General features: G+C 41.7%; 45 protein-coding genes and 1 tRNA gene (1 of these 46 running past the window's edge). 11 read left to right on the forward strand and 35 right to left on the reverse strand.

Going from position 1 to position 57,671, the window contains the following annotated elements; translation table 11 throughout:
* Window positions 1-20: 20 nt before the first annotated feature.
* The 8 genes from B3E92_RS13840 to B3E92_RS13875 form a co-directional block, all read right to left on the reverse strand.
* A complete protein-coding gene (locus B3E92_RS13840; RefSeq protein ID WP_286897233.1) occupies window positions 21-953 on the reverse strand; it encodes a DUF4097 family beta strand repeat-containing protein in 933 nt (310 codons plus the stop codon).
* A gap of 97 nt (window positions 954-1,050) precedes the next feature.
* Window positions 1,051-1,872 (reverse strand): hypothetical protein, encoded by an 822-nt coding sequence (locus B3E92_RS13845; protein WP_286897235.1) that lies wholly within the window; start codon window positions 1,870-1,872, stop codon window positions 1,051-1,053.
* Window positions 1,862-2,419, reverse strand: coding sequence for an RNA polymerase sigma factor (locus tag B3E92_RS13850; RefSeq protein WP_286897237.1), 558 nt, complete (start codon window positions 2,417-2,419; stop codon window positions 1,862-1,864). The genes B3E92_RS13845 and B3E92_RS13850 overlap by 11 nt, the downstream gene beginning before the upstream one ends.
* Before the next feature lie 228 nt (window positions 2,420-2,647).
* The gene (locus B3E92_RS13855) at window positions 2,648-3,130 is read right to left on the reverse strand and encodes a hypothetical protein (protein ID WP_286752911.1); all 483 of its coding nucleotides are present in this window, start codon (window positions 3,128-3,130) and stop codon (window positions 2,648-2,650) included.
* A 68-nt stretch (window positions 3,131-3,198) separates the two neighbouring features.
* Window positions 3,199-4,794 (reverse strand): SusD/RagB family nutrient-binding outer membrane lipoprotein, encoded by a 1,596-nt coding sequence (locus tag B3E92_RS13860; protein WP_286897239.1) that lies wholly within the window; start codon window positions 4,792-4,794, stop codon window positions 3,199-3,201.
* Between the two features lie 12 nt (window positions 4,795-4,806).
* Window positions 4,807-8,064 (reverse strand): SusC/RagA family TonB-linked outer membrane protein, encoded by a 3,258-nt coding sequence (locus B3E92_RS13865; RefSeq protein ID WP_286897240.1) that lies wholly within the window; start codon window positions 8,062-8,064, stop codon window positions 4,807-4,809.
* Between the two features lie 187 nt (window positions 8,065-8,251).
* On the reverse strand, window positions 8,252-9,352 hold the full coding sequence (locus tag B3E92_RS13870; RefSeq protein WP_286897242.1) for a FecR family protein: 1,101 nt from the start codon (window positions 9,350-9,352) through the stop codon (window positions 8,252-8,254).
* A gap of 189 nt (window positions 9,353-9,541) precedes the next feature.
* On the reverse strand, window positions 9,542-10,099 hold the full coding sequence (locus B3E92_RS13875; protein ID WP_046674230.1) for an RNA polymerase sigma factor: 558 nt from the start codon (window positions 10,097-10,099) through the stop codon (window positions 9,542-9,544).
* A 215-nt stretch (window positions 10,100-10,314) separates the two neighbouring features.
* Here B3E92_RS13875 and B3E92_RS13880 point away from each other — a divergent pair, with 215 nt between their 5' ends.
* The 3 genes from B3E92_RS13880 (at window position 10,315) to B3E92_RS13890 (ending at window position 11,642) form a co-directional block, all read left to right on the forward strand.
* Window positions 10,315-10,833, forward strand: coding sequence for an NADPH-dependent FMN reductase (locus B3E92_RS13880; RefSeq protein WP_070567343.1), 519 nt, complete (start codon window positions 10,315-10,317; stop codon window positions 10,831-10,833).
* 82 nt (window positions 10,834-10,915) lie between these two features.
* Window positions 10,916-11,137: a VF530 family DNA-binding protein gene (locus B3E92_RS13885; protein WP_046674232.1), complete on the forward strand. Its 222-nt coding sequence runs from the start codon at window positions 10,916-10,918 to the stop codon at window positions 11,135-11,137.
* Between the two features lie 55 nt (window positions 11,138-11,192).
* Window positions 11,193-11,642: a KTSC domain-containing protein gene (locus B3E92_RS13890; protein WP_070567345.1), complete on the forward strand. Its 450-nt coding sequence runs from the start codon at window positions 11,193-11,195 to the stop codon at window positions 11,640-11,642.
* Window positions 11,643-11,770: 128 nt separating this feature from the next.
* Here B3E92_RS13890 and B3E92_RS13895 read toward each other — a convergent pair whose 3' ends face one another.
* Genes B3E92_RS13895 through B3E92_RS13905 form a run of 3 tightly spaced genes read right to left on the reverse strand, consistent with a single transcriptional unit; the run spans window position 11,771 to window position 15,108 of the window.
* Window positions 11,771-13,561 (reverse strand): hypothetical protein, encoded by a 1,791-nt coding sequence (locus B3E92_RS13895; RefSeq protein ID WP_286897243.1) that lies wholly within the window; start codon window positions 13,559-13,561, stop codon window positions 11,771-11,773.
* A gap of 48 nt (window positions 13,562-13,609) precedes the next feature.
* On the reverse strand, window positions 13,610-14,578 hold the full coding sequence (locus B3E92_RS13900; protein ID WP_286897245.1) for a FecR family protein: 969 nt from the start codon (window positions 14,576-14,578) through the stop codon (window positions 13,610-13,612).
* A complete protein-coding gene (locus B3E92_RS13905; RefSeq protein ID WP_070567352.1) occupies window positions 14,575-15,108 on the reverse strand; it encodes an RNA polymerase sigma-70 factor in 534 nt (177 codons plus the stop codon). The genes B3E92_RS13900 and B3E92_RS13905 overlap by 4 nt, the downstream gene beginning before the upstream one ends.
* A gap of 349 nt (window positions 15,109-15,457) precedes the next feature.
* Between B3E92_RS13905 and B3E92_RS13910 the strand changes: the two genes are divergently transcribed.
* Together B3E92_RS13910 and B3E92_RS13915 are read left to right on the forward strand one after the other, a co-directional pair.
* Entirely contained in the window at window positions 15,458-16,021 is a 564-nt protein-coding gene (locus tag B3E92_RS13910; RefSeq protein ID WP_070567354.1) for a porin family protein, read from the forward strand.
* 155 nt (window positions 16,022-16,176) lie between these two features.
* A tRNA-Pro gene (locus B3E92_RS13915) sits at window positions 16,177-16,250 on the forward strand.
* 160 nt (window positions 16,251-16,410) lie between these two features.
* On the opposite strand, the gene B3E92_RS24375 is transcribed toward B3E92_RS13915, so the two are convergent.
* The 3 genes from B3E92_RS24375 to B3E92_RS13925 form a co-directional block, all read right to left on the reverse strand.
* Complete coding sequence (locus B3E92_RS24375; protein WP_083296025.1) at window positions 16,411-16,617, reverse strand: DUF1398 family protein; 207 nt, start codon at window positions 16,615-16,617, stop codon at window positions 16,411-16,413.
* A 178-nt stretch (window positions 16,618-16,795) separates the two neighbouring features.
* Window positions 16,796-16,981, reverse strand: a complete 186-nt coding sequence (locus B3E92_RS13920; RefSeq protein ID WP_139145029.1) for a hypothetical protein — start codon at window positions 16,979-16,981, stop codon at window positions 16,796-16,798.
* 399 nt (window positions 16,982-17,380) lie between these two features.
* A complete protein-coding gene (locus B3E92_RS13925; RefSeq protein WP_286897248.1) occupies window positions 17,381-18,247 on the reverse strand; it encodes an SDR family oxidoreductase in 867 nt (288 codons plus the stop codon).
* Between the two features lie 113 nt (window positions 18,248-18,360).
* On the opposite strand from B3E92_RS13925, the gene B3E92_RS13930 reads away from it, so the two are divergent.
* Window positions 18,361-18,696 carry a winged helix-turn-helix transcriptional regulator gene (locus B3E92_RS13930; RefSeq protein WP_070567360.1) on the forward strand — a complete coding sequence of 112 codons (336 nt, stop codon included), beginning with the start codon at window positions 18,361-18,363 and terminating at the stop codon, window positions 18,694-18,696.
* A 1,355-nt stretch (window positions 18,697-20,051) separates the two neighbouring features.
* Here the strand turns inward: B3E92_RS13930 and B3E92_RS13935 are convergent.
* Entirely contained in the window at window positions 20,052-20,495 is a 444-nt protein-coding gene (locus tag B3E92_RS13935; protein WP_239468724.1) for a winged helix-turn-helix transcriptional regulator, read from the reverse strand.
* Window positions 20,496-20,544: 49 nt separating this feature from the next.
* On the opposite strand from B3E92_RS13935, the gene B3E92_RS13940 reads away from it, so the two are divergent.
* Window positions 20,545-21,240 carry a nitroreductase family protein gene (locus tag B3E92_RS13940; protein WP_070567362.1) on the forward strand — a complete coding sequence of 232 codons (696 nt, stop codon included), beginning with the start codon at window positions 20,545-20,547 and terminating at the stop codon, window positions 21,238-21,240.
* A gap of 213 nt (window positions 21,241-21,453) precedes the next feature.
* On the opposite strand, the gene B3E92_RS13945 is transcribed toward B3E92_RS13940, so the two are convergent.
* Entirely contained in the window at window positions 21,454-21,897 is a 444-nt protein-coding gene (locus B3E92_RS13945) for a nuclear transport factor 2 family protein (protein WP_286897251.1), read from the reverse strand.
* Window positions 21,898-22,029: 132 nt separating this feature from the next.
* Window positions 22,030-23,067, reverse strand: a complete 1,038-nt coding sequence (locus B3E92_RS13950; protein WP_286897254.1) for an NADP-dependent oxidoreductase — start codon at window positions 23,065-23,067, stop codon at window positions 22,030-22,032.
* A 126-nt stretch (window positions 23,068-23,193) separates the two neighbouring features.
* Here B3E92_RS13950 and B3E92_RS13955 point away from each other — a divergent pair, with 126 nt between their 5' ends.
* The 3 genes from B3E92_RS13955 (at window position 23,194) to B3E92_RS13965 (ending at window position 24,730) form a co-directional block, all read left to right on the forward strand.
* A complete protein-coding gene (locus tag B3E92_RS13955) occupies window positions 23,194-23,535 on the forward strand; it encodes a winged helix-turn-helix transcriptional regulator (protein ID WP_070567366.1) in 342 nt (113 codons plus the stop codon).
* A gap of 370 nt (window positions 23,536-23,905) precedes the next feature.
* Window positions 23,906-24,346, forward strand: a complete 441-nt coding sequence (locus tag B3E92_RS13960) for an Hsp20/alpha crystallin family protein (protein ID WP_070567368.1) — start codon at window positions 23,906-23,908, stop codon at window positions 24,344-24,346.
* A gap of 81 nt (window positions 24,347-24,427) precedes the next feature.
* Complete coding sequence (locus B3E92_RS13965) at window positions 24,428-24,730, forward strand: hypothetical protein (RefSeq protein WP_112374265.1); 303 nt, start codon at window positions 24,428-24,430, stop codon at window positions 24,728-24,730.
* An 866-nt stretch (window positions 24,731-25,596) separates the two neighbouring features.
* On the opposite strand, the gene B3E92_RS13970 is transcribed toward B3E92_RS13965, so the two are convergent.
* The 5 genes from B3E92_RS13970 to B3E92_RS13990 form a co-directional block, all read right to left on the reverse strand.
* A complete protein-coding gene (locus B3E92_RS13970; protein ID WP_286897257.1) occupies window positions 25,597-25,965 on the reverse strand; it encodes a hypothetical protein in 369 nt (122 codons plus the stop codon).
* 66 nt (window positions 25,966-26,031) lie between these two features.
* Window positions 26,032-26,304 carry an RNA polymerase sigma factor gene (locus tag B3E92_RS13975; RefSeq protein WP_286897260.1) on the reverse strand — a complete coding sequence of 91 codons (273 nt, stop codon included), beginning with the start codon at window positions 26,302-26,304 and terminating at the stop codon, window positions 26,032-26,034.
* 33 nt (window positions 26,305-26,337) lie between these two features.
* Window positions 26,338-26,559, reverse strand: coding sequence for an RNA polymerase sigma factor (locus B3E92_RS13980; RefSeq protein WP_070567376.1), 222 nt, complete (start codon window positions 26,557-26,559; stop codon window positions 26,338-26,340).
* Between the two features lie 555 nt (window positions 26,560-27,114).
* Complete coding sequence (locus tag B3E92_RS13985) at window positions 27,115-28,686, reverse strand: RagB/SusD family nutrient uptake outer membrane protein (protein ID WP_070567634.1); 1,572 nt, start codon at window positions 28,684-28,686, stop codon at window positions 27,115-27,117.
* 180 nt (window positions 28,687-28,866) lie between these two features.
* Window positions 28,867-31,851 (reverse strand): SusC/RagA family TonB-linked outer membrane protein, encoded by a 2,985-nt coding sequence (locus B3E92_RS13990; protein ID WP_286897264.1) that lies wholly within the window; start codon window positions 31,849-31,851, stop codon window positions 28,867-28,869.
* A gap of 433 nt (window positions 31,852-32,284) precedes the next feature.
* Here B3E92_RS13990 and B3E92_RS13995 point away from each other — a divergent pair, with 433 nt between their 5' ends.
* Window positions 32,285-36,241: a hybrid sensor histidine kinase/response regulator transcription factor gene (locus B3E92_RS13995; protein ID WP_286897266.1), complete on the forward strand. Its 3,957-nt coding sequence runs from the start codon at window positions 32,285-32,287 to the stop codon at window positions 36,239-36,241.
* A gap of 220 nt (window positions 36,242-36,461) precedes the next feature.
* On the opposite strand, the gene B3E92_RS14000 is transcribed toward B3E92_RS13995, so the two are convergent.
* From B3E92_RS14000 to B3E92_RS14060, 13 genes are all read right to left on the reverse strand, one after another.
* Window positions 36,462-37,787 (reverse strand): MFS transporter, encoded by a 1,326-nt coding sequence (locus B3E92_RS14000; RefSeq protein ID WP_286897267.1) that lies wholly within the window; start codon window positions 37,785-37,787, stop codon window positions 36,462-36,464.
* A 100-nt stretch (window positions 37,788-37,887) separates the two neighbouring features.
* Complete coding sequence (locus B3E92_RS14005) at window positions 37,888-40,197, reverse strand: family 65 glycosyl hydrolase domain-containing protein (RefSeq protein ID WP_286897269.1); 2,310 nt, start codon at window positions 40,195-40,197, stop codon at window positions 37,888-37,890.
* Window positions 40,198-40,304: 107 nt separating this feature from the next.
* The gene (pgmB, locus tag B3E92_RS14010; protein WP_286897270.1) at window positions 40,305-40,952 is read right to left on the reverse strand and encodes a beta-phosphoglucomutase; all 648 of its coding nucleotides are present in this window, start codon (window positions 40,950-40,952) and stop codon (window positions 40,305-40,307) included.
* Window positions 40,953-40,985: 33 nt separating this feature from the next.
* On the reverse strand, window positions 40,986-42,848 hold the full coding sequence (locus tag B3E92_RS14015) for a glycoside hydrolase family 13 protein (protein WP_286897271.1): 1,863 nt from the start codon (window positions 42,846-42,848) through the stop codon (window positions 40,986-40,988).
* Window positions 42,849-42,851: 3 nt separating this feature from the next.
* Window positions 42,852-43,871: a SusE domain-containing protein gene (locus B3E92_RS14020; protein WP_286897272.1), complete on the reverse strand. Its 1,020-nt coding sequence runs from the start codon at window positions 43,869-43,871 to the stop codon at window positions 42,852-42,854.
* A gap of 214 nt (window positions 43,872-44,085) precedes the next feature.
* Entirely contained in the window at window positions 44,086-45,681 is a 1,596-nt protein-coding gene (locus tag B3E92_RS14025) for a RagB/SusD family nutrient uptake outer membrane protein (protein WP_286897274.1), read from the reverse strand.
* Window positions 45,682-45,692: 11 nt separating this feature from the next.
* Window positions 45,693-48,662, reverse strand: a complete 2,970-nt coding sequence (locus B3E92_RS14030; RefSeq protein WP_286897276.1) for a SusC/RagA family TonB-linked outer membrane protein — start codon at window positions 48,660-48,662, stop codon at window positions 45,693-45,695.
* A gap of 11 nt (window positions 48,663-48,673) precedes the next feature.
* Complete coding sequence (locus B3E92_RS14035) at window positions 48,674-51,259, reverse strand: alpha-amylase family glycosyl hydrolase (RefSeq protein ID WP_286897277.1); 2,586 nt, start codon at window positions 51,257-51,259, stop codon at window positions 48,674-48,676.
* A gap of 195 nt (window positions 51,260-51,454) precedes the next feature.
* The gene (locus B3E92_RS14040; RefSeq protein WP_112374276.1) at window positions 51,455-52,465 is read right to left on the reverse strand and encodes a LacI family DNA-binding transcriptional regulator; all 1,011 of its coding nucleotides are present in this window, start codon (window positions 52,463-52,465) and stop codon (window positions 51,455-51,457) included.
* Window positions 52,466-53,051: 586 nt separating this feature from the next.
* Complete coding sequence (locus B3E92_RS14045) at window positions 53,052-54,335, reverse strand: Gfo/Idh/MocA family protein (RefSeq protein ID WP_286897279.1); 1,284 nt, start codon at window positions 54,333-54,335, stop codon at window positions 53,052-53,054.
* A 109-nt stretch (window positions 54,336-54,444) separates the two neighbouring features.
* Window positions 54,445-56,283, reverse strand: coding sequence for an alpha-L-fucosidase (locus tag B3E92_RS14050; RefSeq protein ID WP_286897281.1), 1,839 nt, complete (start codon window positions 56,281-56,283; stop codon window positions 54,445-54,447).
* A 56-nt stretch (window positions 56,284-56,339) separates the two neighbouring features.
* Complete coding sequence (locus B3E92_RS14055) at window positions 56,340-57,305, reverse strand: SGNH/GDSL hydrolase family protein (RefSeq protein WP_286897283.1); 966 nt, start codon at window positions 57,303-57,305, stop codon at window positions 56,340-56,342.
* 29 nt (window positions 57,306-57,334) lie between these two features.
* Window positions 57,335-57,671, reverse strand: the 3' portion of a protein-coding gene (locus B3E92_RS14060; RefSeq protein WP_286897285.1) for an alpha-L-fucosidase. 2,306 nt of this gene lie beyond the right edge of the window; the window shows 337 of its 2,643 coding nt (coding positions 2,307-2,643); its start codon lies off the right edge, out of view; the stop codon is at window positions 57,335-57,337.

The following is a 57,671-nucleotide window of genomic DNA, read 5'->3' on the forward strand; positions in this document are numbered from 1 at the left end:
TTTGAGACAGCTTCTTTTTTTTAGTTCTGTGTTCTTATGTAAATATCTCCCATGGATGTTTTTAAGATAACATCCTGTCCACCACCATTCATTTTGCCTTTCACCGCATTTCCCATTGGCGTTGACTTCGGCTCTTCAGACTGTTTCTCAAACTGAAACTCGTCTGCTGCATAGATGTTCCCCATGGCTGATTTCACATCCACATTAGCACCAAAATTCTTTGGAAAGGCCACATCTACGGCCCCCATTGCTGCGACCAAAGAAATCGGTCCTTTAACAGGTTGAACAAATTTGGCCGTTACATCTCCCTGTGCAACCTTGACATTGATCGGCCCCGTCACGTTCAATAAATTCACATTCCCCATTGTACTAGCAACTTCAACCTCAGCCCGGATATCTTTTAATTCGATTTCCCCAGCATTAAACATCGCTCCACGACCGCCTTTGATCGTCACAGGCAGATCCATCGGTATCCTGATACGGATAGAATCTTCTAAGGGCATCCCTACCATACTTATTTCAGTCACCCCACCTTCTGTTTTGATATTCATACCAAGCCCTGAATTATCCGATAAGCCCGAGCCATTGATCACACGTAAGCCTTTGGCGCGGTCATTTTCTTCACTTTCCTCCACTTTGGCCGTAATCAGCACGTCTTTTCCCTTATACCCTTCGATATAAACATTATCCAATTTTAATAGTAGCTTATTCCCCAAGTTGGGCACTTTAATTTCTTTCCAGCTTTTCGGTCCATTGGAACGGCCGAATCCAGCAGAACTGTAAGTAAAATTATGATTATTACTGACAACAACTCCTGACACCGCTCTAGCCTTTTTAGGAGGATTAGGAGGTTTTGGTGCAGCAACTCCTTCAACATTTTCATTTACCTGGGCCTGCAATGCGCTTGCAAAGATCAGTGCGACCCCAATCATCATTATCCTTATCTTTTTCATTTCGTTTTAGTTTTACTTTATTATGTGTCAAATAATGCATTTTAAGCTTTTTCATTGATTAACATACACAATCCGACTTCCACCTTAATATATTCCGTTATTGATTTAATAATACCGCATAGGCCTGCTCCTTCACAAATTTCAGGGTAAAGGGATCTTCGACAATTTCATTTAACTTTTCCTTTGTCGTCGCCTTCATCGTCGGATCCGCCTGTTGGGCCATCATTTGCATCAGTTCCATTTGTAAAGTGGGATCATTTTGCTCCACAAAAAAGTCCTGAACCTTTTGTTGACGTTCTTCCGGACTAAGTCCATTTAATATCGTTTCAATTGCAGCCATGCGTACATTACTGCTTTGATCTGATACAGCAGTCTTTTCTAAAGCTCCCCTACTATTCCCATCTAAGCTTCCCCCATCTTTCATCGCCAAGACCGCACTTAACCGTGTACTCGCAGAACTGGAATCTTGAAGCATCTGAACATAATCCATCTTCTCTTCCTTTTCGCGATGAGCAGCTTCGGATACGCTTACTTTTGCCAATTGTTTTCTTTTGCCTTCGATACCCGCTATTGCGTTAACCCGAGCTGAATTCTTTTGGCTATCAGAAACAATATCCATCAGGCCAGCATGATCCACATTTGTATCTCCAGTACTTTTCTGAACAGTAACCGGATGTACTGCAGCCACAGGTTTTTCTACCGCTAATTCATGCTGTTGGTCAAAAGCAATAAAGGTTGCTGTCCCAACTAACAATGCTGCTGCCGCAATACTTGCCCATTTCCATAAAGGCTTAATCTTTCTTTCCTGAACAGTGGGGACTACTTGTGGCCTTATTTTATTCCATAAGTCAGCCGAAGGTTCTCTCTGATCAAATGCCTCCCGATTAGCGTTCACAAAATCTTTTAAATTATCCCGCATAATTATACCTTTCCTTCAATTGTTCGTAAATTTTCTTTTTAGCACGGTGGTATTGGCTACGTACAGCAACTGCTGTCATCCCCAATGTTTCTGCAACTTCATCATGGCTCATATTTTCAAACAGATAAAGATTGACCACCATCTTAGGTACACCGGTCAGTTGATCGATCACATTTTCCAAATCTGTCAAACGACATTCACGCCACTCTTTTTCCAGCAATTCGTCTTCGCCATCATCCTGAATTTCCAGATCATCCACCGGCGTAAAATATTGCTTATTCTTCCGTAATAATGAGATTGCCTTATTCACCCCCATTCTTCTCAACCAGGCCTCCACACTGAGCACTAAATGCCATTTATCTGATCTTGCAAAAAAATCAACAAAGGTTTCCTGTAAAATATCTTCACTTTCTTCCTGATTCGACAAAACCCGATAAATAGAATTAAAAATCTTTTTTGCATACCGATGATAGAGCTGCGCAAAGCCAGACTCGTTGCCCGTTTGGCACATCGCTAATAATTCCTTATCGCTAAGCTGATCTTGCACGTTCTAAAATTAATACTGTTAATTCTTATGTTTCTACTATGTAGTCGGGCCCCTGTTGAAAATGTTGCAATATAATTTTATTTTTTTTCTAAAATAATGCTATTATCGCATAAAAGCCTTTTAAAGGGCCTCCCAGCAAACAAAAAAAACACTCAAGAAATCTTGAGTGCCTGCATTAATAAAATAAACTTAAGAGGGATGTTAAAATTCCAGGTATAAGAATATTGATTATTTGACTTTTAGATAGGTTTCCACAATGGTATGTTTAACCCCCAATTCAGGTAAATTTTCCTCACCGGTTTGAATCAAGGTATCTCCTTTTAAAGTAAGTTTAAAATCAAACTTATTGCTTTCCCAATCCCGCATTGAACAATATTGTAGTCTTTCTTGATAGTTGACACCATCAAAAGAATAGGTACCGCCACCGGCTACAAATAGCGGTTCTTTCCCTTTACCTTTTTCCTTATCGTGGTTAAAGAAAGAAAAATGGTCATCATTGAACATTTTAAACATCTCTGTTTTACTGGTATCCGTAAAAGCGGTCACCGTATCCTTCCCTTTAATTGTCTTGCTTTCAATAAGCTTATAGGTACCGGACAAAGAAGTTGATTTTACCGCATCAACTTCTTTTTTTTCAGTATTATTTTTACATGAAAAAACAAGACAGGAAGTCGCGATCGCAAACAGCAATTGATTTTTTAGGTTTATCATATTTTATAAAAGGTTTAAAGAGGCCAAACTACGAAAGTTCAGCCTCAATCAAAAACAAACCATTGTAATTATTTATCCCACCAAACTCGACCAGACAACTTGTCTCCGCCAGGTACTGCGGCCGAAGCTGCTCTGTAGTTTTCGCCATTGATAGCCGCTTCAGTAGAAGGATAAGGGAATCTTCTTGGAATAGTCCCCGACGTTGCATTGCCTGGATAATTCACAGGAGTTAACGCTGGATCGCCACTTCTACGCCAGTTGCTCCAAGTTTCATAAAAGTCCATCATCGTTATGGTATGTGCCCAGTATTGAGTATTAATCTGCTTTAAGGCATCAGCAGCATTAAATGGATTTGCTGCCAAGTAAGTCTCAGCATCTGCATCACTTATTGCCAAGGAACCATCATATTGATTCAGATACGTAATGCTTGCCTTCACCCCTTTTTTATAATGGTCGCTTGCACTACCACCGATGCCCCAACGTTGGGCAGCCTCTGCTAAAAGCAATTCGGATTCACCGTAGGTCAAAATAAATGTCGCGCCAGTCCGCTTGATCATATTAGGATTGGGCGAAGAATATTCCGCAAAGGTCGTGTAACTTGGATCGCTACTGATGTTATACTGCGCATTTGAGCCCAAATCCTTACCGTTAGGCATCCCTTTTTGTTTGGTTGGGTCTGTAATAAAACTCCCGTTCTGTACTTTATCCTTTTCCGATAAATACAGTTTTGTGACAGCTACCTTTTGTAACCTCGGATCATTATTGCTTTTTAGATAGTCAATAAATGTTTTAGACCATTTGACATAATAATTCTCTTGACCACCATCACCCAATAAAACTTGGCTATTTCTATTTTGCGTTACCCGAGATCCAGACTCATCATGTAAAATAAATGCATTGTCAGCATTACTGTCCATTGTCTTGCCCGCAGCCTTCTGCACATACTCTTTCGCTTTAGCTTCGTCTACTTTAACCAAACGCATCGCTGTGCGAAGCAGTAGAGAATTACCAAATTTACGCCATTTGGCAATATCACCTTTATAAATAACATCCCCAGTGACTTTATCACCATCATCCTTTAACGCTGCAGTAGCCGCTTCCAGTTCCTTCAGCAAATCAGCGTAGATATCCTGCTGCTTGTCATACTTCGGTTTATAAACTTTGGTATAAAAACCCAGTCCCGCCTCCGAATAGGGAACATCGCCATACAAATCAGTTAAGCGTGCGAAAATTAAAGCTTTCCAAATACGGGCGACATTGTGGAGATTTGCATATTTTGGTTTGTCTTTTGTAAACTCAACCACATCCACAATATTACGAACCTGCTCAATATAGGCCCCTACTGTACCCGTCCCCCAATAAGCAGCGGTATAACTTTCATTCAGCATATATTTGTCCCCAGCCCAATAACTCACTACGGTCGATAAACCTTGCATCATTGTGGAAGAATAAATCAGATTTCCACGCCATGTATCGTATGCAAAATCAAAACTTCCGGTGTAAAACAACTGTGCTGAGCTCAAAGTATAATTTGGATCCCAATTTTCTTTTCCGTAAGCAACTGGATCTGTATTTATCTTATCAAAATCTTTGGTACAGCTACTTTCCATAAATAATGTAGCTGCCATTAAACTAATAAATACCGGTTTAATATATCTTTTCATGATTGTTTGCAATTAGAATTTAACACTTAAATTAACACCGTAAGTACGCACTGCTGGAACACCGCCGAGTTCTAAACCCGGGAAAGTTGCATTATAACTCGATTCTGGATCAATGTTATTTGTTTTCTTCATGATCGTCCAGAGATTGCGCGCTACAGCACTTACCGTAATTGACTTAACTTTGTTATTGAATAAGTTGGAAGGGAAAGTATACCCCATAACGACCTGTCTCAACTTTACAAAATCAGCGCTGTTTACAAAAATCTTGGATACATTATTCGCTGTATTGGTATAATAAGTAGAGGCCGTTCTACCCAAGCTTTCACGATCTGCCACAGTTTCCTGATGCAATCCAAAAATGTAACCGTAGTAGTCTGTTCCTGAGAAAAGCTTTCCACCCCATTTTCCATCAATCAAGAAAGAGAAATTGAACCTTTTGTAGTTAAATTCATTGTTCCAACCTGCAAACCATTTATTCATAGCTGAACCATAAGACTTTAACTCACCCCGGTCAGGAGAACCGTCAGCCAATTTTACGATCTCGCCATTGCTATCATACTTATAATCGAAAGCCATGATCTGAAAAGCAGGCATACCAACTTTATTCATTAAGTAACCTACACCCGAACGGGACGTTGCTACCGTCTGTTCGTCCATTCCTTCAGCCAATGAAATCACTTTATTGTCGTTGTAAGAACCATTCAATGAAGACACCCATTTAAAATCTTCGGATTTAACAACAGTAGCAGAAATCAACGCTTCAAATCCCTTATTTTGCATCTTTCCAGCATTGAGTACGGCACCGGCGTACCCGCTTGCTGAAGGGGTTGTGATAAAAGAAATCTCATCTTTCGACTTCTTGTTATACCAGGTTAGATCCAAGTTTACACGATCATTAAAAAGACGCAACTCCGTTCCAATTTCCAACTCTGTTGCTGTAGAAGCTTTCAAGGAAGAGTTCGGGATATTCACATTGTTAATAACCCCTAACGGTTGACCGTTGAGTACCTCGCTTCTAAAATTATAGGTTAGCAAGGTTTGATAAGGATCTGTTGCCTGCCCTACCTGAGCAAAACCTGCCCTCAACTTTCCAAAACTCAACCACGATGGCTTTAGATATTCTGAAAAGATAAATGATCCCGAAACTGCTGGATAAACCGAGTTCAATTTATTATCCACTCCCGGAGTTGCTAGCGTAGAAAACCAGTCAGAGCGCAAACTACCTGTCAGATAGGCGACATCTTTATAAGCAAATTCTAAGGTACCGTAAGTAGACTGTGTCTCCGATTCGCTTTCGAGATACGCTACCGATTTATTTTTTGCATTCAAAATATTGTAAACACCGAATATCGCGAAGTCGGTACCCAAATTTGTCGTTTGTCTGATTTTAGTATTTCTGTAACTCGCTCCGAGATTAGGCGTCAGGGTGTAATCACCGAAAGTGAATGACTTACCAACCAAAACATCCGTATTAATATCCGCAAATTTGGTTTCTTGTTCAGCGATTTTACCATTTTCATAATAACCCGTACCAGAAGGCAATACATTTTTATAATGATCAGTATAGCCATCCCGTCCCGCTCTTCCCTGAACAAACAAACCGTTGCCCATCGTATATTTAGCCGTAACAGATGCTATAGAGCGGTCGCGATTGGTATTATTAATAAATTCATTTGCCGCAAACCAAGGATTCGTTGCATACACATTACCAGAGTTATAAAGTATCTCCTTTTCATTGCTATCTTTCCATGGCTTCAAATCATTGACATTGATGCTCGTCGGTAAAAACATGACATTATAGTTGGCATTTCCCGCACCATCCGAAACCATGGGGCGATTTTTGACTTGCTCCAAAATCATATTATAGCGCGCATCAATCGTCAAACCTTTGAGTGGTTCAAAAAGTCCGACCAAATTAAACGACTGTCTTTTCAGTCCCGAATTTGGAACAACAGACCTGTTATTGACATCTGTTCCCGACAGACGGATAGATCCGCCATCAAATGATTTATTTAATGCCAGCGTATTTGTCCATGTTGAACCCGTACGATAAAACCTATCTAAATTCCCTTTTTGTAATGAATATGGTCTCGATACACCGTCAAATTGGACTACGGGAGAACCGTCCAATTTAGCTCCCCAGCTCGATCCGCCCACTTGGGCCGCTCCTGCTTGGGTTGTTGGCTTCTCACCGTTCGCCCCCTGACCATACACTGTTTGCCAATTGGTGTTGTCAATGATCTGCTCGGCAACAAGGTTACTATTGAAATCGATCGAATTACCTTTACCTGATTTTGTCGTAATCAGGATGACGCCAGCTTTTGCTCTTGAGCCATATAGCGCTGATGCTGCAGCACCTTTTAGAACAGAAATGCTTTCGATATCATCGGGATTTATATTACTGATGGCATCACCTAGATCAGGTGCATTATCCCATTGGCTTCCGGAGTTCCCTTTAGAATTCGCATTTCCGATACCTACTGGTTTACTTTCCATGGGGATACCATTGATTACATATAAAGGTTGATTGGTTTGGTTCAAACTCGATACCCCCCGGATTGTTACATTGGAAGCCGCTCCTGCTCCTCCAGAAGTGGAGCTAATATCCAAGCCTGCTACTTTACCGGCAAGTGAATTCATCACATTATTTTCACGGGCTGTAGTTAGGGATTCACCAGCAACCTGCGTAACAGAATACCCCAACGAGCGCTTCTCTTTCTTCATACCCAGTGCCGTCACAACGACCTCATTGAGCATCCGGTTATCTTCCAATAAAACAATTTTCAAATCCCTCTCTTTGGTTACGGCTACTTCTTGCGAAGTGTAACCTGCAAAAGAAATAATCAAGGTGTTTCCGGTTGCCGCATCGATCGTAAAACGTCCATTGATATCCGTTGCCCTTCCTACTGCGGTTCCCTTAACACGTATTGTAGCACCAGCCAAAGGATTACCTTTATCGTCAGTCACAACTCCTGTAACAGCGACTTGCTGCTGTTGGCTCACGACCACGAGACCTTCTTTGGAAACAGAATAAACCAATCCACTTTTATTGAAAAGCTTTGTCAACACGTCCAATACCTTCGTATTATTCACATTGACAGACACCTCTTTATTTAAATTTTCATTCGTCGAATTATAGACAAAGTAATAATCACTTTGCTCTTCGATCATTTTAAGTACCTTGCTTAGTTTTGTTTTTTGGACATCCAAGGAGACTTTTTGTTGGGAAAATACATTTGCCGAAACATTCATAACAGCACACGTAGTCATAATTAAGGCTAGTTTCATCCGGATAATGAATCTAAAATGCACAATATATCCATTGCGCATTTGCAATAAGCAATTTTTAATCATATTTTAGTGTTGGTTAAAATTAATATTAAGCAGCACGCCCCAATGTTGCTGCTTTTGGTTAATCATTTTTTCAATGAAGGATGGTGTTGGTCCACCATCCTTTTTACTTTTCTGATATAGTTATTTTTCTCCCATATACATTAAATTTAAAAGGTTCAACGCTCTGTAAAGCACTCAGCACCTGAGTGATATTTTCTTTGCTAAAGGTTGCTGTAAACCGGTATTGTTTTAATTGGTCGTTTTGAATGTGTATATCCACATCATACCAACGCTCCAATGTCCGGCGCAGAGATTCAAAATCTTGGTCCACGATTTCTAATCTGTTTTCACGCCATGCAATATCTGGTATTTCAGCGATGTTCGATTCTACTGTAGGGATGTTCTCTATAGCAATTTCCTTAATTGGTAATTTGCTCGAGATTGGTTTATTGGTTTTATGCTGTACTGCAATTTCGCCTTGGTTTTTGTAAATCGTGATTTTTTGATTTGGCTTGATGATCACAGAATTTTCCCGTTGCCCTTTGCTCTTCATTTCAATCGAACCTTCAACAAGCAACGCTTCTGCTGTGGGCTCATCTGAATAACTCTTCACATTAAATGTGGTTCCCAGTACCTTGATGTCAAAATCAGAAGCTTGTACTACAAAAGGTTTTTCTTTATTTTTCGCCACCTGAAAATAGCCTTCCCCGGCAAGCCTTACAACCCGTAATTCCTGATTGAAGTCAGCAGCAAGCTCAAGCCTACTTCCTGAATTTAAGGTAACAGTGCTCCCATCGCCCAATTCAAAGGTCTTTTTTTCACCATTCTTCGTTTGGTAAACCTGCCCAATTGACGTGATAGGCAATACGGTATCCACTTTGCCTGACTGCGAATAATACCAGAGTCCGCCAGAAACCAAAGCAACGAGTATTGCTGCAACAGCGCCCCATTTGGCCCAATTAAATCGATTTGACACGAAATGTTCTACAGAAGAATTTTGAAGATCAGTTTTCAATTTTTCCAATTGTTCATTCACAGGTCTACGGTTACCGACCAACAGTTGGTATAGGCGCTTCGCTTTTAGAATAGTCTCTGCTTGTTCGGGATGGTTTAGGCTATATTGTTGCCAGTATAGAATACAGTTTTTATCTTCCCCTGAGCAATACTTTTGAAAAGTATCGTCAATCAAAAAATCTTCTAACTGTTTATAATCTTTTTGGCTCATTCTTTTGGGTATTTACTCTATAGTGCCCAAAAGACGTTCTTTTGCCTAAAGAAAATTTAAAATATTTCATAAAACACTGAAATTCAGATTTTTATTTTAAATAAAGAATACAAGAATAGCATTCTGTAATAGTTTTCAGCGCATGCTAAACGATTATTGGATCTGCAAAGGAACCACAACAGGTTAAACTTAAATATCTTTTAACTCTTCCCGTAGGATTTTCAAAGCATCGTAAAGCGTATTATAGGCTGTCTTTACAGACATTTGTGTAATTTCTGAGATTTTTTCATACGAATATCCCTCAAAGAACTTGAGATTCACCAGCTGTTTTTGACGAAATGATAACTTCTCCAGTGCTTCTTTCAAACGGATCTGTATGATTTCATTCGTCTGTACTTTGATGACAAACTCCTCATAGGGCATCTCCACCCAATCATCTTCAGCTTTTACATGTTGAAGGGCTGTATTTATTTTATGTTGTTTCTCCAGCAAACGCAGAATACGTCTTTTTAAAAAAGTAATGAGATAGGACTGTACATTTTCGACCCGGTCAAGCTGTTCTCGTTTTTCCCAAATTTTCACAAATACCTGATCGGTTGCTTCACTTGCCAGGTCACTATCGCCACATGTACGTATTCCAAAATTGACAAGCTCTTGATAGAGTGCCGCATATAGGTCAAAGAAAGCCGTTTCGTCTCCAGTACGAATACGTTCCCACAATAAGCGGTACCCCATTTTATTTCTCATAATAAAGCATATAATCCGAAAAAAGGCTAATATAAGTCCTCAGTTCCAAAAGTATAAACTTAATCGGTAAAAGGAGAAAGAAACGAAAAATTACATTGAAGCGAAGAACAAAGTCAATCGTTTGAATTGAATAGTGTAATTTAGTTCCTAAATTAAGAATATAAAAAGTAAAAACTCAGCAGCAGTATACAGCCGTTGATTAGATTTAAACTCACATGAAAACTATTTTTGCCATTGTTGGTAGCGCCAGTGCACATTCATCCAATCATCATATTGTAAATCACCTCCAACAGGAGATCAATGCCGATATCCATTTCACCCTATTTGATCGTCTTAAAGAACTGCCTCATTTTGATCCAGAGGAGAGCCAATCTCATCCACCTATTGAAATTATTGCACTTCGCCAGGTAATCAATGACGCCGATTTAGTATTGATCAGCAGCCCTGAATATATTTTCAGTGTACCCAGTGGATTAAAAAATCTACTTGAATGGTGCGCCGCAACGACGGTTTTCACCGATAAGCCCGTTAGTATCATTACTGCTGCTGCGCAAGGCGAAACAGCGCATGTCGAACTACAGCGTATCCTGCAGGGATTAGGAGCTCAAATTGACGAAAAAAGAAATCTACTCATACAAGGAGTCAAAGGAAAACTGGATGCTACGGGAGCAATTTGGGACGAACAGCTCAATTTAGATCTAGAAAAGCTGGCCACACAACTTAATGAATATTAATACACACTAAGTTCTGTTCCATTTTCATTCAAACCATAGAAATTAGCATAATCCATAATTTGAAGATTATTATCTTTACGACATGCAAGAACAAATTAATAATCCATTACACGGAAAAAGACTCGACACCATTATTGAATATTTAGTGGAGTATTATGGCTGGGAAGAGTTGGGACAACGCATATCCATCCGTTGCTTCAATGAAAATCCGAGTGTCAAATCATCCCTAACTTTCTTAAGGAAAACACCTTGGGCAAGAGAGAAGGTCGAGCAACTCTATGTAAAAACCTTGTTGAAGAAATAAGAAAATTTCTTATTTCATAGCGAATAATCTGATTATTAAGCATATCTTTGCCGCCATGAAAAAAATTGCCGACTACCGGAAGTTACTTAATGTAGATAAATCTGTGGATCTTAAAACCCTAAAATCTACTTACCGGACAATCATGAAAGAATGTCATCCCGATAAATTTGTCAATGATGAAGAAGGTCGTTTGGCTGCAGAGCAAAAAAGTGTTGAAATGATCGAAGCATACCATTTTCTGGTAAGCATTTGTCCGGAAACATTAGAGCAACAGTTACCAATCTACACGGAGACAATTACCAATTCTGGTATTCAGGATATTGACTGGAAAGGACAAATATTGACAGTCACTTTTCACGATGGTAGTCAATATGAATATTTTGGTGTTCAGCGGAATGACTATATTAAATTTGTCAACGCAGATTCTTTAGGTCGATTTGCCCGCAGACACATCTTCCATTCTTATCCTTACCGTAATGTATTAAAGACTGCGACAGTCGCTTAAACACTGTTCTCCAATCAGCTATACAAAGATAAACGCCCGCTATCAAATTGATATTGGGCGTTTACGTAAAATGTTAAATGTTTAAAAGCTATCTATAGAACAACACTATTAACAAATAGTTTTCAGTTTTATAATTTTAACATCAGACCTGCCATTCCACCGCCATAAAATGTATTTCGTGTACGGTCTCTTCGCCAAGCTTTCCACACCGTACTGCCACCATAAATTGAATTCTCATCTCTTTCTGCACAGTTAAGGCTGGGAGCGACAAATATAGACATGCGCTCACTTAGCTTAAAGGCCGGAATTACCCGCAGCGAGGACTGATGGTTATCCAGCATTTTAAATTTCTCGGTCAGAAGATTACGCGCTGTTATTTCAGTGCGGAGACTGAATTTAGACCCATTGAGCACTACAGCTCCTAACCCAGCTTCAAAGGCATATTTATCAGGTCGATTACCTTCAAGTGCCACATTGATCGATAATAGGCTATAAAGTACACGACCACCTGAACGAAATTGCAGTCCGAGGTAGCTATCTTCATTAATTGCTACTGAAAGACTTTTCTCGCCATTTTTAATAAAATTGAGCAGACCAATGGGATAATCGCTGCTATCCGCGATATTGACGATACCGGCCAATTGAATTCCTTTTACTTTTTTTGCTTTATTGGCGAGGCCTGCAATTTGATTTCCAACAGTCGATTCGCTATGATTAAGTATACTGGCAAGCTGTGTCGTTCCAGAAGCATCTTTCGTCAAATTTACAACTCCGGCAATCTGAACTCCTCTCACCGTATCTGCTTTGTTGAAAACACCCGCTATTTGTAGACCTTTTACTTGCCCGACAACATGGTTTCCCACACCAGCGATCTGTACCCCACTTACATTTCCACCTACGCCATTAAAAACACCTGCCATTTGCAAACCTTTCATTTCTCCGAAAACACGGTTTCCTACACCGGCGAGCTGTACCCCACGCACATTTCCGCCCACCGCATTGAACACCCCAGCCATCTGCATACCCTGCATATCGTATTGATTGATATTAAATACGCCACCGAGTTCCATACCTTTTACGCCCGCCGTAGATCCACCAATGATATTGATGGAAAATTTATTCACAATTTGCGAGCGTATAAAACCATGCGTACTTAATCCTGGTGTCATCGAAATTTGGTATGGACTATACAAAAACATTCCTCCTAAATTCATACTTTGGATCTTCTGGGCAGGCGAGAGAAACACCCGTCCCCAAAACGATCGATAAAGACCATGATCTTCTTCATAACCCTCAAAATAGCCATAATCACGCGTCTTCTTTTCTCCAATTCGCGCTTCTATCGGAAAAATCACCATAACACTGGTATCCCGAAAAGCTTCCTTACTCACATTCACGGCAATGAGATTACTCCTTTTCTTTACATCTAGTTCAAAGTAGCCATTTTGATCCGTCAATGTAGACAGTAAAGCATTTCGATCAAAGATGCTCGCATTGGAAATCGGGCGGTTGGTTCGAATATTCTTGATATAACCTGTTATAACCACTTTATTCTTAGTGGGTGTTTGTACTTCAAAATCTACCGACATCCGTTGTGGTGTATATTGAATGATAATATGTCTGCCCAGTTCTTTAAAAGAATATTCCTTTCCCAAAATCCCATCTAGATAATCGTACAAATTTCCTTTAAAAGGCTTGGTATGAATAACACTGTCTGTCTGTAAAATATTTCCATTGAAAGAGAACAATACATCTTCCTTCTCTTTCAAAAGCTGAAAGATTTCACCTACTGTGGTCTCCGCAAAAGCAGGCATCTGAATCTCTACAGCAAGCTTTTGCTGTGCTCGTCCCGAATGGAACGAACACAGCATTAAAATGAAGAGGTAAAGCTCTATCCTTTTTATAAAAAATAGTATCATGTTGTTTTTATATACAATTTTGTTCCGAAAATATATCTATTTGTTGGCTCATCTCGTCAGATGAATCTCCCTATCTTTCACATGGACTTTTAATCCAAATGTGCTAGAAATGACTTTCAAAATTTCAGTTAAACTATTTTGTTCGAATTTTGCTGTCAATAACAATTTCTGATCAGGAGAATGATCTACAATAATCGTATAATCATAAGCTTGATTGAGCACCTCGACAACACGTTTCAATGGGGTATTCTGAAAATCAAACACACGATCCACATAGTATTTATAAAACTGATCTTTGACAGGTTCCTTTCCTACTTTTATCGTATCCCTGTCCCGGATCGTAATCATTTGTTGTGGCCGCAAAAAGACTTCCTTATTTGCATACCCCACTTTGACCAATCCTGTAGCAACAATAACTTCCGTCGCATCGGGTATCCGTCGCACATTAAAACTTGTGCCCAATACCGTGATTTTGGTTTTACCTGTTTCAATGACAAAGGGGTGTTTTTTATCCTTGTGAACCTGGAAAAACACTTCCCCTCTTTCCAGGGTCAGATTTCTATTTTTATTGGTCCAACGACTTGAATAAGCCAGCGATGTATTTTTATTTAGTGTAACAACCGAGCCATCAGGAAGGGAATCTTGGCGCACTTGATCCCTGCTCGAAAGAAACATTTCTTCACGATGCGACTGATCAAATACATAGAATCCTACTGCACAGAGTATCAAGATACTCGCGGCGAGCCACCAGCTCCATTGCTTCACAGGAGTCATTTTTTGGGGTAACGACGCAGCTTCTGACGCTCTTTTATCTCGTACCACTTTGAAGTCAGCCCAAGCCTTATCCACATCCACATCAGGAACATCCAGGGGTTTCGGCAAACTATCCCACATTTTTTTCATTTTTATGTATTCCTCCTTATTGTTGGCATCTTCTTCCAACCAATTTTTTATCATGGTATTCTCTACCTCGTTGGTCTCACCAACGATATATTTTTCTAACAGTTCCTTATTCATAGCCTATAGATAAGAAAGCAAATAATCAATGTTAAATAATCCACAAGTTCAATACGCAAATGTCGCAGCGCCTTACTCATATGTCCCTCAACAGTCTTTATCGACAGATCCAAGGTTACTGCGATATCCTTATACTTCATTTCCTGAAAACGGCTTAACTCAAAAACCGTCCGACTTTTTTCGGGTAATTCCGCCAAGGCAATCTGCAGCCTTTCGTCCAAATCCCGTGTACTTTCATCAACTGCAGGCGCAAAATCCTGTTTATGCTGCTCATGTGATTGATATTTTAGCTTTCGTTGCTCCTTTTTTAGCACATTCATACTTTCATTATAAATAGCCCGATATAAATAAGCTTTTAATGAAGTATGTATCTGCTCCTCCCAATCGCGTTCCCAAAGCCGCAAAAACACCTGTTGCACAACCTCTTCCGCCACATCACTATCACCTAGATATCGATAGGCATAACGATGTAACTCCTTGTAATGTGTGCGAAAAAGCTGCTCAAAATTCTTTTCTTTATTTTCCGACATTGATCAATTCTATTGTTTAAATAATCCGCTCTATTAGTAAGACATCCTAATAGACTGTTACCCTTACAAATTTTTCATTTTTTTATCAGCTTCAATGACCTGAATCAGGTGATCGCAAATCCCTAAGTCGAACCTATTCTGAAATCTTTTCATATCAATACGACAACAAGCACAGTCCATTTCCCATCTGAAAAATGGGATTCACCCGAGAAGAAGTATAGAAAAGCTATTGTTATCACTAAAGGTAAGTCATCTATTTTATAAAATATTTTTTTTCTAAGGGTATACAGTTTTTCCGTTGTCATAAAGGAAAGAACAATATACAATTGATAACAAAAATAATTTGACAATGAAAACAACATTCAAAGTAGCCCTGCTGAGATTGACATTATTGGGATTAACAGGTACTACACAGGCACAGGACATCACGTATGGGCTGCAAGTCGGAAGCAATTATCATATGAGTTCCTTTGGCAATAAGTCTGTCAAAGATAATAACGGCAAAGTTGGCGTATCAGTTGCAGGATTTGCACGTATTGGAGATCGTGTATTCTTTCAGCCTGGAATCGGTGCCAGTCTTTTACGCAAAGCATATAACTTCGAAAACGGACAGAAAACGCCTAAATTTTATCAGATCAATCTTCCCCTTCAAGTAGGGTATAAATTTTTGGAAAATGGCGACTTCAACCTCCGGGGACTATTGGGCCCTCAGTTAAACTATGATGTTAAAACAGTCAAGTCGAGTGCAAATACCGATTATAAGAAATTTTCATTTGATGGTCGTGTGGGTATTGGTGTAGACATCAGTCACCTCACCTTAGATGCTTATTATAGCCACGGTTTTACGAGTGTAGACAAAACCTTAGATGCAAAAAATAAAACAATCGGCATTATGGTCGGTTATAAGTTCTAAGCAGCATCTCGTAGTACACAAAGCGCCATTCTAAAAATCGAATGGCGCTTTTTCGTAATTATATTTTATTTTTTGTCAATAATTATTATTTTAGCGCTACCAAAAATTATTCTTAATCATGGTCCTATTCATAGCGGCCGTTCGATCAGAATAAACGGGATGTAGCGTAGCCCGGTATCGCGCCAGCATGGGGTGCTGGAGGTCGTAGGTTCAAATCCTGCCATCCCGACTTGATTATCAAGGACTTATGATCTAAAATCTTAAGTCCTTTTTTGTTAGGTCTAACATGGGTCTAACACTTTCTTTGTCTTTCCGTGAGTTGAACTAGATTTGAGTTTTTCGTTTTGTGTAATTTATTAGTTTTTATTCTGCATATATTTCAATCTGTTTTACACGTGCTTTGCCGCTTGCTCGCAAAACGTCGAAAAATCAGTTTGGCCTTTCTGGTGAATCGCAATAATATAACGTAATTTCTCCGGAGAAGCATCCGGGTTGATGGGCTTAGGCTCATAAACGGCTGGCGCAGCTATCTGGTATCCGCTTTCACCATAGTACGTAACTGTACCGTCAGTGACGCTATAGTTATAATTTTCAATCCAAGCGCTTTGATTTCCTGAATGTAGCGTGGAAGTCGGCGCCGCTTTTTACTTTGGCATGAGCTGCCTTTATTTGTTCGAGTGTGAATCCTTTTGCTGCTGAGTTTTTTTCCACTGTTTTTTGAACTTTAAAGGGGGATACCGTAACGCTTAGTATCACCCCGGTTAACAATTGTTCTTATAACCGTGCACCCCACGTCTTGGAATATAGGCAGACGATTGTCCCTGCCGGAGCTTCGGTTTGGGCCATTGAACTGAAATCCAACCACCAAGCGGTATTGGGTAACACATGATAAACCTGGGCAACTTCAGCGCGTGAGATAGCCAAATGACGCTGCAAGGGACTTTTCCTAAACTTTATCACATATCCGCCAAGTTGCGGCTAAGAAGAGGCAATTTAGTAAACTTATCGAAGATCAGCCTGCTGGCTAAAACTTTCTGAGTTTAGTTTTCTACCGCCACTTTGTGATCTTGACGGTGGTCCCTTTCCCTAATTCGCTGTTTATCTCGGACCGATCAGAAAATCTCTTTGCGCCGGGAAACCCGATGCAAAGCGTTTTGCCGGTTGAGTACCCCTGCTCCATCGCAAGTTCCACATCCGGAATTCCACGGCCTGAATCAACAAAGATGACGTTAACTCCCTGCCTAGAGTTATGCGAAATCAATTGGATTTGGACAGTGCCTCTGCCTCCATATATAAGCATATTATTATGCGGGAGCGGTTCTATAACCGGCACTTCCACAAAGGATTTGCTTCTACCAATTAACTGTATATATTTTGCAGAAATTCTTTTAGGCTGACCGGGCTCCTCCCTAGTAGTCGCTTCACATCGCTTTTATTCGTATCAAATTCACCTCTAGCAATCGCTCCACAGAACCTTGCAATGTACGCTGCATCATCTTCAGAAAGACCGGCCTGTATAAGCTGTGCAACATATGCACTTACGTGCGGCTGGTGATAAGCTAATGTTTTTCCGGAAATGTCTGATAGCAGGTCAGCAATCTCTGCGAAGGAAAAGGCGGTTTCTGAGGCGATGATATATTCTTTGTTTTCATGACCCGGAGTAGTCAATACAACAGCATTTGCTTCAGCCATTTCGCTTATTGGTAAAAAGGGAGTTTTGCCATCTCCTGCAGGGATAGAGATTCCATTATTCAATATATCCTTTCCTACAAGGAAGGGAATCATGTCAGCATACATTGTGTTGTTCATTAAAGTGTAGGGGATACCTGTTTGTCTTAAATAATCAGCTGTATATGCATGATATCGAACCTCTCCACCCATTATACTTTGCTGTAAATTCTTCATGTCAAAGCTCGTATAAATAATATGGCCAACACCAGATTCCTTCGCCGCATTGATCGCATTTTTGTGCTGCTCAAACCTTTTGCCTATATCTGATGAAGAAGACACCAGCAGCAGCTTGTCGACGCCCCGAAACGCACTTTTTAAAGACTCCAAATCCTGATAGTCGCCAAGTTTGATTTGAAGTCCTTTTGATTTTAATTCTGCCGCCTTGCTTTCATCTCTGACTAACGCAGTAATGTTGTTTGGGGCTATACCCCTGTTTAATAATGAATCGATGGTGGCTTTACCTAAATTTCCTGTTGCACCGGTTACTAAGATCATATTTTTTTGTTTTTAGATTAATTATTTTTGTCAGGTAAAGAAACAAATTTGATTTTGAAAAATTACCCTTGCTGCGGGTAACAAGACAAAAAGCGGTAACCTAAAAGTGACTAATGGAAAAGGAATTAGAACATGATGACTGTCCTGTTACAGCGACGATAGCCTTATTCGGAGGGCGATGGAAGCTGCCGATTTTATATATACTTTCAAAAAATACCAGACGTTTTGGCGAAATCCAGGTTAGGGTACCCTCTATTTCAAAAAAGGTGTTAACTAATCAATTGAGAGAGCTCGAAGCCGATGGCCTGATCAGCAGGAAACAGTACAGGGAGCTGCCTCCCCGGGTAGAATATACTCTCACTGATTTTGGAAAAACCCTTTGCCCTTTGTTGATTGATATAGCAGCCTGGCAAAGAAAAAGCATGGACACGCTTACCAAGGTGAAATAAAGCTTTCCCGTGAAGTCGTAACCAAAACGCCTAATCAACGTGATTATGAAGTACTGTTTTGGATAGATAAGGATAAAACGCCTAGGTAATCACTAAACCATTGCACCATCCCTAAAAGCTATTAAGCTAAGACGAAACTATCCTATTTGCCGTCTAAAAAATCGGGTGAATACAATGTTTGCCCATGTGAGCGGGCAATATCCTGAATGCGTTTAATCGCTTCCGCATTCGTTGGAGGCGGAAATTCTCGTGCGGCTACTGGCTGCCCAATCTCTAAAAAAATCTTCTAAACCTGCTGGCACTACAGTACGGAGCAACTTAGCTACAGCATCGCTCACATTTTTGGAGTAATGCACAGCGCCGCCCTTGGGAATGAGTACGAAAGCGCCTTTCGCGGCGGTATATACGTAGGCCTAAGAGTGTACTTCAATCTCACCTTCCACGATATAAAGAGATTCAAAAAAGTCGGCATGTGAACTTGGGCTAGGACCATTTTGCGGAGGAACCAGCATTTCTATACCTATTCCGTTACCTGTTTTCAGTTTTTACCTTCGAGGCATTGAAAGTGAAGTTATGATTTGTGATACAGGGAAATGGGCACTGACAGAGCCTTATATAGGGTTATTTTTACCCTTTTTTTACCATAAAGCCGAAGGTTTCAATCTAACTCAGTAGTCAATTTGGCCCTGAACAGGGTGGTCAACCACCATACGCTCCTTTCTTCAATTCCGGTGTTGTAACCGCTTGTTTTTGGCGCAAGACAAAGCCGGTGCCCTGCGTCAGGAATCAGAAAAAACGAAAAACATGAGATGCGTTAACGGCTTATTGCTGCCGAATTTTCATTTGAACTGTCAATTTTTCGAGGGGAAAGAAGTGGTACATGGTTTGCCTGCGGCTTTCTTTTCCAACTCTACCCGGCATTCCGCCTGGTTTGATCGCTGCCGGCGTCCTAACGATATTGTTTGCGGCGCAGGTATTCTTCAACCCTGTATTGGGTGCCGTGACCATTGACCTGGACGGCAACGGCCTTTATATTCACCGGTATTTTTAATGGTCTTCTGGCCTTCAGGTTGAAGGATGCCAACGATTTTTTTAAACGTCATTCATTATCAAACTGATTGTTGCTTCAGGGCGTTACAACTTAGCCTCCTTAAATTTGAGCCGAATAGAAGTAGTTCGCCGGAATAGCCGGTGTGATCAGAGGTCGCATCAAGTCGGCCTTTGATCACACCAGCCGCTCCGGCAAAGCCCGATATCTATGTCCACTCCATTCTCATTTTTAAAATGTGTACGAGAAAGCTTTCTATACGACTGGGTTATTAATAAATGAGTTTCCTTTTCATCTGTAAATTCAATTACCGGTCTTGCTTGTGCGAGTCAATGATGCGTTTCCTGTGTTGCAATCCCCATTCCGCAATACTGTCAGTCAGGCTCTTCAGCGTCATTCCATAAGGCGTTACATCGTAGGTTACAGACAGCGGTTGTGTTTGAGATACCTCCCTTTTAACCAGACCGTTTGTTTCAAGATCTTTTAATTCCCGGCTAAGTACCTTCCCTGCAATGCCATTGATATCTCTTAGAAGTTCCGAATACCGCATCGGCTTATAGCCAAGGCGTGAGAGTATCGATATTTTCCATTTGCCGCTTAAGATATCCATCGTGTCATCTATTGCCCGTATCTTTTTAGCACACTCACTGTCTATAAACCGTGATTTAGTTTCAATTTCCTTTTCCATAAATTTATATGGATACTTTTTTGTCACATAGGTTACCTCAATGTCACAGTTACTTTTTGTCACAAAGTTACAATATAACAGCGATCGCGCTACCTTTACTCAAAAATAAAATATGAGTTTACTTAATGATTTACAATGGCGCTATGCCACCAAAAAGATGAACGGAACCAGGGTTCCGGAGGAAAAAATTAATTATATCCTTGAAGCCGCCCGGATGGCGCCATCCTCTTCAGGTCTTCAGCAATACAAAATAATCGTCATTTCTGACAAAGCATTACTGGAGAAGATCAAAGGTGTCGCTTATAACCAAAGCCAAATCACCGATTGCTCCCACTTACTGGTGTTTGCCGCATGGGATCATTATGACGATGAACGTATTTCGAAAGTATTCAACTATATCATGGACGAACGCGGGCTGCCGCACAGTACGATGAATGCCTATAAAGAGACAATTATGGACCTTTATGAAAAATCAGGAACGGAATGGCAGGCGCATCATGCGGCAAAACAGAGTTACATCTCATTTGCAATCGCGATTGCGGCAGCAGCAGAACAAAAGGTTGATGCCACGCCTATGGAAGGCTTTATACCAGAAAGACTGGACGAGCTTTTAAAGTTAAAGGGTACCGGTTACAAAAGTACGGTGATCCTACCATTGGGTTACCGGGATGGAGAAAACGACTGGTTAGTCAATATGAAAAAGGTACGCACCCCTAAAGAGGAATTCATTACGGAGATGACCATTACAGACGCAGTGGACACAGTTGAGCCAATGGCAGAAAATCTTGAGGCATTCGTGCAGAAGTAATTGCCAACTGTTTTTGATATTAGAGAGGCTGCCGAACAAGCAGCCTCTTAACACCTCACAGGACATCATCGTAGTGAGTCAAAATCATCAGTACCCTATCTCAGTCTATCTATAAAGCTATTTTCAGTTTTCATTCTCTTACTGTAAACTTCCATAAATTATGGTGGATTAAGCCGGCTTTGCTTCTTAACGCTAATTAGATGTTTTGCTTGATCATTGATAAACCTCAGATTTATCCTGCCAGTTAAAAGTTCCTGTTCGCTCAGCAATAAGCCAGCGGTTACCATCACGTACATAATCATCCTGGTAAACCGCCCCAATGGTGGTTTTAATTCTTTTGCTGTTCTCTGTGCCAATCAAAGTAATGGTACAGTAACATGTTCCTGAGGCCTTATCGCCATCTATGCTTACAATGTGCTGTCCGTTAAAATGGTAAACAGTTTCGTAATCCTTAAGGAAATTACCAAACGCTGCTGCCATTTCCTTCCGGCCCCGCAGTTTTAAGATAGAAGTTCCGCCGGCAAAAGTTTCTGACAACGCATCTTCCGAAAATAGCTGGACCTGCGCGTTAAAATCCTTTCTGTCGCCCAAAATTGAAACCCTGTCTACGAGCTCCTTTATCAATAGCCTGTCTTTTAATTGTTCAAGATCCTTCATGGTCGTTATAAAATAAATAAGTTTTTTAGGGTCTTATACCGATTAGAATTAGAAAAGGCTATCTGTAATGGATAGCCTTTTAATGGGACTCGCTGTAGTGCTTTGACCCCAACCTAGCGAGCCTTTATCTTTCTAGGCCACGGTGAGCACAATCTTACCCTGGATACTCCCCTGAGCAGCTCTTTCGTGGGCTTTTCGGGCATCGGCAAGCGGGAAAACACTATCAATGACGACGCGTATCGTACCGTTGTCAAGTAATTTGGCTACTTCTGCCAATTGCGCACCATTCGAACGGACCTGGGTGGTGGACATCGTCACACCAAGCTGCTCAGCCTCTGCTCCACCGGACGCGCCGAGCCCGAAAATGGGAAAGAGTGCGCCGCCCCGCCTGAGCGTACGTAAAAAACGACTAGTCGTTGGGCCGCCAACCGAGTCGATGACCAGATCAACGCCACGCACCTCATCCTCGGGTACGGTCTTGGTATAATCAATGAATTCGTCAGCGCCAAGATCACGCAAAAGTACTTCATGCTTACCAGATGCCACCACGATCACGTAGGCCCCTTTCCATTTGGCGAGTTGCAGGGCAAAGTGGCCGACACCGCCGGCCGCACCATTGATGAGTACTTTTTTGCCCTCAAGCGGCACCGGTTCATGTTGCTTCGGCTGAAGCGGATTGGGTACATTATGCCCCTGTTCAATCATGAATTGCCATGCGGTGAGCAGAGACATAGGAGCAGCGGCCGCATGGATATGATCGATAGCGGCCGGCTTAAGCGCTACCTGCGATGCGGGCGCGGTGATGTATTCGGCATAGGCACCACTTTCTACAGAGAGACCCTCCGGAAAACGAACCATCGAGTAAACTTCGTCCCCGACGGCGAAGTCCCTAACATCATCAGCCACCGCCTCTACCACACCCGATACATCTGTTCCCAGAATAAGCGGGAAGTTCCCCTTTGGCCTCCACTCAGGAGGAAGCGATTTAAACCCGTCACGCAGGTACCAGTCGGGCGGATTGAGACCAACCGCGTGAACCCGAATGAGCACTTCGCCCTGCTTAAGCATAGGTATCGGAGCGTCCTCATAAAGGAGAACTTCAGGACCACCAAACTCGTGCTGACGGATCGCCTTCATTAAGCCTGATTTGTTTTGTGATTTTAATTCCATTTTTCTGCTGTTTGATGTGGACAATATTAAATTGTTCCAATACTTTTGTCAAGTATGTACTTATTTGTATCTTACCTACCAAAAAGTATGTATTATTGATTATCAAAATGTTGTAAATAAATTAACATGAAAAAAAATGCAGAAATTCCTGAGTGTATACAAAAATGTGGAGTTGAATATGCTTTTAAACGCATCGGCGGGAAATATAAAGGTCGCATTCTCTGGCATCTGGGCATGCGACCGGTATTGCGGTATGGAGAGTTGAGCAGAACCCTCCCTGATATCACTACCAAGATGCTTACGCAAACTTTGAGAGAGCTGGAAGAGGACAAGCTCATCATCCGGAAAATGTATCACGAAGTGCCGCCTAAAGTGGAATATTCATTGAGCGAAACCGGCCTGGAGTTGATGCCCTTTATAGAGCATCTTCATAACTGGGGAAAGAAACAACTTGAAAAAGAAGGATAGGATAAGAGGCCGCAGGGTACAATTTTCCTAACAGCATGCTGCCGTAGTTTCTAAAAACCCGAGGCGCTGCTTGAGCCATAACCGTAAAAGCCTGTCTCGTATCTTGTTTTTGTTGATGATCGTTAGTTGCGTTATTTAACTATGTAAAGTTGTCAGACAGGATGAAAAAAATTCAGTTTCAAATGGCCTAAAGCTGTTATTTTGCTATTGAAAAAGCCATGCGAAACAGTTAAAATATAGCATAATTGCTGTTTTTTAAACATTTTTTGTACAACCATTTCGGATTGGCATGCTGCTTGACTAATCGTTCACAGAACTTCGGTTCTTAAGTTTAATTGATTCATTAATTGTTTAAGAAAGGAAATAAGTTATGTCATTGGTTAAATTTAATTCAGATCGAAAACAAAATGCGTTAATGCCAGGCTTTAACGACATCTTTGAATCTTTTTTTAATGATTCTTTCTTATCGGACCGTATGGTGACCCGTGTACCTGCGGCTAACATCAGCGAAACCCCTGATGAATACCATATCGAACTTGCCGCTCCTGGCCTGAAGAAGGATGATTTCAAAATCAATATCGATCATCAGGTGCTGAACATTTCTGTAGAACAACGCAGCGAGAACACCGAGAACAGTAAGAAATACAATAAGCGCGAATACAGCTATAGTTCTTTCGTGCGTTCTTTCACCTTGCCTGACAGTGCGGACGACAGCCGCATCGAAGCAAGCTATACCGACGGCGTTCTGAAGATCAATGTGCCTAAGAAAGAAGAGGCCAAATCGGTGACCCGTCAGATCGAGATCAAATAAGGTTGAATTCTCCGGAGTTTACGGGCTGTCCGAAAGGGCAGCTCGTTTTATATCCCGCTTTATCAAAGGAGTTTGATCGGCATGGCAGGCAGCTATCATATCAGTCTCGAACTGAACACGCTTTTCGGAATGGAAACGATAGGTTCTCTGGAACTTGGCACAGAAAAGGATTTCGCTGCTCAGGTATTTGAGGAGCTGCATGGAGATGACCAGGTCACCGGGCAGGGATCATTTACCTTGATATTAACAGCATGTGAAGACGGCGTAAAACTGCCATTAACCATGAAGCGCTGCAACTCGGATGAACTCGCCTGGAACGTGAAACTCATCGCCCGCGAGCTCTTTAAGAAATATAACCTGGAAGCAGATGATCCGGACAACTAATATTGTATTGAAATCGATGTAAAAAAGTGACGATAAATATTTTTCAGGAGGTACAACAATGTTATTGAACAAACGTCCCCCTTTTAAGTATCTGTTCAACAAGGTCAGGTCTGAACTGATCTACATTACTATAACCACGATCCTCGTGTACGGGCTTACCAGTGCATACGAACATTTGATCCCGGAGATCCCGCTTACCATCATTAACAGGAGTCTTCGCATACCGCAATTTATAGAAATTAGTAGCCAGATTTAAAGTATATCAGAAATGATACCTAAGTAATTAGTTCATCTTAAAGTGCTAACGAATTTCCTTCCGATAGAATATAAACACTCCTGACCATTGCAACGCTTAAACAACCAGAGTTGAAAGCAGGGAATTGTCAAGGGCAACGGTGATAGCCGTTGTTTATACACCCTTGACGGTTTTCCTGCGTAGCTACGTTTGTAATGGCGGTGCAGTGCCCTTCTTTCTATAATACGTAGGGAAGGCAGGCGTATATGAGGTACAAATATTTGCCTGCGTGCGGCGGCGAGGCGGGCTGCGCAATGAAACCCGGCGCAAAGTGTGTGGTGCAATGCAGCAACCTGCCTCAGCTGCTGGCCTTGCCTCCTAAAGCTCAGTTTTCTTTCTCCTGAACATGCCGCTGCCAGTACTGCTCCAATATGCGTTTGTCCCTGCCATTCGCATGTTCAACTGCCGCATTATAATCCACGATGAATTCTGTTCCCAGCGCAGTTGGTCATCAACGTACCGCTTTCGACGATGAAAGGTTTTGAAGGATCTTTCGCTACTTTAAAACTGACCCTTCCACTGAATAATTTAACCCGTCTAAAATCAAGATCCGGTTTTATGCCCAGCTGAATCAGTGCCCCGGTTCCAAGGTTAAAATCGAATGGTCCGCTGCAACAATTTCTTTAGGCTGAGCAGAAGGGTTGTAGTAAATTTCATGAATGAAACTCGCTGTTTGTAAAGGTTCATCAGTTGATGTGCTCAAAAGATTGGTTAAGATGAACAGGAAACCAAACAGGATGAATACAGTAATGATTCTCAACAGGCTATCACCACCACGTTTTGACTTATTTTCCTGATTGATATAGGAAACCCAGTCATCTTCTGAAATGAGATCATTCAATAAGGTCGGATCATCATTCAGCCATTTGAAGACAAGTTTCGCTTCCTCAGCAGAACATTCATTCGCCAGGAATTTATTTAATAAGGATTTGCGATTCATAACAGTTTCTATCCTTTTAGCGGGATAGGTATATAACTGTTATACGAATAGTAATGGGCTTGTCCCCTAAGACAACTTAAAAAATTTTTTAATAAATTTCAGACCAATGCTAACGTTGTTTTCTACCGTCTTCGGGGAGATAGACAATTTGACGGCAATTTCTTTATAACTCAATTCCTCAATTTTATGGAGATAAAAGACCTGTTGCCGCATAAAAGGCATTTGTGCAATCAGCTCTTTTACGTATTCTAACTCTCCTTTATAGGCAATTTGTCGTTCAAGATCTTCATATTGGGTCAGTACAAAAGGTTTCTCAAACTCTACATATTTTCTATTCAAAGCACGCCGCCGCAACTCATCAATTAATTTTGTTCATGCAATCTGAAAGAGCTGGGTACTGAATTGGATTTGCTGATTCGCATGATTCTTGCGTTCCCAAACAATTAGAAAAGTCTGCTGGACGACATCTTCGGCCAGATTCGAACATTGGGTCTTCTGATACAGAAAATAGTACAATTTCCTGTACCAATAACGATAAGCTAAAAAAAACTCCTTTTCGTTAGTCGGTGCCCGCTGTAGGATTTTATCCATCATAATCTACATTTAGATAGTCTTGTTTCAATGCTGTTATCCTCTTTCCAAAGAATATCGAAATTGGTATCTGACAGAATTTCAATTTGATCCATCAAAATGACCCATGCTTTTTGGCTAGTTATCCACCTCTAAAGTGATTATTTTTTATCAAAAAAACAAGATAATATTTTCGATAAGGCCATCGCCTCAATCTCCATTTTAAGCGCTTTCTTTCATAAAAGCTACTTTGCCGATAGGCAACTTATGGGTCCTGTTTTCTTCTCTTGTATTTTTTAGGCGCAGCAAGTTCGTTTCAACTCGTGACCAAATTAGTCCTTTTAACAGTGCTTGTTCAGTGATTGCTCAGTGTAAACTGAATAAACAATGACTGATTACTGTCTAAAAATTGATTAAAAATTGTGAAGAGGTATAAGTTGGTATTAAGATAGATTAGTTTTAATCACTATATAGAAAAAAGAAGGTATTTAGATGATAAGAAAAATCACTTGTCATCTAAATACCTTCGCACTAAAACAAACACCGTGAAACTGCTTGTTTTATGGATAGCAATAAAATCTAGTATCCTGGATTTTGTTTTAAATTTGGATTGACAGCAAGCTGTTGACTCGGAATTGGGTAAACCAATGTTTTCGGGCTGGAATCCGCAGCTTTTTCCTGCCAGGCTAATAAAAACTTACCAAAACGGATCAAATCCTGTCTTCTCCAACCTTCCCAATACAACTCACGCGCACGCTCGTCTAATATATTATCAAGCGTCAACGCTGTCAAGTTATTCACACCACGGTTTGTCCGAATAGTGTTAACTAATCCAAGTGCCTCTGTTGCAGTTCCGGTTCCGCCTCTTAATATAGCCTCTGCTTGCATCAACAATACATCGGCATAACGGAAGACTACCCAGTCGTTATTTCGTTGACCAGTGACAGCATAATCAAAGGCATACTTCATTGGACGGATACCCGCTGTTTCCAATGTAGCTCCAGAGGTCCGGATGGTCACTTCACGCGTGAAGACCAAAGGTGCATTCGCTGGATTTCGCGCCATCAATGGTTTGTTTGTACTCCAATTGTATTGCTGTCCTGCAAAAAAACCTACATTTTGACGTTTGAATTCTTTTGTTCTGTTAGAAGTCGTATCCGCCGGATAATTATAGTAAATTCCTCTTCTTTCATCGGCATCCGAAAATTTATCGTAATAATCTGATAAAGTACACCAACCGTTCCAGCCCCCAGGTCTCATATTATAATGCGCAATAGTATTCCAGGTACGATCCACATTTCCACCTCTATCGCCATTTTTATTATATAAAGTGAAAATATTTTCGGTAGACTTTTCGTCGTTATCGGGCGCGAAATTATCAAAGTACTTGCCCTTTGCAGAAACAGTATAGGATCCCGAAGCCGTAATTTCCTTGGCTAAGGCCACCACTTTATTCATATCTTCGGCAGCAAAAGAAGGAGCTTGTCTGTTTAAAAATGTTCCCTTATTCAAATAAATCTTCATCAGCAATGCTTTTGCCGCATTTTTATTGGCTACATAGGCTGCTTTCGGACCGTTTGCAGGCAAACTCGCTATAATTTCGTTGAGATCCTTCACGATATAATCAATAGCCGCCTGTGGCTGTAACACCTCTGGTGCGATTCTAAAATCTTCAAAAGAGGCTCCTTCCCGGACGGGTACCACGCCATAGAGATCCAACATATCGAACATGACCAACGCACGAATAAACTTCGCTTCAGCACCTTGCTGTGCACTCGGATTATACCGCAACACATTACCCGCATTATAGATGGCTGTACCAAGACTTACAAATGTATTGTTCATATAACCATTATCAGCATTCCAGGTATGTAAATGGATCGCACGATGCATCCCATTATCATCCCAGTCACCTCCCCGTGTAGGAGCCATAGCAGCATCTGTGGATATTTCCTGCATCACCCAGCGCTGTTCCTGCTGATAAGGGGTATTCAATGAATTATAAGCTGTGATCAACAAGCTTCCAGGATCCACATTGGATGTCCCCTCTTCCAATTCTCCTTTAAATTCCTCCTTTAGTTTAGTACAAGAAAATGTACTTGTTACAATGGAGCCAATTATTCCGATATATAATAAAGTTCTTAATTTCATCTTTTTCATCCGTCTAAATTTGATTATTTATTCATCCATTTTGACTGTAAGGCATTCATACTGCCTTTAGTGTTTCATTCGTAATGAGGCGATCAGATTTATTCATTCACTAATATGAATATGTTTAAATCAATCTTGTTACTCTCCTCTTTTTATTATCTAATGATCTACAGTATACGCTTAAAGTGAGAAGTTAACCCCCAATAGGATATTTCTTGCCGGTGGATATGGTAAATATTCGATACCCAACGAAGGAATACCATTTGTTGCACCATCTGTATTCACCTCAGGATCAAACCCTGTATACTTCGTGATGATGAAAAGATTCTGTCCAGTAAGGGATACGTTTAAATTCTTCAGTGTTCTGCCTACATTTCCAACACGATAGCTTAAAGTAAGATTAGCCATTTTTAGATAATCACCTTTTTCAAGGAATCGCGTCGAAGGCGCAGCCGAGTTGGAAGTAGACTCTTTTACAGCTGTATTAAAGAATGCTGAACCGATATTCCGTGATGACAAATTGCTCAATCCCAAAGTCGTCGCTGCCGTATTATTGAATAGATAATGTCCAAACGCGCCATTCATATTGGCAGCCAAAGAAAACTGTTTATAATTTACATTGGTGGAGATACCCAATAATGTGGTTGGATTTGGACTGTTCGTATAAAACTTATTAATTGCAGGATCGTTGGCCGTACTGATACTACCATCCTGTCCACGGTACATGCTCATTCCGGTTTGCGGGTCGATACCTTGGTAATCGGCCAAATACCATACATTCAATGGCTGGCCATTGACCATTCGTTGTCCCAATACACCAGAAAAACCTTGTCCGCGGAGTGCTCCTGTCTCATAATAACCAACAAGGCCACTTACACTATTCTTAAGAAATGTTGCATTACCTGTCAAATCCCAAGTCCAATTGTCATTTTTAATAATTGTACCTGTCAACGCGACCTCTACCCCTTTATTGACAATCTCACCGTCCAAATTTACCCAAATACGTCCCGCAGGAGCTGGCTGTGCAAGCGTTTGCTCAAATAGCGCATCTGTGGTCTTTTTATTAAAATAATCAATGGATCCATATAGACGGTTGCCCCAGATTCCGAAATCTATACCCGCATTGATCGTCGTCGAAGTTTCCCATTTCAAGTCAGGATTTCCATAGTTAGCCTGGCTTACACTCTGATTACCGAAGACCAATCTATTCAATGAGGCACCAGAAGGGAATTCTTGGTTACCTGTTTTTCCCCAACCCAATCGCACTTTAAATTGGTCAAAGATACCGGAAGACTTTAAAAACTCTTCCTGATTAACATTCCAGGCTACGGCCAACGAAGGGAACATGGCGTATTTGTTGTTTGAACCAAATTTCGTTGAACCATCCCTTCGCACTGTTGCAGTGAATAAATAACGATCTAAGTAATTGAAGCCGCCCCGTAAAAAAAGCGATTGCAATTGGTTGGTTGGACTTCTATACGACGATATTTCACGCGTGGAAACAGGCGTATATTGTAGATAGTCAAAATAATCTAACCCCAGGTAGCGAAATCCACCGCCAAAGGAAATGTTATTATTATAATTATAATCCAAATACTCGTAGCCTGCTACTGCATTGACACTCCAATCTGAATTGATTTGTTTATTGTAAGAGAGCATATGCGTCATTTGCAAGTTGGTTTCCCCGTTATTGGAGATAAAAGCCTGCTCATTGTTCACAGCAGAAGGATCAATAAGCCCGGCGCGGTACATACCCTCGCGGTTTCCTGTTTGTCGCATCGCACTATAAATAAAGCGATACTCTAAATCATCTGTAATTTTATAATATGGCGCCAAATTGACCACCATTGTATTGGTTGTCGCCAAGTCCTTAAAGGCTTCAATGCTTGTCAATGGATTTCGTGTGGTTGAACTCACAAAGGTCAAATTACCTTGCTCATCGCGTAATGGTCGCGTTGGATTCCATTGCAGTGCTTGGGAAATCACATTTCCTTCAGAACCTACCATCGCATTGATCGGCGCATATTTATTATCCATTTGCGTCAAAAAGACTGCAAAATCCAATCCCAATCGTTTGTTTTCCAAAAAACGGAAATTCCCGTTAAAATTGGCTGTATATTTCTTCAGTTGTGAGCCACGAATAATACCATTTTGGTTTAAATACCCACCCGAAAGACGGTATTTACCATGTTCGGTTCCACCCGCCACGTCAGCATAGTAATTTTGCGTGATGGCTTTTCTTGTGATTGCTTTAAAAGCATCCTCATTACCACCAAAATCAGCATTTGCCACTTCAGATGGTGTATAATATTTCAACGCCTCTCTGAATCGCGCTGCATCCAATACATCAGGATATTCCCGCATGGTCGAAACACCTGCAGAGGCTCCTACAGAAACCTCGGGCTGTCCTACTTTACCTCTTTTCGTGGAAATAATGACTACACCATTTGCCCCACGTGATCCATAAATTGCCGTAGCCGAAGCATCTTTAAGGATGTCCATACTAGCAATGTCACCCGGATTTAAGTAAGTTAAAGGATTTCCTCTGTCGGAAGAAAAACCTCCTCTTCCTTCGGGCAGAGGTGAGTTGCCCGACATCGGCACACCATCCAGCACAAATAACGGGTTGTTACTGGCGCGGATCGATGAATTCCCACGAATACGTACTGTGGTTGATCCCCCCGGCTGCCCCGTATTGTTAATCACCATCACCCCTGGTGTCTTTCCTTGTATGAGTTGGTCGGGACTGGTCATGATCCCCTTATTGAAGTTTTTTGCTCCAATAGTAACCATAGACCCCGTTAGATCTTTTTTACGGGCAGTACCATAACCGATCACAACGACTTCATCTAAGCCCTGACCGGCACTAGGTTCAAGCGCTACCGTGATATCGCTCCCCACAATGGGTACTTCTTTTAAAGTATATCCGATAAAGGATACTTCCAGCGTTTTAGCTTCACTGGGAATAGTCAATGTAAAGGAACCTTCCGTGTCTGTTGTGGTAGCCGCGGTACCCCCTTTTACTTTGATCGTAGCTCCTGCCAATGGACTTTGAGTCTCATCTACAACCTTCCCCTTCAAGACTTTCGTCTGGGCAACTACAATAAAAGATACAAGCAGAAATGTGAGCGTCATTACGCATTGTGCAAGTAGTTTATTTTTCATACGCTTTTTGATTGGTGGTTTAATTGATTTTTTATCGTGTGCAATAGATACACAGCTGATAATAAGTGATTTTTAATGGTTTATTTTTAGTCCTAAAACTCATTTGAAATGAGTATGGTCTTTCCCAATTATTGCAAATACGTAACGATCAGTATCAAAATCGTTAACGCCCAAATGGAATACCAAATCATCGTGAAGATATTGCCGCACCTGTAAAAACAAAAACCTAACAAACTGAAAAACAAGGATACAGGATATACCTGTCATAATTCTAGGGCGAAACATACGTTTATATTTGGTTATTATTGTTTTATAAAAATGCGCAAATCCTTGTATCTCGTCCAATCAGAGCGTCTCAATTTTATATCAAAGCGTATCAGTAAAACTCTTTTTTATCTTTTAATTGCCTATTTTTAGTTCAACGTAATCAGTTTTGAAAAGAATAACCACCATACTCCTTTTGTATATCTTGCTGGCAGTTATCAACCTGCAGGCACAATCCATCTATTTTAAAAATTATCAGACCCACGATGGCCTTTCCAATAGTACGGTCAAATGTATTACACAAGATATTCAGGGTTTTCTGTGGCTAGGAACGAGGAATGGCCTTAATCGTTTTGACGGTAATCAATTTAAAATATTTCGACACAATGCTTCAGATTCGACAAGTATCGGAAGTTCATCTATTTTAAGCCTCCTCACAGATAGCAAAGGTGTCCTATGGGTGGGTACCACACGGGGTGCCTATCGTTACGATCCTATAAAAGAAGATTTCAAACCATTCAAGCTCATACCCATCGGTGAAGTAAATGCCATACACGAATACGCAGGCTTTATATGGTTGCTTTCCAATGGAAAACTGTACCGTTACAATTCTTATACAGGAGAAATATTCCCATTTGATCTCAACAAAAATACCCTAGTAGCGATCACCAGCAGTAAGAAAGGTGGGTTGTGGGTAACAGACAATAACAGTACAATACTACGGTATCAGGTTAATACGGGTAAATTTTTCCCTGTTGATCTTAAAAAAATCGATCGACAAACACTAGCGAATACCAAAACCGTGTATGCGATCAACGATTCATTGCTAATGGTCGGAACAATCAATTCGGCTTATTTGTTTGATTTCAAAAATGGCACATTAAAAAATCTATTTGCAAGTCATTACCCCAACAAAGTCATTCAGGCAAACTGTATTATTCAACAAACAGAGTCGACATACTGGATTGGAACTGAAACCGGAATATACACCTATGATATTCACACAGGCCAGAGCCAACACATCAAAAAAGACCTGCTCAATCCATTTGCCATTTCTGACAATGCTGTCCTGAATTTCTATCGGGACCGTGAAGACAATATCTGGTTTGGAACATTTTTCGGTGGCTTTAACCAATACAGCAACCAATTCGACAATTTCAAGAAGTATTTGTCCGGATTTGGAAAATCAGCCCTATCAGGTAATATTGTACACGATATCAAAAAAGATCGCTATGGAAATTTCTGGATCGGAACAGAAGATGGCGGATTGAACAAAATAGATGCCCAAACACAACAAATCCAGCATTTCCTTGCCAACGGAAAAAAAGGCAGTATTGCGCATAACAATGTCCATGGCTTGGCAACAATCGGCGACGATCTTTGGGTAGGATCCACCACACATGGACTTGACATTCTCGACGTAAAGACTGGAAAATTAAAAAAGCACTATGACCGCATCGGCCAAGGTCCCTTACAAAGTAGCTTCGCCGTATGCATTTATAAGTCCAAAGACAATACGATGTTTGTTGGCACAGACCGCGCTTTATACGCCTACAACAAAAATAAGGACAGTTTTGATCTCCTTCCTATTCAAGCATGGATACAAGGCATTTATGAAGATGAATATGGTATACTCTGGATCAATACCTATGGCAGTGGGATCTTCCAGTATAACCGCAGCTCGGGAGAAATACAGCATTTGCTGTCCGAACAAGGTAAACAAAATACACTCGTCAATAATTACGTCAACGGCCTATTTGAAGACAGCAAAAAGAATTTATGGTTTTGCACCGAAAGCGGCCTTTCGAAATACCGCCGTGATGGACGTTTCACCAACTACCTGACCGAATCCGGTTTACCTTCTAATCAAGTATTCAAGGTCTTGGAAGACGACAACAACAGCATCTGGATATCGACCGGCGGTGGACTGGTCCGGCTGGACGAGGGTGTCCCTCGAAGGGTCATCTATACCTCCAGAGATGGGCTTCCCGCAGATCAGTTTAATTATAATTCGGCTTTTAAAGATAGCGACGGAACTTTATATTTCGGGACTATCAAAGGAATGGTAAGCTTCAACCCCACAAAATCCATTAAGAACAGTTTTATTCCACCCATATTCATCAGCGGCATTCAGATCAACAATGTCAATGTGCCGGTTCGTGAAAATGGCATACTCAAAGAATCCATCTCCCTATCAAAAGAGATACACTTAACCTACGACAATTCCAATATCAGCTTCCATATAGCAGCCTTGAGCTTTGTTTCCCCAAAGAGCAATCCCTATCGTTATATCATGGAAGGTTATGATAAAGGCTGGACCGATATTACGGGAAATCAAAAAATCTATTACAATAAACTTCCACCAGGTACGTATACGTTTAAGTTCAGGGGTGCAAATAACAACAGCGTCTGGAATCCGACAGAAAAAAAACTGCTCATCATTGTTTCGCCCCCCTGGTGGCAATCAAGCTGGGCGTACTTACTTTATTTTGTGAGCTTTGGTACGATTATACTGCTCGTATTACGGTATTATTTTCTACTTATAAAGGCCAATAATGGTCAAAAGATGGATAGCTATGAACGAAAAAAAGAACAGGAAATTTATAATCTCAAACTGGAGTTTTTTACCAATCTGGCCCACGAAATTCGTACGCCACTCACCCTGATCAAAATGCCCCTTGAGAAGATAATAAACCAACAGAAATTTACCGATAGCGACACAGCCAAGGATCTCGCACTAATTGAAAAGAATACAGCGCGTTTAATTCGCCTGACCAACCAACTACTGGATTTTAGAAAAGCAGAAACCAACAATATGAGCCTTATTTTTACTAAAACGGACATCAACACACTCCTATCCGAAGTATTCCACGACCTAAATTATCTTGCAAAAGATAAACAGTTGCATTATGAGCTTAGCCTGCCACGTATCAGTCTCGCTGCTTATGTGGATGAGGAAGCTCTCCGAAAAATCTTTACTAATCTTATTCACAACGCCATCAAATATGCAGATGAAGAAGTCTATGTCAGGCTCCTCCCTTTTAATAGCGATGATATTATGTTCAATATCGAATTTAAGAATGATGGTGAGCTTATTCCTTATGAAAAAAGAGAAAAAATATTTGAACCATTTTATCGATTGAACGAATCCGATAAAGATACGGGGACAGGTATTGGCCTTCCCCTATCCCGCTCCTTGGTCGAATTGCACCAAGGAACCTTGTCACTTGTCTATCTGGAAGAAAACCGCAATATATTCCTGCTGTCTGTACCGATTTTTCAAGAACAATCACTGGACATCAAATCTTTTCAGGAAGATAATGACGATCATGTATTAAATGATAAACCAGACGAGCAGGAGGAAGAAAAACCGGTGATTCTACTCGTCGAAGACAATAAAGAAATTCTTGCCTACCTCAATAAAGAATTAAAAACCAGCTATATAATCCTACGAGCCGGCAATGGTGCCGAAGCGCTCGAAATATTAGACCAGGAGAATGTACAACTGGTACTGACAGACATCATGATGCCTATTATGGATGGCCTAGCTTTATGCAGACGTATCAAAACAGATATTCTCTATAGTCATATTCCCGTGATCTTTCTGACCGCAAAAAATGCATTGGATTCCAAAATTCAGGGATTAAAAAATGGTGCCGATGCTTATATCGAAAAACCTTTTTCGCTTGAATTCCTCATGGTACAAATACGCAATATTCTCAAGAACCGAAAAATTATCAAGAATTACTTCACTAACACCCTCAGCTCCAACTTAATAGATATCAACGTTTCGGGTCCTGACAAAGATTTCATCAGTCAGCTCAATACGGTTATTTATGAGAATATTTCAGCGATAGACCTTAATGTGGATGAACTGGCCAAACTGATGCATATGAGTCGTCCGACCCTTTACCGTAAAATCAAAGGACTCTCCGACCTAACACCCAATGAATTGATCAATATTTCACGATTAAAAAAAGCGGCAGAACTGCTTACTCAGAAAGAATACAACATTACCCAAGTATCAACGATGGTAGGTTACACCGTGCAATCCAATTTTTCCAGGGACTTCCATAAACATTATGGTATGTCGCCGAGCAACTATATTCTTGAAAACAGTAAATAATGCATACGTGTTCAGCAAATGATGGTGCATTTTTCAGCAAATGATACGCACAAGTTTTAGTAAATCGAACGAAATTATCCCGCTGTCTAAAAGCGAGCCGTGCTAACTAAAGCAAATTAGTATACTTAAGGAGATGATGAAAATCCAATTGCAGGAGCTGGGCCAAGTGAGCAGAAAATCGTAGACGTAAGCTCTATTTACTACGTCTACGATAATGATCTTAGCGTTTACTCTTGGGAACAAAGAATGCAGCCAGCAGCATAAATACACCGGCCAACAACAAGCCATAAATGGATTGGCTATGAAAAAAATATTTGATGATCATTCCTCCAAAAAATCCACATACAATCTGTGGTAAGGTAATGAAGAAATTGAAAAGACCCATATAAACCCCCATTTTCCCTGCAGGCAGGTGATCGCTCAAAATGGCATAAGGCATCGCTAAAATACTTCCCCAAGCAATACCAATACCGATCATGGGAAGAATCAGCAGATTAGCATCTTTAATCAGAAACAGTGAAATCAACGAGAGTCCTCCAATGGAAAGCCCAAGCGCATGCGTTTTTCCACGTCCGAGCTGTTTGGCTATCCGCGGAATAAACAAAGCATATAGAGCCGATACCCCATTGTAAATACCAAAAAGCACGCCCACCCAATTGGCCGCCTCCATATAAAGATCCTGCCGATTTCCTTCCCGCAGGTAAAAAACCGAATCTGCAATCGCAGGAGTTGTATATACCCACATCATAAAAAGGGCAAACCAGGAAAAGAATTGAACCCAACCGAGTTTGCGCATGATCAATGGCATCTTACCAATATCGCTGGCAATAGCGCGCAAACCAAATTTTGGCGCTGTCTCCTGTTCAACCACCATGGTATCGGAAAATGACCGTAATTCCTGTGGCGTATATTCCTTCGTTTTAAACACCGACCACAACACCGTTAGAAGCAGTACAAAACCACCAAAATAAAAAGAATATATCACATTGTTTGGCACCTGACCAACTTCGGAAGTTCCCTGTACATGAAAATATTTTGTCAGTATAAAGGGAAGTAAGGATCCCAATACGGCTCCAATACCGATCAGAAAGGTTTGTACGGAGAATCCAAGACTACGTTGGTTGCTCGGTAGATTATCGCCAATTAAGGCTCTAAAGGGCTCCATTGTCACATTGATGGAAGCATCCATAAACATTAATAGTCCTGCTCCTATCCAAAGTGGTGCTAGCAATGTGGTAAATACTGCTGCATTCGGCATCAAAAACAGGGTTATGGTGGTCAGCAGTGCACCCACCAAAATATAAGGCCGACGACGCCCCAATTTATTCCAGGTTCGATCGCTATAATGCCCGATAATTGGCTGCACAATCATCCCCGTAATCGGAGCCGCAAGCCAAAACAGCGACAGGTGTTCTACATCAGCACCAAATGTCTGTAGAATACGGGAAGCATTGCCGTTTTGTAAGGCAAACCCCATTTGTATGCCCAAAAACCCAAAACTCATATTGATGACCTGGCTAATATTTAATTCAGGTTTATTTCCCATAATAGGCTATCAAAATTTAAGACAAAATACAATTTAATTATCACTTAATCCCTATTTTCAGCAGGATAAGATTGGTTCTTACGCTGCTGAAAACAGGGGCTTACCGAACCTGAAACACCTGCTTTTTGCTTTGTGCAGCCAGAATGAAAGCTTCTGCCTCCGTCTGGATATGGGCCGCAGTGTCACTGTCATTTTCGATCGTAAATCCATCCGACCGTACCGCAATCAACAAGGTCGCACCGCGAAATAAGACACGGAATTTATACCCTTCCCACTCTTTAGGCAACATTGGATTTAAATACAGTTTTCCGTCCTTAATCCGCATTCCTGCAAAGCCCTCTACGATTGTCATCCAGGTACCCGCCATGGAAGTGATATGTAAACCGTCTTCGGTATCGTTATTATAATCATCCAGATCCAAACGAGAGGTCCGCAGATAGAATTCATAGGCTTTTTCTGGTTTATTCAACTTAGCAGCCAATATCGCATGGACGCAAGGAGAAAGCGAGCTTTCATGTACCGTAAACGGCTCATAGAATTCATAATGTCGCCTTAAGGCTTCAAGATCAAACTGGTCTTCGAGAAAGTAAAAGCCCTGCAGCACATCGGCCTGTTTGATGTAACAGGAACGTAGAATCCTATCCCAGCTCCAACGCTGGTTGATCGGTCGTTGAGCCGGATCAAGTTCGGCCACAGGAATTAACTCTTTGTCGAGGAAACCATCCTGTTGCAGAAACACCCCGCGCTGCGCATCAAAAGGATAATACATGTTATCGATAATATGCTGCCATTTTTCCTGTTCCTCCGCTCCTATGGCTAACTTCGTTTTTAATGCGTCAGCAATGTCGGAGTTCAGCTGCGCCAGCTTGTTTAAACAGTCCAGTGTATATTCTAGGCACCAGGAAGCAATCCGATTGGTATACCAGTTGTTGTTCACGTTGTTTTCATACTCGTTTGGTCCCGTCACCCCCAACATGACATATTGCTGGCGCTCAGCGCTCCAATTAACGCGCTGTGCCCAGAATCGGCTTATCGCAATCAAGACTTCCAAGCCGTGTGACCAGATGTAGTCCTGATCACCGGTGTAACGGACATAGTTATAAATCGCGAATGCAATAGCTCCATTGCGATGAATTTCCTCAAACGTAATTTCCCATTCATTATGGCATTCCTCACCATTAATCGTCACCATGGGATAAAGTGCAGCTCCATTGGTAAAGCCAAGTTTAGCGGCGTTTTCGATGGCTTTACCCAATTGCTGATGACGATAAATCAACAAGTTACGCGCAATATTTGGAGATTGTGTTGCGAGGTAAAAAGGAATACAATAAGCTTCAGTATCCCAATAGGTGACACCGCCATATTTTTCTCCGGTAAAACCTTTCGGACCAATATTGAGTCGCTCATCTTCGCCGGTATAGGTCTGGTTGAGCTGAAATATATTATAGCGTATAGCCTGCTGCGCAGCGACATCACCACTGATTTCAATGTCACTTTCTGCCCAGATCGCTTGCCAAGCTGCAGCTTGTTTCTCCTTTAGTTGCTCATAGCTCAGTGCATCTAGCTTATGTAAATTGACCGAAGCAGCCACTTCTAGCTCTGCCGACACATGGTTCTGTGATGTAACAATGGAAACTCGCTTTTCAACGCGACAAATTTGAGATTCGGTTAGCTCGGTCTTATAAATTTCTGCTATACAGCCTCGACTTGTCACCGTATCTTGCACTTCGACAACGGCTGTAGGTCCTGTCACGGTAGTTGTAAGCAGGGCGTACACCTCAAAGCCAGTTTTCTTGGTACGCGCCGCCACAAAGGTATTTTCACCATCTCTTCCCTGCGCTGTGCTTTCCCAAAATTGCTCGTCGTAGTTACTGTCTCGATTGACAACTTCAGCATTTAAATGCGAGCGGACCTCCAAAGCAATCGGACCGGAAAGTGCCTGTATGTTGTACTGTAATGAAGCTGTTTCCGAAGCAAACAGATGATACATCCGGCTTGCTTCAACCTTCAACTGTGCCCCATCGGGCATTTCCACAATAAAACTGCGGTATAAAACCCCATTTTGCATATCCAGGCGACGTTCAAAAGATTTGACCGCAACTTTGTTTAGGTCGAGAACCTGCCCATTCACTAGAATATGTAGGCCTATCCAATCGATGGAATTGATGACCTTGGCAAAATATTCGGGATACCCATTTTTCCACCAGCCCACGCGTGTTTTGTCAGGATAATAAATACCCGCTAGGTACGATCCCTGTAACGACTTCCCGCTGAATTCTTCTTCAAAATTAGCCCTCTGCCCCATCCGACCATTACCAATAGCGAAGATACTTTCCGAAAATTCATTATGTTCGGGACGAAAGGTGTCTTCGATAATTTGCCAAGGGTTATGTTTGATATATGTTTTCATCTTTATATTTTTTTCAATGCGCGACGGATACTCTGCCTCAATCATTCTGGTCTTCTTTGCCAATATGATCTACGCCTTGCTTCCATCACTTGAATTGCTCCTAAAATTTAAAATTTATCGACTAAGGCTCCTAAATCGGCTACCACTAAATCTGCTCCGTTAAGATGTTCAGCCTGCCCAATCCCTATGACCTGCATGCCGGCTGCCCTTGCCGCATCGATCCCCGCCTGGGCATCTTCCAGCACGAGACAGCATGCCGGCTCAATTCCCAAAGCCTCAGCTCCCTTCAGGAAAACTGCTGGATTAGGTTTAGACAGTTGCACCACATTTCCATCAATCAATGTGTCGAAATAGCTGATAATCCCCGTTTTTTCAAGGATGCCCATCGCGTTCTTGCTGGCTGACCCCAATGCAATCTTAATTCTCTTTTTCCGGAGTTTTTCTAATAGATCCAAACTACCTGAAAGCAAGTGGTCAGGGCTGAGTTGTTCAATCAGCTCCAAGTACCATTTGTTTTTAAGTGACAGCAAATCCGCTTTTTCAGCATCGGATATTTTCGCCCCCGCCCATTTTAAAATAAGCTCGAGGGATTCAATGCGACTGACCCCTTTCAACTGTTCATTGTCAACAAGAGAAAACGAATAACCCAAGCCTTCTGCCAATCTGTGCCAGGCTTGAAAATGGTAGACCGCCGTATCCACCAACACACCGTCCAAATCAAATATTACGGCTTTTACAGTATTATAATTAATCATCGAAAAATGAATTCTATAGAATTTTAAATTGTGTTAAAACTTAAGCTCAAACACTTTAGTCTCGTAAGCGTCCAACTTCAAGCTATGGTCAACTGGATTGGTCTCTTGCTTTTGAATAATATCGAAATAGGACTTCACCTGGTTATTTCGTTCCCTAAAGCGATCGAGTTTAAGTTCCTTCGCGACATCATTGCAATTCATCACGACCATAACAGTTTGCTTTTCGTTGTAACGGAAATAAACATATACGCCATCTTCGGGCACATATTGCATCGTTTTACCGGTTTGCAGAACGGTATGTTGTTTTCGGTAATTGGCTAAGGTCTGCACATAACTCCACATATCCTGCTCGGCTTTCGTTCTTCCGTCAGCTGTAAATTTATTCGATTTGTCACCTATAAAACCACCCTGAAAGTCTTCCCTTAGCAAGCCGTCGGGATTAGAGAAATTCTTCATCAGAATTTCAGCTCCATAGTACAACTGTGGGATACCCCTTGTTGTCATAAGCCAAGCCATTGCTGATTTATATTTCTGCACGTTTTCGCCTACAACGGAGAAAAAACGATCCTTATCGTGGTTATCCAAAAAAAGCACATTTTGCTCTGGATGTGGATATAGAAAATCTGAGGCCAGGGTCGAATATAATTTATTGGCTCCGGCAGTCCATTCTGTCTTTTGGTTGAGCGCATCACCTATGGCATAATTAAGCTGAAAATCGGTTACGCCCATCAACTTGGAATCCACGTCCTGACCAACTCGTTTTCCGCCCAGAAAATAAGCCTGATTGGCAACCCCGTGTACCCATGTCTCCCCAAAAAAGGTAAACTTTGGATACTCCTGCAGAATGCGATCGGTCCATTTAGCCATAAAATCCAGATCATTGTACGGATAGGTATCTATTCGGAATCCGTCTATTGCTGCGGTCTCTATCCACCAGATATGGCTTTGGGTCAGGTAATTTTGAACGTATGGATTCTGTTCGTTCATATCGGGCATGGTGGGAACAAACCAACCTTTGACCATTTTCTTTTTGTCATCTGCCGAGGCATAAGGATCAAAAACAGCCTGATCTTTGTAGGATGTCTGCGTATAGGAAGGCCATTCATTGAGCCAGTCTGCCATCGGTTTGTCTTTCACCGTCCAATGATAACTTCCAATATGATTGGGCACCACATCAAAAATCAATTTCATCTGACGCCGGTGGAGCTGTTCGCCTAATTGCACATAAGTGTCATTGCTGCCAAAGCGAGGGTCTATATGATATGTTTCGGTATTGGCATAACCATGGTACGAGGCCTGTGGCATGTCATTGGTCAACACGGGAGTCAGCCACAAGGATGTAACACCAAGATCTTGCAGGTAATCCAGTTTCCCGATAATACCTTCCAAATCGCCACCATGACGCAAGTACATTGAATCCCGGTTCAAGCTCATATCCAACATACCTTTCACTTGATCATTTGCCTTATTTCCATTGGCAAAACGATCAGGCATAATCAGATAGATCAAATCGGCACTGTTTACTCCTTGCGCTTTTACTTTTTGATCTCTTTGCTTCAACTCATAACGATAAGTCAGTTTTTTCTTTCCTTGACGAAAGGTAAAAGTTGACCATCCCGGTTGGGCCGAAGCAGCCACCTTGACATCCAAAAACAGGTAATTGGGATTTTCCACCCGATTGATTTTTACCAATTCTATTCCTTTATCCTCCACTTGCACCTCACTTTTTCCGATCTGGGGTCCATAGACAACAAGCTGCAAGGTTGGATTTTCCATGCCTACCCACCAGTTTAAAGGTTCTACACGTTGAATGGATTGCCCCAATAAGGGGCTCCATCCAAGCACTGTTAGCGCCACGATTACTGTGGTAATATTTTTATTTATTTTAAACATCATTTGCTATTTCTTTGTCAGCGTATAGGTATTTGCATTGAAATCCACGACAATAGCGTAGGTACCGGCACTGGCAACCGCGATATTGGCACCACCAGCCGCTAAAGTTCCATTTGCCCCGCCAAAATTGGTTCCCCAATCGTGATTTTTACGGAATTTGATCTCTCCTGCCGTCAAGCTCACTGTGAGCTTCCATACCTGGTTGGCATTATCAAACTTCATATCTGTATCGGCATCCCAACCTTTCGGTGTCGCGCTGCCAATAATGCCCCAGTTGTGATCTTTAAATGAAATGGTATTGGCAGTTGTGTTGACCTCGATTTCCAGATTACCTGCACGCGGCGCTTTTATATTTCCACCGCCATTAAATGCGATTTTACCATCTGCAGTTTGTCCATAAGAATTCGCCCAATTGCGTTCAGTTGTAATCTTAAATTCTGAATTCACTTCCGGAAATAAGATAATGCCTGTATAGATACCGTTACTTGTTGGGGAAACTAACGACTCAGCTGTGGCTGGATCCCATCCCTGATAAGCGCCTGGAACATACAGATAGCTGGTTGAAGCAAAGGGAACTGCTTTCAGGCTTGCCAAAGCCGAAAACACGACCGTAATTTTAGCATTGATACTTGACTTCAGACGTACATCAAAGTCAGAAGCCGTTCCTGTCGGAACACCAAGAGAAAGTAAGTAGCTATTCAATTCATAACCTGTAAAACCAACTGTTGTCCGACCACTCGGAATAACAACTTCTTTTACTGTTTTAAAATTGTCTCCTTTGAGCCCAAACTGGAGTACGTTGGTTACTGCCGCCTGAAAACCAAAGTCAGGCTGAATCATAGTTAAGTGCAGTACCGTGTCCTTTGAATTATCTTTAGACAGGGTTACATTATTTTTATCAAGGCTTAAAGTCGCTGGCTTTATACCTTCATCACTAGCCAATATGGCCCGCGTTTCGTCTTTTTTACAACTTTGGAATAGCGCTATAAACAGCAGCATGATTCCGATATAGTGTCTAGTTTTCATCTGTTTTATTTTGTTTTCAATAGCTGATGAACGCTCAGGGCAAATATTTACCGTCCTGTGCGCCGATCAATATGCATTGCTCGGTTTCATCTGTCAACAATTTTCTTAGTACAGGTATGGCCACATCGATCAGAAGAAGCTTACCGCATCCAAACTCAATCAGGAGTTGTAGATTCGTCTTTCATTGGAATAAATTCTCCTTTTCCGATGCTGATTAATTATAGCCGGGATTCTGTACAAGATTGGAGTTCGCGATTATATCTGAAGCCGGAAGCGGGAACAGTGTTCTATAAGCTGGCACAGCTTGACCGGCTAACACACCTCCTTTAAAAGGCCAGAGGTAATTATCGCCCGTAAATTTGCCGTAACGAATTAAATCCGAACGTCTAAACCCTTCCCAATACAGCTCTTTCACACGCTCGTTGAGTACATCGTCCAGCGAGAGGTTTGCCAAATTCCCACTGTTGTTGCCATAGGCACGCACACGCAACTTGTTGACGTAATCCAATGCTTTAGCCACGTTACCACCGGAGCCACCCCGTAAAGTTGCTTCGGCGTAAATCAGGTTCATCTCTGCCAATCGAATTAATGGAAAGTCCACCGATGCTACAAAACCTTCAGCTGCTGGAGGAGCAGTTTTTCCGTCTTTGTTCACATTCCGGAATTTAGTAACTGCCAACCCCTGCTTATAGACAGCGATATCTTCTATTTTTACGCTTGTATTTAAGTGAAACATTGCCCTTTTGTCCGTTGCTCCGGAGTAGTCACCGAAAATGGTTGCGATATTGTCACGCGTCCGATTTCCGGCCCAACCGCCGCCAGGCACACCAAAAGAAGTGGGATTCATGGTCGCGTCGATAGCTGCATTGATCAGATAAGTCGTTCCCCCCTTGCTCTGTGTTTTGGTTCCATCGTAAGGCAGATAAAAAATAAATTCGGTGTTGTTCACATCATTATCTGCATAGAAGAGCTCCCGGTAATTTGTCCCCAAGCTATAGCCCGAGTTCAATACCTTTTCTGAATACGTGATGGCTTCGGTATATTTCTTATTACCGGCCCCCAGGTAGACTTCAGCGTTGAGGTATAAACGAGCCAATAGCCCCCATGCCGCTACTTGGTCCACACGACCATAAACATTCTGTTTGGCACCTTTGAGCTGACCAGCAACCTCCAGCAGTTCTTTCTCCACATACGCGAAAAGCTCAGGTCGTTTGATCTGTGGCGGTGATACTTTGCCTACTGAAGTTTCTTCGGTTACAAAAGGTGGATTTCCGAATAGATCAAGTAGAACCCAATAGTTGTAAGCACGTAAGAATCTTGCTTCGGCACGATAATAAGCGATCTCTTTTTTGTCGGCATCTGAAATACCGCGTTCGGCCAATTTAGCATCCGTGCTCTCTCTTAAAAATTCATTGACAAGGGTAGCACTGTAGACACAACGCGTGTAAAGACCGCGGAGCATGGGATTGCTATCGTCAAAATTGAGGTAATCCAAACCACTAATTCCCGGGTCATTAAGCCAGGCGCAAGCAGCTTCATCGGTAGTAAGTTCTTGCGCATTCCAAAAAAGACGTAAAAAATCCGATGTTCCGGCATCTAAACCACCTAAGTCTGTATTATTCGGCCCCGATGTGCTCGTTAAAGTCAATGATCCATACAATCTTGCAAATGATGAGGTATAACCTTTAAAATCTTTATAAGCAATATCTGCGGTGACATCATTAGTCGGCTTTAAATCCAAATCCTTGTGGCAGCTGCTCAATGCGATGGCGAGCAGGCAAGCGCCTATATATTTATTTAATTTTTTCATTGTTATATCATTTAAAAACTCACATTTACACCCAATACATAAGTTCTTGGTCTTGGATAGAAACGGTCGTCTATACCATTGGATATTTCTGGATCAACTCCTTTGTACTTGGTGATGGTAAATACATTTTGTACAGTGGCAGAAATAGACATCGAAGCTTTGCTGTTCCGAATAAATTTTCCGAGGTTATAACTCAGATTGACATTATCCATTTTCAAGAATGACGCATTTTTGATGTAATAGTCGCTTCGTAACTGCTTGAGTAGAAAATTGGTATTCAAAAAATCCACCGGGGCATTGTTGATCACCAAAACCGCCTGATCGTTGATGTTCGCGCCACTGCCTAGGTTGGATGAAACATTGTCGTACACATAATTATCCAAACTTGCGCGCAATACGGTGCTTGCCGACCATTTTTTGTAACTGTATGCCGCCGTAAAACCCAAAAGGTATTTCGGTAAAGGTGATTTGTATAGGTAACGGTCGTTATCGCTGATCACGCCGTCGCCATTGCGGTCAACATAGACCCCTTCTACAGGATGCCCCTGTTCATCATATACCTGCTGGAACACATTGAAACTATTGGGCATGAAATTCACCTTATGTGCCTGGATATTCCCCCCTGTTCCACCACGAATACTACCGGTCTCCACGATAAAGTTTGGATCATCGCTCTGCGTCAGGTTGGTCACTTTGCTTCTATTATAAGTCACATTGAAACCAAGATCCAACGACGAATTTTCTGTTTTTACCGGAACGTAATGCAGGTTAAACTCCAGACCCTGATTCTCCATATTACCGACATTCGTCAACAAAAAGTTGCTAAAGTTTGATCCTACAGGAACTGGAATGGTACTGAGCAGGTCCTTGGTCTTTTTCGAATAGTAGTCTATGCTACCATAGAATAGATTGTTAGCGAAACCAAAATCAACTCCAGCATTGTAGGTCGTTGTACTCTCCCAGCGGATATCTTGATCGTAGGCGACCGGCGAATTCAGGTAATAATACTCATTACCAAATCGATACATGGATTCATTACCACTTATGGTGTAATTAGGCAAATAAGAATAGTTGGCAATACCGTCTTGCTGACCGGTCTTTCCATAACTTAAACGAAGTTTCAACTCCGAAACCGCAGCTATTTCTTTTAAAAAGCCTTCATTTTTCGCGCGCCAGGTAAAACCGACAGAAGGGAAATATCCCCAGCGGTTATCCGGGCTAAAACGGGAAGAACCATCTGTCCGCAAGGTTCCAGAAAGGACATAACGATTGTCGTAGGTATAGATCAAACGTCCGTAATAGGAAATCAACAGGTTTTCGGGTTTATCAAAAGGTCGCGTTGGTTCATTTAAGATCTTATCACCTTCGGCATTTGTACGGTTAAAATTGTATACTTTACTACTATTTTTATAGTAACCATAGCCTAGTGTCGCGTCTATCGTACTTTTGATTGTAGGTAATTCTTTATCATACTTTAGATAAAACTCGAGTGTTTTATTGTTGATATCGGTTTTATATTGCGTTCTTTCACCACCTTCATTGAAATTACGTGCAGCAATAGCCGGCGTAAATGTATTCCCTTTTGAACGCGCCAGATCGTAGCCGACGTTTAAGTTGGCGTGTAACTCGGGAAGGAAATGGAAACTATAATCCACTTTTGCATTTCCAATGCTTCTGAAAACATCGCCATTATCTTTGCGCAGATCCAATAAGGCCAAAGGATTTCGAGGTGCATTTGGATTGGGTTTCCCGCCCTGAACCCACTCATAATATCCGCCAAAACTATCCTTATCATCGACATAAACAGGTTGGGTGGGATCGAACTGAATCGCTGACCCGATCGCATCTTGCGTAGCAAATTTCGATTTCGACCAGGTACCACGTACATTCACATCCAGCGAAAGGTGATTGTCCAGAAATTTCGGTGTCAAGGCCAATGCCGCGGTGGTCCGTTTTAAGTTATCATTTTTCAGCACACCATCCTGATTCATATAACCAGCAGAAATACGGTAAGGCATATTGCCAGCTCTGGAAGCAATGTTAACATTATTGTCCGTAGTAAAGGCATTGCCATAAATCACATCCTGCCAATCGGTATTTGCTATTCCCAACAATTTTTTCATGGCATCACTGCCATTGGTATTGACATAATCGCGGATTTGATCCGCGTTAAGCAGTTTTACTTTATTGGCCACAGTCGCCAAGGAGTTCTGTGTAGAGAAGTTGATCTGTGTTCCTGAGCGGCTGCCTTTTTTGGTGGTGATTAAGATGACACCATTCGATGCACGCGATCCATAAATTGCCGTTGCATTGGCATCTTTCAAGATGGTAAATGTCTCGATATCATTTGGGTTAATCAAACTTAATGGATTCGCTACGCCGGATACCGAGCCACCAGCCAAAGGAATCCCATCCACGACGATCAATGGATCGTTACTGGCATTCAGTGAAGCGCCGGAACGGATCCGGATTGTACTTCCTGCGCCTGGCTGCCCCCCACTTGTTGTAATCTGTACGCCCGGAACTTTCCCCATAATGAGTTGCTCGGGAGAGGAGATCTGTCCTTTTTGAAAATCCTTAGAACTCACCGTGCTGATTGACCCCGTCAGGTCACTTTTCTTTTGTGTACCATAACCAATCACAACAACCTCATCCAGCGCACTCGTATTGGATTTAAGGTAGAGGTTTAACGGATTCTGCCCATCACTGATTTGGATTAAGGTGTCCAGGCTCGCGTATCCGACCATGCTGACTCGCAGGCGTAATTTCCCCGTTTGTAGTCTATCCAAGCTAAAATCCCCATTCGCATTGGTAGACAGTGATTTTTGAATATCCTCGAAGCGCAGTGTAGCACCGACCAAGGAACTCCCCTTCTGGTCCATTACTCGCCCCTTTAGCGTTGCCTGTTGGGCAAATGCCGAAGCACTTACGCCGAGTAGCATGCTCAGAGCCCAAAATGGACGTGATAGCTGTTTGTTCATAAAATAACTGTTTATTTATTTAGTTTTGTTTTGCTTATCAATTGGTATTGTCCAGGCAAAAGGCTCAATTTTGACTGACTGAGCCAGTTGAGCTCTTTTCCCGTAAAATTGTCCACCCACTGTCCCTGCAGTGCTTGTGGCAATGTAAATTCCACACTTTCTACTCCAAAATTGCCAAGTACCCCTATTTGTTGTCCATCCTTTTCCAGCACGAAATATTTAACGGCATCTTTCATAGCCGATGTAACAATCGTCCCGTTTTGGAAAATGCTATTTTTGGTTTTGAAACGGGTGAGTTTCGCATAGGTCTCAAAGAGTTTTTTACGATCATCTTGCTGCAGATAACTCCATAATAATGGTTTTTCACCTGTCCGTCCATTTTCATCGATAGACACATCATAGCCATATTCACCAAACTGCCAGATCATCTTAGGTCCAGGCGAAGTCAATAAAAATACCGCCGCTTGTTCCAAGCGTTTTAATGCTGTACCGAGATTCTTGATATTATAGTTACCGGATGAATTTCCATAATTGAGGCACTTGAACAAGAGTCTCTGTTCGTCGTGACTTTCCATATAGGACACAAAAGAAGGTTGCACCATCCCATGATTTGAGGCAAACAAACGACCGAGATCCGAGTCATTATTGGCATTCCATCCCATCGCCGCTTCGTTGAAGACATGATTCATATTATTCCAGAGCAACATACCCGATTGCGCCAGCTCCATTTCTTCCTGATCACCGCCAAGATGCTCGAGAATGATATAACAAGAAGGATCTATACTCCGAATATGCTGCTGGTATTGCTTTAAGATCGCCACACGGGAAGCATCATAGGCATTCCAAGCGCTTAAATCACTTTCTGAAGTGCCTGAATTTTTCTGGGTAAAACCTTTAGACAAGTCAAAGCGGAAGCCATCGATCTTGTATTCTTGCATCCAATAGGTCAAGACATCTTTAACAAAAGTCTGTGTATAACTACTTTCGTGGTTAAAGTCGAATCCAACATTAAACGGATGCTTGGCAACCGTATTGAACCAAGGACTATTGCCAGCGACGTTGCCCTGCTCCATATAAAGCTGTACAAGCGGCGACTGACCAAATGCGTGATTAAAAACAACGTCCAAAATCACGGCAATACCATTTTCGTGACAGGCATCGACATAGGCTTTCAGGTCATTTTTCAAGCCGTAATATTTATCCAATGCCCGGTGGAATGAAGGATTGTATCCCCAAGTCGAATTCCCTTCCGATTCCTGTACAGGCATTAGCTCAACGGCATTTACACCCAGCCTTTTTAAATAAGACAAAGAATCCTTGAGTGTAGTATATTGATGCTGTTTGACAAAATCGCGGACCAACAGTTCATAGATCACCAAATCACCTTGAGCAGGTCTATTAAAAGCAGTTGTTTTCCAGGTATAAGCCTTTGTGGAAAGATCCAATACGCCGACAATACCATGCGCAGCTGCGGGATAAGCGGGTACAGCCGCTGCTGTAAGCCCAAGTGCAGCATCATTCTGCGGATCAAGAATCAGTTCAGCATAGGGATCAGCGATAGCCAATTGGCCATCCACCAAAAACTGATAAGTCTGTTTTTTGGAGAAATCCAGATTCGATACCGTTACCCACCAGGTTTTGCCATCTGGAGTCTGGCTCATCGCATAGGCTGGTAATGCTTTATAGTTGTTAAAACCACCTAACAGATATACACTTTTTTTCAGTGGTGCTGTGAGCGCAAAACTGACCTCCCCTTTTTCCCTGTTTATGGTTGTTCCGTTTGGATTGATACCTATCGGGAGGGCAGCAATGGTAGCTTTTGATTCTACAAATAGCTCCACTTTACTGGAATATACCTTGCCATCAGCTTCCAAGCGGGCTTCGAGCTCATGAAGGCCGTTGCTTTGTAGACTAACAGATTTTTCTAAAGACAGTGCAGCAGAAGATTCAGCCAGCAATATACCATTGTCCCAGACACTGATTTTTCCGGACTGCGTTGCCTGTAATTTTAGCTTCAGGTTATCGCCAACGGTGTACATCTGCTCAGTGGTCATTGGATCTGTGGGTTGCAGCTTAGGCGACACAAAACGAATTGCTTGCATGTTACTCGCCACGAAAGGCAGAAATAAATCTGAATTATTTTTATTTCGTTGGACGAGCGATCCATCACCATTGCGCACTAAAAGTGCCAACTGACCAAATTCCAAAGCATTTGACAGATTAAAGAATTTGGAAGGCGTAAATGTAAATGTATATAAACCAGCAGAAACAAATTTAAGTTTATAAGCGTTGTCATTCTTTGACCAGTCTGTCGCTACATGCTGCCAGCTCCCCCCATGGACAGGAATCAACCCCGCGTGTAGATACAGGTCGGTGGTGCTACCTTTTAACGCTGCATTTCCTTTCGAAAGATCAAATTGCAAGGTGATTTCCTTATCCCAAAAGATAAATGGAGCAGAAAGATTCACCAAACCAGTCCCCTGCTGTTCAATAACAGGTGGTTGCTCGATATCCACGATATCTTTCTTATTTGCACATGATGATAATAGGACAATCACCCAGAGATACCCTATTAAACGAGAGATATGCTTCCCCATCGATAATTAGCTTTACTTGGAATCTGAAATTGGGAACGTTCCCGAAATCAAGGTAAAAAGAAATCGCCTGTTGCGATTTGCTGGATTTCCCTATCCAATATTTTATACAAATTGATTATTTAAATACTCTCGGGAATGTTCCCGAAAGTAATCAAAGCTAAATAATGGGATTACAAAAAACAAATATTTTTTTTCTTATTTGAGGCTGGATTTTTGAAAAATAAGCTGGGAATCAAGGTAAACCGAATTAGCAAACTTATCATTTGTTGGATCATCCATTTTATCTAACAGGTATTTTGTTACCAATTGGCCCATTTCGTAGGCAGGTTGTTTCACTACGCTCAGTGCTGGGTCGATCAGATCGGCGATATCCAAACAAGAAAAACAAATGATTTTGAGGTCTTCAGGAATACGAATTGCGAGCTGCTTGGCGACCCGTATACTCGAAATAGCGAGACGTTCTACTGAAGCAAAAATGGCATCGGGTTTTTCCTTTTCGATCAAGCTGGCGATATCTTTCATATTCTGATCGGCATCATTGACGGTATCCAAAATAAGCTCGGGCCTAATCGGTATTCCCGCCTCCCGCAAAGCTTTTTCATACCCGTCTTTACGCACCTTACCAATCGAAACATGAGGATTGATGGCGAGGTAAGCAATCCGTTTACAGGCATTATCAATCAAGTGCTTCGTAGCCTGGTAAGCCGAATCAAAGTCATTCCCTGTAATATATCCCCCCTTCCAATCGTCGTATGCACGGTCAAAGAACATGACCGGTATTCCCCTTTCCGCCAACAGCTGCAAATGCGAATGGTCTTTTCCCTCACCCGAAGCCGAAATGATCACGCCATCCACTCGTCCATTAGCCAGCGAGCGCACGATGGAAGCTTCATTTTGTACCTGATGATCCGTCACGTAAATCAAGGTATGATAGCCCTTAGAGCGTGCCACTGCCTCGATTCCTTTGATGGCCTGCGAGAAAAATTTATTACCAAATTCGGGAATAATAATCGCAATCGTCAGACTTTTATTCGCTTTCAGACTACTCGCATAGACATTCGGCGAAAAACCGATTTCTTCGGCCATGGCCAAAATACGGGCTTTTGTCGCCGGATTAATATCCTCGTTATCCCGAAATGCACGGGAAACGGTCGATTTTGACAAGCCGAGTTTTTTGGCCAGATCTACTATTGTTAATTGCGACATATCAAGATTCCCTTTGCTGTTCGAATGTAATAATTGTTGGATACAAATAAAGCAATTATCTATCCAGAATAGCAAATTTTCTTTTTGTTCCCTTTGTTTTAAATCAGCGGGCCATGTTTTTTTTATCTCCAGATAAGAAAAGCGATTTAGTGATCAAATCGTGTAAATGATCATTCCAATATGCTTGCTTTCATCAGCTTTCCGTTAGCATAAAAAGTTGTTTTACATGGCCTTTTGTGTCTATAGCGCTAATACTGTCTTCGTATTGTGTTCGTATCACCTTCGGCTGTGGAGAATCTTGCTACGACTATTTATCGAAAGTTGACCAGATAATTCCTGTTCAGAGTCTGGACAATATCTGTTCAGCACCTGTACAATATCTGTATCCCATCCGAATAAGGTACGAAGCAGGTACGAATCTTTCCTCCCTATTTATTAAAAAATTGTGAAAAGGTGCTTAGCAGATGTTACCGCCCAAGACAGGGTAATACAAGTCTACATTGTTGTAGAAATATTGATCTATAAACAAAACAGGCTTAGCAAATATGCTAAGCCTGTTTTTATCATTAGTCGACCATTTTCTTGATTAGAACTTTCTAAAATCCCATTCTCCGCGATAAGGGCGGCTACGCATGAGGTTAGCATAATCATTGTCGAACTGTTCCTTTTGTGGATTCCATTTTAAATCCTTTTGAAGTTCATACGCTATGTTGATGGCATTGCAAACAGAGCTCGTCCGATGGCCTATTTCAACATCACAGATCGGCTTACTTCTTTTTTTGATCGCGTCTACCCAATCCTGATAGTGATTATCACTGTAATACAGGCGACGATCTGTGGAGCTCAATTTAAGATTGGCCAAATTCTCGGGATTCGAACGGATAAATTCGCGGCTTACTTCAATCTTACCTTTTTCACCAATAAATTGAATCGCGTTATGTACGCCCCATTGCACATGGTTTACCCGAACTCCATTGGCATAGTTAAAGGAAAGCCCGCTATTGCTATTTGCTGCTTTAGGTGGATTGAATTGCACCGGGCCAGATTCGTCCATGCCCAACGCCCATTGCACAATATCAAACATATGTGCTCCCCAATCGGTAATATAACCACCGCCGAAATCACGGTAACCACGCCACCAAGCCCATTTATCATCCTCAAGCGGTGGGCTTAAAATCGGGTTATAACCGCGGTAAGGTGAAGGTCCTACCCACATATCCCAATCCAAATAATCCGGTGCTGGCATAGCTGGTAGGTCGCATTGTTTGACCGGTTCGCCCACAGACACATTAATTTCTTTTATTTTGCCGATATAGCCATTGAGCACCAGTTCTGCGGCTTGTCTAAAATTATAGGAAGAACGCTGCATGCTACCTGTCTGAAAGACACGTTTATATTTGTGGGTTGCATCGACCATTGCTCTCCCCTCGGCAATGGTAAGCGCCAGGGGTTTCTCACAATAAATATCTTTGCCGGCTTTAGCTGCATCAACAGCAACCTGTGCATGCCAGTGATCTGGTGTTGCAATAACAACAGCATCAATATCTTTCCGATCCAATAGTTCGCGATAATGGTGATAGGCCTTGATCTCAGTCTGTGCTTTTGACAATTCCGTTTGCTTTTTCCCTGTCGCAGCAATAAATGCGACCAACTTCTTACGGTCCACATCGCAGGCCGCCAGACTTGCGATTTCCTTGCAGCGATTGAGACCGTTCATCAAAGTATAGGATTGTTTTCCGACACCGATAAATCCAAGATTGATACGATCACTTGGTGCAAGAAATCCATTTCCGCCTAACACAACGCGCGGGACAATTGTGAAAGCCAAAGAGGATACAATCCCCTTGGCTATAAATTCTCTTCTTTTCATTTTTTACTGATAGTTTATTTTTCTGCTCGTCTTTATAGACACTTATTCGGTCCTCGGCGGCAAAATGGTTTATGTATGGATGATTTGTCTAGGCTTTCTCAAAAATAGTTTATTCTTGAACCGGAACCAGTGTAATTGACGCAATCTCAGGTAATGCATCGCCATCAATTGCCGTAGCCTGCAGCAGCACTTTTGTACTTGGCTCTCCGATCACTTGCTGTGATACTTCTATTGTTCCCATGACCGCTTCCTTAAATGCAGTTCCATTTTCATTTATAAAGGCGAAAGGAATCTTTTGTCCAAGAGCGGTTAGCAAAATTTTGCCCTGATGTTTAGGATTAGGTAGATAATTGATGAGTACTCGGTATTTACCCGGTTTCTGAATTTTAATATCCCAAATTACTTGATCGGCAAGATCCTTCCATTGACCTATGGCATTCGGGCGATTTGGATCATGGGTATGTGCGCCAATAATTTTCAGTCCCTTTCCTTCCTGCAGTTTTGCATTATTTGTGTTCATCACGATGCGACCATCCGCCTGTGTTTGTGTTAGGCTTTCCTCAACAATTGGTTTTCCTTGGATCTCCACCACGATAACCTTAGGTCCTTTGTTGTTGTCAAAGACATCAACAGGAATTGCTGGTCTACCATTTTCCAGCGTAGATTTTAACTTCATTTTCGGTGAAGCCAGGGCATAGACAGCCGTCACTTTATTTTTGATTGGTAGATTTATTTTCCCATCAGCTGGACGGTCAAAAACATGCAGATAGAGCTTCCCATTTTTTTGCGTACAATAACCCCAATCCAACGCTTGGAAAGGGCTCGCCGTAGTCCCGTAAATAGCTTCGCTATTGATCTTCATCCAGTCCCCGATCTGCTCCATAATACGCACCGCAGGTTCAGGAATGCCGCCATCACCATCGGGTCCAACATTTAACAGGAAATTGCCGCCCTTACTTACTGTTTCCACAAATAATTGCATGATCTTGGGGAAGCTTTTCCAATTTTGATCATGGGCGCTATAACCGTAACTTTCATTCATGGTATGGCTTACCTCCCAATACATACCAGGCAAGCCTGTTGGTGGAATATATTTTTCAGGCGTTCCAATATCACCGTTTTTATTTTCGAGTCCATTCCAAAATCGATTATTGATAATAATGTTGGGTTGCCATTTGATCAGGTCTGTTAAAATATGTTTGGTTCCCCAGGCTTCACCCTCCTGCTGTTTGCTACTGAAATCGGGCCACAGCATATCCAATCGCCCGTAATTTTGGGCAAGTTCCTTAATTTGGCCGTAGAGATAGGCCTTATACCGTTCATGCTCAGGTTGATGATTATCAATATTCGGGTTTAACTGAAAAGCCTCATAGGAATCGGGATGCTGCCAATCCAGCAGCGAATAATAGGCGCCTACTTTCATTCCCTCCTGGCGGAAAGCTTCCATAATTTCGCGGTAAAGATCTCTCCCTTTTGGCGATAAATTTGCCGTACCTGTTACATCGTTTTTAACTGCGTAAGGCTGTTGGCTATTGAATAAGCTAAAGCCTTCGTGGTGTCGGGAGGTCAGCACCATATACTTCATTCCCGTTTTTTTTGCAAGGTGAGCCCAGGATTTTGGATCGAAAGAACGCAATGTAAATTTTGGTTTCAGCACTTCAGCATACTGCTTACTGGGAATTTTCCCCCAAGTTTGTATCCATTCTGCATAATGCTGTGGGTATTTTTTTCCTTCAAAAGAACCTCCCGCTGCACTATACAATCCCCAATGGATAAATAACCCAAAACGAGCTTCTTTAAACCATTCCATGCGTTTATCTTGTGTCTCCTGCCAGCCAGCTACGCCTTCATAGGGTAATGATTTGGTCTGTGAATTAGCAACATCGGTCATGCATAGCAACATTCCCATTGCTGCTGCACACTTCCACTTTAAAAAATTGATTTTCATCGTAATATAGTTTTATACATAAAAGTTCATGGATTAGAATCATTAAACAGTGGGCATCAGAAACCCAAGTTGTTTATTTCCTCCTGCATGGTATCATAAGTCTTTCGCGCATCCTCCAATGGAATTCCTTTTGATAGTCCGGGTCGTTTATGGCCTGTAAAAGTCAACCATGTGTCTTTCATGATCGTCTGTCTTTTCAAAACAAGGGTATATAACTGGCGAAGTTTTGGTTTATCGCGCAAATTATCATCCCATGTGCTTTCGATCGGGAAATTAGGCATCAGGTGTTTAACAATTTCCCTTGCTATGAGCCAGTGGCCCAACTCGCCAGGATGAACACCATCTGCCGCTAGCCTAAACTGAGGATCTTTCTTGATGCCGGTCTCCAAATATCGACGCATGGGGAAATGGAGGTCAATGATTTCCCAGGATTGCTTTTTGGCATAGCTGATAAGCCATTGGGCATAGCGATCCAATACGGTATTATACCCATTGAGCCGAAGCTGTGGATCATCATGCACCGGTGGAGTCATCCATATGATACGTTTGACACCTTGATCTGCAAGTCGTTTTTGCAGGTGTATAATTCCGTTTTTATAGGCTTCAAAACGAGCCGAATCAAATGGTAGGTAAATACCGTCATTCATGCCATAACAGACGAAGACAACCTCAGGATTGATTTTATCGAGTACATTATCCAAACGGTCAAATAGACAAGGTCGCGGAAACTTTCCATCGGCGTGATTCGGCTCACTAAGTCCAGATACGGTCTCACTTGGTAGCCCTGAGTTAATAAACTGGGGTTTCTTTTTCGGATGACTGCTCAGGAACAAACTTTCGGTCATGGCGACATATTGCCCGGCATAGGTAATGCTATTTCCCAGAAAAAGAATTTTCTGTCCTTCCTTCCAGGCAAACTGATTTACCTGTTTTTGCCCAACAGCTTGTATATACCATAAACTTAAGCAGAAGAGCAGCGACAAAGCACGCATTTTTTTTGTAGTTAATAATTGATTCAACATCGTTATAATTGATACAGTCAATATTCGAATTAGCCTAGTTTTATTTTTAGCGCATAGCCCAAGCTGTTGTTTTCTATCTTCTTGGGTAATTTCAATTGCAATCCATGGTCATCCTGCTGGAAATCGACCTGACCAAACCCTAAGATTTCCACTGATTTCACTTTAGCCTTACTTTGGTTCAGGGACTTTACATTGACGATTCCACCCTTAGGTACTACAAGAGCCATCGCATATACAAAATCATTCTTTTGGGTAAACCAAAAATCCGAAGCGGTAAAAGATGCCTTAAATCCTTCTCTCTCCCGTTGTTCGGTATCCGTTATCCGAATTGCTGTAGGCCCCTCATGTGCAGTGGTCCATGGGGAT

The sequence above is a fragment of the Sphingobacterium sp. UBA6317 genome, from assembly GCF_002440385.1.
Classification (GTDB): domain Bacteria; phylum Bacteroidota; class Bacteroidia; order Sphingobacteriales; family Sphingobacteriaceae; genus Sphingobacterium; species Sphingobacterium multivorum.

Bases quoted from the DNA above. Each gene is read 5' to 3' on its own strand.
- B3E92_RS13840 (WP_286897233.1), bottom strand. From the start codon at position 953: ATGAAAAAGATAAGGATAATGATGATTGGGGTCGCACTGATCTTTGCA.
- B3E92_RS13845 (WP_286897235.1), bottom strand. From the start codon at position 1,872: ATGCGGGATAATTTAAAAGATTTTGTGAACGCTAATCGGGAGGCATTT.
- B3E92_RS13855 (WP_286752911.1), bottom strand. From the start codon at position 3,130: ATGATAAACCTAAAAAATCAATTGCTGTTTGCGATCGCGACTTCCTGT.
- B3E92_RS13860 (WP_286897239.1), bottom strand. From the start codon at position 4,794: ATGAAAAGATATATTAAACCGGTATTTATTAGTTTAATGGCAGCTACA.
- B3E92_RS13865 (WP_286897240.1), bottom strand. From the start codon at position 8,064: ATGACTACGTGTGCTGTTATGAATGTTTCGGCAAATGTATTTTCCCAA.
- B3E92_RS13870 (WP_286897242.1), bottom strand. From the start codon at position 9,352: ATGAGCCAAAAAGATTATAAACAGTTAGAAGATTTTTTGATTGACGAT.
- B3E92_RS13875 (WP_046674230.1), bottom strand. From the start codon at position 10,099: ATGAGAAATAAAATGGGGTACCGCTTATTGTGGGAACGTATTCGTACT.
- B3E92_RS13880 (WP_070567343.1), top strand. From the start codon at position 10,315: ATGAAAACTATTTTTGCCATTGTTGGTAGCGCCAGTGCACATTCATCC.
- B3E92_RS13885 (WP_046674232.1), top strand. From the start codon at position 10,916: ATGCAAGAACAAATTAATAATCCATTACACGGAAAAAGACTCGACACC.
- B3E92_RS13890 (WP_070567345.1), top strand. From the start codon at position 11,193: ATGAAAAAAATTGCCGACTACCGGAAGTTACTTAATGTAGATAAATCT.
- B3E92_RS13895 (WP_286897243.1), bottom strand. From the start codon at position 13,561: ATGATACTATTTTTTATAAAAAGGATAGAGCTTTACCTCTTCATTTTA.
- B3E92_RS13900 (WP_286897245.1), bottom strand. From the start codon at position 14,578: ATGAATAAGGAACTGTTAGAAAAATATATCGTTGGTGAGACCAACGAG.
- B3E92_RS13905 (WP_070567352.1), bottom strand. From the start codon at position 15,108: ATGTCGGAAAATAAAGAAAAGAATTTTGAGCAGCTTTTTCGCACACAT.
- B3E92_RS13910 (WP_070567354.1), top strand. From the start codon at position 15,458: ATGAAAACAACATTCAAAGTAGCCCTGCTGAGATTGACATTATTGGGA.
- B3E92_RS13925 (WP_286897248.1), bottom strand. From the start codon at position 18,247: ATGATCTTAGTAACCGGTGCAACAGGAAATTTAGGTAAAGCCACCATC.
- B3E92_RS13930 (WP_070567360.1), top strand. From the start codon at position 18,361: ATGGAAAAGGAATTAGAACATGATGACTGTCCTGTTACAGCGACGATA.
- B3E92_RS13940 (WP_070567362.1), top strand. From the start codon at position 20,545: ATGAGTTTACTTAATGATTTACAATGGCGCTATGCCACCAAAAAGATG.
- B3E92_RS13945 (WP_286897251.1), bottom strand. From the start codon at position 21,897: ATGAAGGATCTTGAACAATTAAAAGACAGGCTATTGATAAAGGAGCTC.
- B3E92_RS13950 (WP_286897254.1), bottom strand. From the start codon at position 23,067: ATGGAATTAAAATCACAAAACAAATCAGGCTTAATGAAGGCGATCCGT.
- B3E92_RS13955 (WP_070567366.1), top strand. From the start codon at position 23,194: ATGAAAAAAAATGCAGAAATTCCTGAGTGTATACAAAAATGTGGAGTT.
- B3E92_RS13960 (WP_070567368.1), top strand. From the start codon at position 23,906: ATGTCATTGGTTAAATTTAATTCAGATCGAAAACAAAATGCGTTAATG.
- B3E92_RS13965 (WP_112374265.1), top strand. From the start codon at position 24,428: ATGGCAGGCAGCTATCATATCAGTCTCGAACTGAACACGCTTTTCGGA.
- B3E92_RS13970 (WP_286897257.1), bottom strand. From the start codon at position 25,965: ATGAATCGCAAATCCTTATTAAATAAATTCCTGGCGAATGAATGTTCT.
- B3E92_RS13980 (WP_070567376.1), bottom strand. From the start codon at position 26,559: ATGATGGATAAAATCCTACAGCGGGCACCGACTAACGAAAAGGAGTTT.
- B3E92_RS13985 (WP_070567634.1), bottom strand. From the start codon at position 28,686: ATGAAATTAAGAACTTTATTATATATCGGAATAATTGGCTCCATTGTA.
- B3E92_RS13990 (WP_286897264.1), bottom strand. From the start codon at position 31,851: ATGAAAAATAAACTACTTGCACAATGCGTAATGACGCTCACATTTCTG.
- B3E92_RS14000 (WP_286897267.1), bottom strand. From the start codon at position 37,787: ATGGGAAATAAACCTGAATTAAATATTAGCCAGGTCATCAATATGAGT.
- B3E92_RS14005 (WP_286897269.1), bottom strand. From the start codon at position 40,197: ATGAAAACATATATCAAACATAACCCTTGGCAAATTATCGAAGACACC.
- pgmB (WP_286897270.1), bottom strand. From the start codon at position 40,952: ATGATTAATTATAATACTGTAAAAGCCGTAATATTTGATTTGGACGGT.
- B3E92_RS14015 (WP_286897271.1), bottom strand. From the start codon at position 42,848: ATGATGTTTAAAATAAATAAAAATATTACCACAGTAATCGTGGCGCTA.
- B3E92_RS14020 (WP_286897272.1), bottom strand. From the start codon at position 43,871: ATGAAAACTAGACACTATATCGGAATCATGCTGCTGTTTATAGCGCTA.
- B3E92_RS14025 (WP_286897274.1), bottom strand. From the start codon at position 45,681: ATGAAAAAATTAAATAAATATATAGGCGCTTGCCTGCTCGCCATCGCA.
- B3E92_RS14030 (WP_286897276.1), bottom strand. From the start codon at position 48,662: ATGAACAAACAGCTATCACGTCCATTTTGGGCTCTGAGCATGCTACTC.
- B3E92_RS14035 (WP_286897277.1), bottom strand. From the start codon at position 51,259: ATGGGGAAGCATATCTCTCGTTTAATAGGGTATCTCTGGGTGATTGTC.
- B3E92_RS14040 (WP_112374276.1), bottom strand. From the start codon at position 52,465: ATGTCGCAATTAACAATAGTAGATCTGGCCAAAAAACTCGGCTTGTCA.
- B3E92_RS14045 (WP_286897279.1), bottom strand. From the start codon at position 54,335: ATGAAAAGAAGAGAATTTATAGCCAAGGGGATTGTATCCTCTTTGGCT.
- B3E92_RS14050 (WP_286897281.1), bottom strand. From the start codon at position 56,283: ATGAAAATCAATTTTTTAAAGTGGAAGTGTGCAGCAGCAATGGGAATG.
- B3E92_RS14055 (WP_286897283.1), bottom strand. From the start codon at position 57,305: ATGTTGAATCAATTATTAACTACAAAAAAAATGCGTGCTTTGTCGCTG.